Origin of the sequence: Pandoraea commovens (genome assembly GCF_902459615.1) — a bacterium.
Taxonomy (GTDB): domain Bacteria; phylum Pseudomonadota; class Gammaproteobacteria; order Burkholderiales; family Burkholderiaceae; genus Pandoraea; species Pandoraea commovens.
This window is the reverse complement of sequence record NZ_CABPSA010000013.1, coordinates 1-57065: the sequence shown is the minus strand read 5'-3', so window position 1 is coordinate 57065 and position 57065 is coordinate 1. Positions and strand designations below refer to the sequence as shown.

Below are 57065 nucleotides of genomic sequence, written 5' to 3'. Positions count from 1 at the left end.
TTCAATTCGCCGCAACGCCAGTGATGACGGTGGATTCGAGCGCACGCAATTAATAAGGACTGCGATTCATATGAGAAATGTATCGTGTAATTACGTGTAAATACGCCGGATTCATGACTAAAAACGTGCTACAGGTTGGCATCGACGCACTATCTGTACTAGAATAAAAAAAGCCAATCGCTGCGGTTGGCCCATAGAAACAAAAGCGTTGCCGGTGTTCCTCGTTGCGCCGGCGTCCGTTACATCACGCAATGAGTCTGTGCAGTAAAACTTTCGCGCGCTTTCAATAAGCGTGTATCGAGAGGCCCAGGCGCCCACGGCGTCGAAAGCTCGTCTCTCATGTCGCATTTCGCGACGCCTCGTTCGTCACCGTTGTCTTTCACAGACCTTCGGATCGAACACACCACAATTCGCAAGGCAGCTAACAGTTGTCATGCTTGATTGACCGCGTTGTCACGTGGGGCGATAGCTATTGCCGCGCGCGCAGCGCTGCCAACCCATTCAAAGGGAGCATGAACGTGGCGAAGCAGTATCGCATTCTCTATCTGGCCGGCTTCGGACTGCTCGGTGTTGCCGCCGCAGTCACCGGTCTGGTGTATTGGCTGGGCGTTGATTCGCTCGTCAAGTACCGGGGCGACCTGGTGTATTACACCCAGCAGCATCTCAAGCTCGTGGCGATTTCGATGACATTGGCCATTCTGGTCGGCGTGCCTGCGGGCGTGCTGATCTCGCGTCCGATGTTCGCGAAACACGCCGAGCGCGCGGTGCAGATCTTCAATATCGGCAATACGCTGCCATCACTCGCCGTGCTGGCGTTGTCGATGGCGGTGCTCGGTATCGGCGACCGCCCGGCCATTCTGGCGTTGTGGCTGGCTTCGTTGCTGCCCATCGTGCGTAACGCGTACGAAGGCCTTCGGCAGGTGCCGCCCGCGTTGCGGGAGTCGGCGCGCGGCATGGGCATGACGCCGGCGCAAGTGCTGTTTCGCGTCGACCTGCCCAACGCCATGCCAGTCATTATCGGCGGCGTTCGCACCGCGCTCGCGATCAACGTCGGCACTGCGCCGCTCGCTTTCCTGATCGGCGCGGACAGTCTGGGACAACTGATCTTCCCCGGCATTTATCTGAACGACCAGACCAAGCTGCTGCTCGGCGCGGCCGGCACTGCGCTGCTTGCGCTGGTGCTCGACGGCATCGTCGCCTTCGCCAGCGGGCTCTGGTTCGCGCGACACGGCACGCCGGCGCGCTGAAACATAGGAGACCCCTACGTATGCAAGTTTCGTTTTCTCGTACGCTCGCAGCGCGCGCGCTTCGTCTTCTGAGCGTCGTTGCCGTCGCGCTGGGTGTGATCGCGACGAGCGCTACCGCGCAGGCCGCCTCGCTCACCATCGGCGGCAAGAACTTTACCGAACAGTTGATTCTCTCGGAGATGACGGCGCAGTACCTGCGCAGCAAAGGGTATGACGTCGAACTGAAGAACGGCCTCGGCAGTGTGGTGATGCGTCAGGGCATGGAGAGCAATCAGCTCGACGTGGTCTGGGAGTACACCGGTACCTCGCTGATCGTCTACAACAAGGTCACGGAGAAGCTCGATCCGCAACAGACTTACGAGCGGGTCAAGGAACTCGACGGCAAGATCGGTCTCGTCTGGCTGAATCCCGCTGCGCTGAACAACACTTATGCGTTCGCCATGCCGGGCAAGATGGCGCGTGACGAAGGCATCGAGACGGTGTCGCAGCTCATCGAAAAATTCCGTACGAATCCGGACATGCAGTTCGCGTTCGACATGGAGTTCGTCGGTCGTTCGGACGGTCTGGAGCCGATGGAGCAACTCTACGATTTCCATCTCGCACGCCGCAACATCAAGCAGATGGACCCGGGCCTCGTCTACACCGCGCTCAGGAACGAGCAGATCGACGCCGGTCTCGTCTACACCAGCGATGGTCGCAACAAGGGCTTCGATCTGAAGGTGTTGGCCGACGACAAGGGCTTCTTCCCGGCTTACGCGGCCACGCCCGTGGTGCGCAAGGAAGTACTCGATGCAAACCCGAAGCTCGCCGACGAACTCAACGCGCTCTCCGCGAAGATCAACGACGAAAACATGCGCGACATGAACGCCAAGGTCGATATCGACCATCGTGCGGTGTCGCGTGTGGCGAGCGACTTCCTCAAGCAGGAAGGGTTGGTGCAGTAAGCGCGCATTGCGCGTTGCTGCTCCCGATAGTTACCGACTGAGGAGTCCCATGATTGAATTTTTGACGCACAACTGGCACCGCATCCTGACCCTCACCGGTCAGCATGCGTGGCTGGTGGCCGCCTCGGTTGGCGCGGCCATTGTGGTCGGCGTGCCGCTGGGCGTGCTGGTCACGCGTTTTCGCTGGCTGTCCGGCGCCGTGCTGGGTCTGGCGACGGTCGTGCTCACAATCCCGTCGATTGCCCTGTTCGGCCTGATGATCCCCGCACTGTCCGTCTACGGCATGGGGATCGGCCCTGCGCCTGCGGTAGCCGCCGTCTTCCTGTATTCGCTGCTGCCGATCATGCGCAACACGAGCCTCGCGCTGCGTCAGATCGATCCGAGCATTCGCGAAGCGGGGATTGGTATTGGCATGACGTTCTGGCAGCGTCTGCGCCTGGTTGAATTGCCGCTGGCCGTGCCGGTGGTGCTGGGTGGCGTGCGTACTGCCGTCGTGATGAATATTGGCGTGATGGCCATTGGTGCCATCGTCGGGGCCGGCGGTCTCGGGGTGTTGATCACCCAGGGGATCAGCCAGAGCGATACCCGACAGCTTGTCGTGGGTGCGGTCATGGTGAGTTTGCTCGCCATCGTCGCCGACACCCTGTTGCACCGCCTGCAGCGCGTGCTGACACCGAAAGGAATCCGAACCGTATGATCAAACTCGATAATCTCACCAAAAGCTTCGTCCAGAAGGACGGTACGCGTGTGACCGCCGTGAATTCGGTCAGCCTCGAAGTGCCGCCGGGCGAAATCTGCGTCTTCCTCGGCCCGTCGGGCTGCGGCAAGACGACCACGCTCAAGATGATCAACCGGTTGATCAAACCGACCTCCGGGCACATCCTGCTCAACGGCGAAGACACTGGCAAGATCAACGAAATCGAATTGCGCCGCCACATCGGCTACGTGATCCAGCAGATCGGTCTGTTCCCGAACATGACCATCGAGGAGAACATTACCGTGGTGCCGCGTCTGCTCGGTTGGGACAAGAAGCGCTGCCGCGAGCGTGCCACCGAACTGATGGCTATGGTCGCACTCGATCCGAAGCGTTACCTGTCGCGCTATCCGCGCGAACTCTCGGGTGGTCAGCAGCAACGTATCGGCGTGATCCGCGCGCTGGCGGCAGATCCGCCCGTGCTGCTGATGGACGAGCCGTTCGGCGCTGTCGATCCGATCAACCGCGAATCGATCCAGAACGAGTTTTTGCAGATGCAGCGTCAGTTGGGTAAGACCGTCATCATGGTCAGTCACGATATCGACGAGGCGATCAAGCTGGCGGACCGCATCGCGATCTTCCGTCAGGGGAGTCTCGTGCAGTACGCGCAACCGGATGCGCTGCTGGCGCGACCGGTCGACGAATTCGTCGCAAGCTTCGTGGGACATGACCGAATTCTCAAGCGCCTGCTGCTTGTGCGCGCCGAAGACGCCGCCACGCCGCAACCGACCGTCAAGCCGCAGACGACGCTGGCCGAGGCCTACGGCATGATGGACGAACTCGATACGCGTTCGCTCGTAGTCGTCGACGAGAGCGCGCGTGCATTGGGTTACATTGCACGTCGGGATACGCGGCACGCACAGGGCACGTGTGGCGAGCGCGTGCGGGACTTCAAGGCGTCGGCGGTGGCGGGCGACAACCTGCGGGTGCTGCTCTCGCGCATGTACGAACACAATCTGGCATCACTGCCGGTGCTGGGCGACGACAATCAGTACCTCGGCGAGGTGACGCAAGACTCCATCGCCGACTATCTGAGTTCGGGCAAGTCGCGCGGCAACGGTGGCGGTTCGATCATTACGCCGTCGCTGCCGGGCGCGCCCAATGTGGTGGCAAGCGTGCCATTCGGCGCTTCGATGTAAGCGCAGCACACGGTGCGATGTCGCTGAATGTCCCTGAATATGGGGAACGGTGCATGAGTTTCAGGGGCGGACGGGAGCGACCGCCTCTTGACGTATTCAAGGATGACGGCCCAGGTGGCCGTCATTTTTGCGTTTGACGGTTGCGCGTTTCGCTCAAGGCGAGGGCGATGCCGACAAATCGACAAACGGCACCATTGGACTGGCAAAGAAAACAGCAAGACAAGGAGTAGCAGGATGACGTGGGAAGCAGTGATGGCGTGGTTCGAAAATGCGCCGTGGGCGCGCATGGCCGGATCGTTGGCGATGCTGATTGCAGCGGCCGCGCTGGTGCAGGCGGTGGCGCAGTTCGTGATCGTGCGGATCGTACGCATCGTGGTGCAGAGAACGGCGAATCGTTGGGACGATGCGTTGCTCGCGCATCGCGTCTTCCACCGGGCGGCGCGCATTCTGCCGTACCTCGTCATTCAGTTCGGCATCGAGTGGGTGCCGGATCTACCGGCGAAGGCGGTGATCGTCATCAGCAATGTGGCCCTCGCCACGACGCTGCTCTACGCAACGCTCGCTATCGTGGGCATTCTCGACGCCGCACAGACCGTCTACGCGATGTCGGAACACGCACGCACGCGCTCGATCAAGGGGTACGTCCAGCTCGGCAAGATCGCGCTTTACGTGGTGGCGTCGATTGGTATCGTCGCAACGATCGTCGACCGTTCGCCGTGGCTACTGCTTTCCGGCCTGGGCGCGATGTCGGCGGTGCTGTTGCTGGTATTCAAGGACACGATCATGTCGTTCGTCGCCAGCGTGCAACTCACGTCGAACGACATGCTGCGCGTGGGCGACTGGATCGAGATGCCGCAGGTCGGGGCCGATGGCGACGTGGTGGATATCGCGTTGCATACGGTGAAGGTGCAGAACTGGGACAAGACGATCACGACGATTCCGACGTGGCGTCTGATTTCGGAGAGCTTCCGCAACTGGCGCGGCATGCAGCAGTCGGGCGGGCGCCGTATCAAGCGCACGCTGTGTATCGACGCTGGCAGCGTCGGATTCCTGAACGCCGACGAGATCGCGCATTTATCCCAGGTGCATCTGCTGGGCGGCTATCTGTCGGAAAAACAGCGTTCGATAGCGGATGCCAATGCGGCGCTCGGTGTCGCGGCGGGCGTGCTGGCGAACACACGGCGTCTGACGAACATCGGCACGTTTCGCGCGTATGCGCTGGCGTATTTGAAGGCGCATCCGAACATCCACCAGGGCATGACATGCATGGTGCGCTCGCTCCAGCCGTCGGCAACGGGCATTCCGATCGAACTGTACTGCTTCACGAACACGATCGTGTGGGCGGAGTACGAGCGTGTGCAGGGCGACGTCTTCGACCATCTGCTGGCCATCCTCCCCGAGTTCGGCCTGCGCATGTACCAGAACCCCGCCGGTGCAGATCTGATGCGCTGGGGGCAGCGCGACGCCTAATCGCATTGCCGTGCGCAGGCTTCAGGAAAATTCCGGAAAGCTTTGGCATCTGTTTACTTCGATGTGTCACGCTGCGACGATATCCACGAATCCACGCAAGAGGGATGACGGGGTAATGATTTGGAGTGAGAGATGAACGACGACTATACGATTGAAGTAGTGTGGTATCCCAATGCTGACGCACGGCCTGAGGACTTTTGTGTCGACGACACGGAGGATGAGCTGATTCAACTGCGGCGCTTCCCCAACGACGCGGATCCCGCAGAGGAGTAAATGTGCTGAAACGAGGTGAGATTTGGATCGCACGTTTCGATCCGGCAATCGGATGTGAAATGGGGAAGACGCGTCCGTGTGTCATTTTGTCGCCTTCGCCGATGAATAAGCACACGCAAACCGTGATCGTGGCACCGCTCACATCGTCGGACGCCTCTCGATTCAGTGTCTCCACGACATATGGCGGACGGCAGGGCGCGATGCAGTTAAGCCATCTTAGATCGATGGATAGGCAGCGATTAGTTCGACATTCGGGGGCACTGGATCGGCACGCGTTGAGACGTGCCATGGCACGCCTGCGGAGCGTTTTCTCTGAGGAGGTTGGCGAAGCTGGCGATTGATCCATCGCCGTGACGCAAGTTGCAACAAAAGAAAAGGGCTCCCGAAGGAGCCCTCATTCTTTAAGCGTTCGCGCAAGGATGTTACGGGTGCCATGAATGCTTCGTGTACCCTAAATCACACCCTAAATTGCGCCTTAAACCGCCGACTCGTCCAACGTCGGATAGTCGACGTAACCTCGTGCGTCGCCACCATAGAGCGTGTCGCGATTCAGGGCGTTGAACGGGCCGCCGCGCTTGAGACGTTCGACCAGATCCGGGTTCGCGATGAACGGCTTGCCGAAGGCGATCAGATCCGCGAGGTTTTCTTTGCGGGCCTTGAGCGCCAGTGCGAGGTCATAGCCGTTGTTCGCCATGAACGTGCCCTTGAAGAGGCGGTGCAGCTTCTGAAGGTCGAAGCCGCCTTCCACTTCACGCGGACCACCCGTTGCGCCTTCGACGACGTGCAGATACACGAGGCCAAAACGGTTGAGTTGCTCGACGGCATACGTGAAGACCGGTTCCGGATTGCTGTCGCCGCAATCGTTCGCCGGGCTGATCGGCGAGAGGCGAATGCCCACGCGATCGGCGCCCCAGACGTCGACAACTGCTTGCGTGACTTCCAGCACGATGCGCACGCGGTTCTCGATGCTGCCGCCGTACTGGTCGGTGCGATGGTTCGTCTTGTCGCGCATGAACTGGTCGAGCAGATAACCGTTCGCCGCGTGAATTTCAACGCCATCGAAACCGGCGCGCTTCGCGCACTCAGCTGCATGACGATACTGTTCGATGATGCCCGGGATCTCGGACGTCTCCAGCGCGCGCGGCACCGGATGCGGCTCGAAGCCATGCTCAGTGAACGCCTGACCGGCCGGTTGAATCGCCGACGGTGCGACCGGCAGTGCGCCCTCAGGTTGCAGCGACGGGTGCGAGATGCGGCCTACGTGCCAGAGTTGGCAGAAGATCTTGCCGCCCTTGGCGTGCAGCGCGTCCGTGACCTGCTTCCAGCCAGCGACTTGTTCATCGGTGTAAATGCCCGGCGTAAAGGCGTAGCCCTTGCCTTGCTGCGAGATGTTGGTGGCTTCGCTGATGATGAGCCCGGCCGATGCGCGCTGCGCGTAGTACTCGGCGACCATCGGGCCCGGCACGTCGCCCTGGCTGGCGCGGCTGCGCGTGAGGGGGGCCATGACGATGCGGTTGCTCAGTTCGAGGGGGCCGAGCTTGTACGACGAAAACAGGTCGGTATCGAGCGCGGCGAGTGGGGTGTGTTGCGAGTCCGTCATTGCTGAAGGTCCTGTGAAAGTGGGGGTTGCTGTGCTGCACAAAACTCGCACAGGTTACGGCAATTTTCTTGGCCTTGCTGACGACGAAATCGTCGCAACGGCCAACGTGCCGCCAATAAGAAACTCGCCGGTCTTCCTGCACCAAAACAGGGAGACGCGGCGAGTTGTCGGGGTATTTCGATGCAGGCGAGTTTTCGACCGATTCGTCGTAAATTTCGCGACTAACGGGCCGAAAACACGCTGGAATCAGCCGATTCAGGCATTCGCGGCCACCGGACGCTTCGGCGCATGCGGGGCGATGCGCAACACCATGAACGCGCCGATGATGCACACGCCGCCCGACAGCATCGAGGCCATCGTGTAATTGCCGAGCGTTGCACGCAGCGAACCGGCGACCAGTGCTGCCGTTGCAGCGCCTAGCTGATGGCCCGCCACGATCCAGCCGAAAACGATCGGAGCCATCGTCTTGCCGAACACGTCGGTCGTCAGACGCACCGTCGGCGGCACCGTCGCGATCCAATCCAGACCGTAGAACAGCGCGAAGAGCGGAATGCCGAAGAAATCGAAGCCGAAAGCGTAAGGCAGATAGATCAGCGACAGACCGCGCAGTCCGTAGTACCAGAACAGCAGCACACGGCTGTTGTAGCGGTCAGAGAGCCAGCCCGACGCCGTGGTGCCGATAAGGTCGAGAATGCCCATCGCGGCCAGAATGCCCGCGCCCTTCACCTCGGAGATGCCATAGTCGCCACACATCGCGATGAAGTGCGTGCCGATGTAACCGTTCGTGCTCGCGCCACAGATGAAGAAGCTGAAGAACAGCAGCCAGAAATCACGCTTGCCAGCCGCCATACGCAGTGCCGAGAGCGCCGCCGTGAGCGGATTGCCTTGCGTAAGTTGCACGTCGGGGGCGTCTTCCGGTGCGCCGACCGGGCGCAGGCCGACCGATCCCGGACGCTCCGGCACAAGGATTGCGACAAGCGGCAGAACGATAGCCGCCACCGCTGCCACGATCAGGACCACCGGCCGCCAGCCGTAGTTTTCCGTGATCGCGGCCATGATCGGCAGAAACACCATCTGTCCGGTCGCCGAGCTGGCTGTAAGAATGCCCATCGCCAGACCGCGATGCGTGTGGAACCAGCGGTTCGAGACCGTGGCCGCGAGCGTCACGGCCGCGACGCCGGTGCCACCGCCCACCATCACGCCCCAAATCAGCACCATCTGCCAGGGTGCAGTCATTAGCGACGAGAGCGCCGTGCCCGATGCGAGCAGCAGCAGGGCAACCATGACCGTGGGACGAATGCCGAAGCGCTGCATGGCGGCCGCCGCGAACGGTCCGGTCAGGCCGTACAAGGCCAGATTGACGGAGATCGCCAGCGAAATCGTGGCGCGGCTCCAGCCGAAGTCGTGTTCGAGCGGCACCATCATGACGCTGGGCGTCGCGCGAATGCCCGCCGAAGCGAGCAGGACCAGGAAAATCACGCCGACGACGATCCACCCGTAGTGGAAGCGCCCGTCGATGCGCCTTGCAAGTGCAGCCTTCATGGCGGAGATCCTTGCTGCGGTTCGGTCTTTGCCGTTTTAAGGGGCTTAAGCGGTTTTAAAAGCCGAACCGGGAACGTTTGCGGGAACCGCACGGTCTACGTTCATCGATAGACTTGTGACTGAGCGGTAACATGAGGTTGCCATGTTATGAACCGATCGGTAACATGTCAAGTATTCCTTTTTGACGGCAGGGCTTTTGCAACGCCCGCGTCAATGGCAAACCACAGTTCAGGGAGCGCCGGATCATGGCCAAATCGTCAACATCTTCCGTGCCCGTCGAGGTTGTCTCGCCGACCGGTGGGGCAGACGCGATGAAAGCGGGCACCGATGTCGTCGCCGAAACCGCGGGCGAAAGCGTAAGCGCGACGTCCAATGCGGCCCCCGCGACGGCCCGCCGCCGCAGTGCTGCGTCTCGTGCGGCCAAGCCGGGGCGGCACGTCACGCCCGCGCCGATTGCGCAGCAGCACCTGCTCGACGCGGCCGTCGAGTTGTTCCATACAGAGGGGGTGCGCGCCGTGGGCGTGGACGCCGTCGTCAAGCGCGCGGGCGTCAACAAGATGAGCCTGTATCGCCAGTTCGCGTCGAAGGACGATCTGATTCTGGCGTATCTCGATCATATGCAGACGGCGAGTCTTGCGCGCATCGACGAGAGCATCGCGAAGCGCCCGGGCGAACCGCGTGCGCAGATGTTGCAGATTTTCGTGGATCTGGCCCAGCGGGCGAGCCGTCCCGGCTATCGCGGGTGCCCGTTCGTCAACGTGGCGGCGGAATTCCCCGATCCGGACCACGCGGCGCGTCATTCGGTCGTGAATTACAAGGCGGAAGTGGTGAAGCGTTTCACCGCGCTGGTGACAGCAGCCGGTCTCGAGGAACCGGCACCGCTGGTCGATGCGCTGTCGCTGATTCTCGAAGGCGCGTATGCCGCGAGCCAGACCTTTGGGCCGGGCTCGGCACCGCTGCGTATCTTGCCGACGGTGGCGCGTCAGATCATCGACGCGGGCATGGCGGGAGAGCTGAGCGCCACGTAACCACGGTGGCTAACGTCGAGGATATGACGGCGGGCGGCGAACGACGGTCGCGGACACGCGCCGACCGTCGTCACAATGCCGAAGACCTCAGGCCGCCAGACGCTGCATCGCGACCGCAGCGGTGCCGCGCGTCATCGGGGCATTCGCCCCATCTGACGTCGCTGCACCGTTCATGCCGCCGTTCATGCGGAAAGCGGCCACCGCCTGATCGAGCGCACGCGCCTGATCTTCCATGGACGCCGCCGCTGCGGCCGCCTGCTCCACGAGCGCAGCGTTCTGCTGCGTGACTTCATCCATCTGCGTCACGGCACGGCCGACTTGCTCGATGCCGTGACTCTGCTCTTCCGACGCCGCCGAGATCTCTCCCATGATGTCGGTGACGCGTCGCACCGCCTGCACGACGTCGTGCATCGTCTGGCCCGCCTGCGCCACGAGCACCGAGCCGTCCTGCACGCGGCCGTTCGACGACTCGATCAGTTCCTTGATTTCCTTCGCGGCGGCAGCGCTGCGCTGGGCCAGCGTGCGCACCTCGCCCGCGACGACGGCGAAGCCGCGTCCCTGCTCACCGGCGCGTGCCGCTTCCACCGCCGCGTTCAGCGCAAGAATGTTCGTCTGGAAGGCAATGCCGTCGATCACGCTGATGATGTCGACCACTTTGCCCGAGCTTTGCGAGATGCCTTCCATCGTGGCCACCACCTGATCCACGACCTGTCCGCCGCGCACCGCGATGGCCGACGCGTTCTCCGCGAGTTGACTCGCCTGACGCGCGTTGTCGGCGTTCTGACGCACGGTCGACGTCAGTTGCTCCATCGACGATGCCGTCTCCTCCAGCGCGGCCGCCTGCTGTTCCGTGCGCGCCGACAGGTCGGTGTTGCCTTCGGCGATCTCGCGCGCGGCAAGCGTGATGGCGCTGGTGCCGCCGCGAATGCGTCCGATCATTTGTTGAAGATTGCCCTGCATGCGCTGCATCGCGTGGAGCAGGCTGGCGCCGTCGCCCTGACGCAGACGGACTTGCGTGAGCAGATCGCCGTCGGCAATGCGCGTGGCGATATCCGTCGCGTACTCCGGCTCGCCGCCAAGACTTTGCTGGACGTTACGGATGATGAGCAGCATGACGCCCGACACCGCCAGACCGATGACGGCGAGCATGGCCCCCCAGCGCAGCAGCGCCCCGACGAAGGCAGCATTGATGTCGTCGACGTAGACGCCGGTCGTCAGATACCAGTCCCAGGGCTGATACACGCCCACGCGGCTGATCTTTTCGACGGGTTTGTCCGAGCCGGGCTTGGGCCAGAGATATGAGACGAACGGGTCGTTGGTGCGTGCGGCAGCGACGATGTCCGAAAACATGAGCTTGCCCGACGGATCGCGGAACTGGCTCATGTCGCGGCCTTCGAGCTTCGGATTGACCGCGTTCAGCACGATCACGCGCTGCGAGTTCAAGATACCGAAATAGTTTTCGCCGTCGTAGCGGATCGCGCCGATTTGCTCGCGGGCGGCCTTTTGTGCGTCCGCGACGCTCATTTCCCCGCGCTCGGCGCGTGCGGCGTAGTGCTTGGCCAGACTCAGTCCGGCATCGACCACGTGGGTCAGGCCCGCCCGGCGCTCGGCGAGCATGGTGTCGCGCTGCGCCCATGCGCCCCAGATCGCCATCGCCAGCAGGCTGACCCACATCAACGCGACGGCAGACCACAACTTCGCTTTCAGACTCAATCGCTGCATTACTTTGTCATCCCCACTGATTCCGCTTTGGTGTTGCACGCGGTGGCCGTACGTGACGGGGGTTCCCATCCGTGCAGTCCGACTATCGACATTTTTGATCGGTTGTCGGCACCCTCGGAAGAAGGTGCGGACCGAACGTGTGCTAACGGCAGTCCTGGCGAGGACTTGAGCTTTGCGAGCGCACGCGAAGGCTTGCGCACCCTTGCAGCGAGTGACGATCGGCTGTGTTAGCCGGGTCAGCCGTGTCAGCCGTGAATTACGACCATCAGGCCACGCGCGACCGACTTGCCGACGTTACGGATCGCGTGGGCGCGGTCGGCGGGGTAGCGGGCCGTCTCGCCCGGTTTGGCGCGGCGCGCGACGTGTTCGACCTCGATGTCGACCTGCCCGTCGAACACGGTGAAGTGCTCGCGCGTGCCCGGATCGTGCGGCTCGGAGACGAGCGCCGCGCCGGGTTGTAGCGTCAGTTCGTACCACTCGAATTTGCCCGCCAGCTCCATCGGCCCGAGGATCTTCAACTGATAGGCCTGTTCGGCACCCGCGAGCGTCGGCGTCTCATGTTTGCCGAAAATGCGCACCGGTTCCGGGTCGCCGGACGGCGCACCCAGCAACTGGTCCAGACGCACGCCCAGTGCGTTGGCGAGCCGCCAGGCCACGGCGATGGTCGGATTGGCCTTGTCGCGCTCGATCTGGGAGAGCATCGACTTGGAGACGCCGGACGCGCGCGAGAGCGTCTCCAGCGTCATGCCACGATCCTTGCGCAGTTGCTGAATCATGTCGCCGACGGGCGGCGGGGCGATCGGAGACGCCGCAGAGGCTGCGGGAGTACTTGCCATATGAATTCCGGGATATTAGAATTTTTCAATATATTGAAACTAGTTCAATATAAAGTATAGTTTCCGATAAGTTGGATGCCGTGATGGCTGCATGGTAGCAGAGCGGGTTCGCCCTGCACCGCTGAAACCGCTGGACGCATAGGAGATGCGCACGATGACCGCACAAACCCAGGAAGCCCGCGAGGGCTTCTACCGTCAACTGACCGAACGACTCGAAGACACGCGCCGTCAGGGCCTTTTCAAGCAGGAACGCGTGCTCATGTCGCGGCAGGGGCCGGAGGTTATGTGCGACGACGGGCAGACGCGTATCAACCTGTGCGCAAACAACTATCTGGGGCTCTCTGGCAGCGAATCGCTCGTCAAGGCGGGGCAGAAGGCACTGGAAGACTTCGGCTTCGGTCTGTCGTCGGTGCGCTTCATCTGTGGCACGCAAGGCCCGCATAAGGAACTCGAAGCCCGCATCGCCGCCTTCCTCGGCACGGAAGACGCGATCCTCTACGCTGCGGCGTTCGACGCCAACGGCGGCGTGTTCGAACCGCTCTTCGACGAGCAGGACGCCATCATCTCCGACGCCCTGAACCACGCCTCGATCATCGACGGCGTGCGGCTTTGCAAGGCGCAGCGTCTGCGCTACGCCCACAACGACATGGACGACCTGGAGCGTCAGTTGCAGGCCGCGGCCGGGGCGCGTCACCGCATCATCGTCACGGACGGTGTGTTTTCGATGGACGGCACGATTGCGCAACTCGACCGCATCGTGGCGCTGGCCGAGCAGTACGGCGCGCTCATCATGATCGACGAGTGTCACGCGTCCGGCTTCATGGGGCCGACGGGACGCGGCACGCACGAGCACCACGGCGTGCTGGGCAAGATCGACATCATCACCGGCACGCTGGGCAAGGCGCTCGGCGGGGCGATGGGGGGCTTCACGGCGGGACGTCGCGAAGTGATCGAGACACTGCGCCAGCGCTCGCGCCCGTATCTCTTCTCCAACAGCCTCGCACCGGCCATTGTCGGGACGTCGCTGGCGGTTTTCGACGAACTCGAACACTCGTCGTCGCGCCGCGAACAACTCCATGCGAACACGGCGTTTTTCCGTCAGGAAGTGGCGGCGCTGGGCTTCACGATCAAGCCGGGCACGCATCCGATCGTCCCCGTCATGCTGTTCGACGCCACGCTCGCCCAGAACTTCGCGCAGCGTCTGTATGAACTGGGTGTGATTGCCACGGGCTTCTTCTACCCGGTGGTGCCGCAAGGTCAGGCGCGTGTGCGCGTGCAGCTTTCGGCGGCGCATACCCGCGAACACCTCACCCGTGCGCTGGCGGCGTTCGCTCAGGCCGGTAACGAACTCGGCATTCTCAAGCAAGGTTGAACATGGAACGAATTCTCATCATTGGCGCCAACGGGCAGATCGGCAGCGAACTCGTCGAAGCGCTGGCCGCGCAGTATGGCAACGAGAATGTCGTTGCCACCGACATCGCCCCGGGGCCGTCGCGTCATCCGGTGCATTACGAAACGCTCGACGTACTCGATGCGGCGCGTCTGAGCGCGTTGGTCGAGCGCTTCGGCATCACACAGATCTTCCATCTGGCGGCGCTGCTCTCGGCTACAGGCGAAACCCGTCCGCTGCAAGCCTGGACGCTCAACATGAATGGCCTGCTCAACGTGCTCGAACTAGCGCGTGAGCATCAGAGCAAGGGGAAGAATCTGCGCGTGTTCTGGCCGTCGTCGATCGCGGCGTTCGGGCCGCACACACCGGCGGTGGAAACCCCGCAGCTCGCCATCATGGATCCGACCACGATGTATGGCATCAGCAAGCAGGCGGGCGAGCGGCTGTGCGAGTACTACTTCACGAAGTTCGGGGTGGACGTGCGCAGCCTGCGCTATCCGGGCGTGATCAGCTTCAAGACGCCGCCCGGCGGCGGCACGACCGATTACGCCATCGACATCTTCCAGGCGGCCCGCCGTGGCGAGACGTACACGTGCTTCCTGAAGGAGGACGCCACGCTGCCGATGATCCATATGCCGGATGCCGTGCGCGCTACGCTGGAACTCATGAATGCCGACGCCTCACGCCTGCGCGTGCGTTCGTCGTACAACGTGGCTGGGGTGAGTTTCGACCCGAAGACGCTCGCGGCTGCGATTGCACGTCGCGTGCCGGGGTTCACGGTGAAGTACGCGCCGGACTTCCGTCAGGCGATTGCCGAGACGTGGCCGCACACGCTCGACGACACGCATGCCCGCTACGACTGGGGCTGGAAGCCTGCCTTCGATCTGGACGCCATGGTGGACGACATGCTCGCCAACGTGCCGCTCGACTGGCACGCGCCTGCGTTGGGAAACGCGGCCTGAACGAGAGCGAGGCCGACGGGGCAGGCGTCTGAGAGATGACGCCGGCCCGACCGCGATGTCGTGACGCCGCGATGCTTACTTCGGGTGATGCACCGCGTAGTAAGCGAGCGCGGCGAGTACTGCACACGTCACGGCGAACACGCGACGGCGCCAGCGGTAGGCGGGGGTGAAGCTGATGGCGCGTGCGCGGCCTTCTTCTTTGGAGTGGTAGTAGCTCATATTGCACCTTCTCGTATCTGGTACACGGTCTTCGCCGCAAAGAGAACCTGCTCCAGCCCTTGTCTATGCGCCCCCCGGCACACGACACGCAGGTTCTGAGTCGATTATGCGACCGCACAAAAACGACCGCTAATCAGTATCTATACCGATAGGTGTGGCCTTTTTGACACGGTCTCCCGTCGGCCGATTCGTTTCGACGAAGACCTCGAAAGCGGCTGAGCGCGCCGGTTTCGTCCCTTTTGCGTCCCTTTCCCCGCCTTGATCGTCAATCGCCACGGCCTGCTGGCCGAGGTTCCCCCCTGCCGGTGCCGGGGCATTGGCTCGACGAACGTATCTCTCGAAAATCGAGGTACGCAAAGAATCCACATTTCCCCGCTTGCGCCCCGCGAGGCGCGCTGAAACAATGCCTGAAAACGGTGGCCACGCCGATGGCCACTTCCAACTCGTCGTTGCGATCACGCCTGGGGAGGGTCGTGCCATGACGTCGAACACGCGCCGCACCATCGTTTGCGGCCCCGGCGGTAGTGTCTTCGGACGCACCGTTTTAGTCGCTGCTGCTAGTGCTGCTGCTGGCCTCGCCAGTCTTTTTGCGGTGAGCGTCCATGCGCAGGAAGCCATGCTGCGCGCCAACAATCAGGTCTGGTTCGGTGTCGGTGCCCAGCGCCTGAACTACTGGGAAACCATCGCCCCCGGCAAAAGCGACTCCGAGAGCGGAACGACCGCAGCCTTTGCGTTGACGGCGTCCACGCAGCGGCAGTTGTTCGGCATCTCGAATCTGTACTTCGGCGCTCAGGTGCGGGTGGCGCACGGCAACGTGAATTACGGTGGCTATTTACAGGACGTCGCCGGTCGCGTGATCCAGTCGAATTACGGGATGACCACGCGCTCGACGGCCACGGATGTCACCCTTAAGGCCGGTAAGGCCATTCCGTTCCATCTCGGGACGTGGAATGCGCAGGTCATTCCGTACGTCAGCTACAGCTATCGCGACTGGATTCGCGACAGCAGCCGCGATCCTTACGGTTTCTATGAGCGCTACCGTCATCACGTGGTCGGGGGCGGCCTCATGGGACAACTGGAGCTGACGTCGAAGCTCGTAGCGACGGCGGACATTCGCGCTGGCGCGATGGTCGGCTCGTCGATGACGCTCGCTGGCTCGCAGAACACCTTCAATCTCGGCAACAAACCGGTCGTGGTGGCGGGCTTAGGACTGGATTACGCAGTGGCGCGCAACTTCCACGTGAATGCGACCTACGAGTGGTCGCGTTTCCAGTACGGACGTTCCAGCGTCACGCAAGTCAGCCCCGGCGTGAATGCCTACGAGCCCGACTCGAAGACGATCAACCAGACATGGATGATCGGCGCAGGCTACGCATTCTGAGCCGAACGGGCGGTCACGAAAGCGACAGCAGAAACAACAACGCCGCGCGGTCGATCGACTCGCGCGGCGTTGTTTTGTCCGCTTCGGATTCAGCAGACGGCGCTCAGGTCGCGCCTTCCACGTCCTCAAGACTGAACGTTTCCGTGTGGTCGTTGTACGAGAAGATCTCGGCGTAACGACCCCAGTTGATCGCGGTGTCGAGCGTTTCCTGTGCGAGATCGTCCGACATCGAATCTTCCAGCTCCTGTTCGAAACGCACGCGCGGTGCGCGCTGTCCGCGACGCTCCTGCAACACAGCACGAATCTTCGCGGCGAGCGGCACGTGGCGCAGCAGGTGCTCGGCGAACAACACCTTGCGCTCCTGCGTGCTGACGTCCACGAATCGCTTGCCTGCCGCCGTGAGCAGAATGTCGCCTTCCTTGAGTTCGGCGAAGCCCAACTGATCGAGAATTTCGGCGACGGGGAAGAGATCGTCGACCTCCAGCAGCAGCGTCTGCGCAATATCGGGCAAGTCGGCACGTCCGTTGTACGGCGGCACCGCCAGCGCTTCGAGCAGACCGGCCATCAGGTTGGTCGATACTTCGTGCAGCGGGCTGGAGAGTTCCAGCGGCATCTTTTGCGTGGTGTGAGCGTTACGACGCGAGGTCATCAGCGCGTAGATGTCGTCCACCATCTTGCGGAAGGCGGGATCGAGACGGTTGCGGCGGTGCGGGAACGGCACCTTGATCTCGGCAACCACGCGGCCCGGATTCGACGACAGCACCAGAATGCGATCGCACATGAACACGGCTTCCTCGATGTTGTGCGTGACGATCAGGATCGACTTGATCGGCAACTGACGCTGGCTCCACAAATCGAGCAGGTCGGTACGCAGCGTTTCGGCCGTCAGCACGTCGAGTGCGGAAAACGGCTCGTCCATGAGCAGCAGCGTGGGGTTGACCACCAGCGCACGGGCGAAGCCCACGCGCTGACGCATACCGCCGGAGAGTTCGCGCGGATAGGCGTTCTCGAAGCCGTCCAGACCGATCAGGTCGATGGCGGCGAGCGCACGCTTACGGCGTTCCTTCGGCTCGACGCCGAGGGCTTCCAGTCCGGCTTCCACGTTTTGCAGCACGGTGAGCCACGGGAACAGCGCGAAGGTCTGGAACACCATCGCCACGCCTTCGGGCGGGCCTTCGAGCGGCTCGCCCATGTAGCGGATGTCACCCGAGCTGGGCTGAATCAGACCGGCGATGATGCGCAGCAGCGTCGATTTGCCCGAGCCGGAGCGGCCCAGCAGGCCGACGATCTCGCCTTCGTGCAGTTGCAGGTTCACGCCGTCGAGGACCTGACGCTCGTCGCTGCCCTTGCGGAAGCCGCGACTGACGTTGGCGAGCGAGAAGATCTCTTTTCCGGTCATCGTTTGAGTATCGTTCGGCATCACGGTCCCTTCAATTCAGACGAAGCTTGTTTTCAGCGATGGCGTACATGGGGCGCCACAGCAAACGGTTGAACAGCACGACGAACAGCGCCATGACCGCGATGCCGAGCAGAATGCGCGGATAGTCGCCGGCGGCCGTCGTTTGTGCGATGTAGGCCCCCAGACCGTGCGCGGCGACCTTGTCGTCGCCCCACTGCACGTATTCCGAGACGATGGACGCGTTCCACGCGCCGCCCGACGCCGTGATCGCCCCCGTTACGTAATAGGGGAAGATGCCCGGCAACATGACCTGACGCCACCACTGCCAGCCGCGAATGCGGAAGTTGGTGGCGGCTTCCTTGAAGTCGTTCGGGAAAGCGGTCGCCCCGGCGATGACGTTGAACAGGATGTACCACTGCGTGCCCAGCACGATCAGCGGCGAGAGCCAGATGTCCGCATTCAGATGGAAGTGGACGATCAGCACCACGAAGATCGGGAACAGCAAGTTGGCCGGGAAGGCTGCGAGGAACTGGGCGAGCGGCTGAATGCGCTCGGCGAGCTTCGGACGCAGCCCGATCAGCACCCCCAGCGGTACCCACACCACCGACGCAATCGCAATGAGCACGATCACCCGCACCAGCGTGATCAGGCCGAGACCGAACACGCGCAGAATCTCAGGTCCGCCGACTTCGCTCAGCACGAACGTGACGATCTTCCACGCGGCGAACACACCGAGCACCACGAGCAGGGCCGCCCACAGCCAGTCGATCACGCGCGAGAGCGGTGACTTCGACTCGGAGTGGATCGCGGCGGGCAGCGAGATCGGCATACGCATGCGGGCGATGGTGCGCAGCAGCTTGCCCAGCGGACGCAGCAGCAACTGAATGGCGCGCGTGCGTTGAATGACGTTCAGCACCCACGATTCGGGCGCGGCCTGCGAGACCGTGTCTTCCAGACGGAATTTGTCCGACCACGCGACCATCGGGCGGAACAGGAACTGGTCGTAAATGACGATGACGACGACCATCGCCAGAATCACCCAGCCCACCGCACCCAGATCGCGCTGAAGGATGGCCGTGGCGAGATACGCGCCGATGCCCGGCAGCGTGACCGTCTTGTCGCCCACGGTGATCGCTTCGGACGCCACTACGAAGAACCATCCGCCCGACATGCTCATCATCATGTTCCAGATGAGGCCCGGCATGGAGTACGGGACGTCGAGCTTCCAGAAGCGCTGCCACGGCGAGAGACGCAGATTGACCGCGACTTCGGACAGATCGCGTGGCTGGGTGCGCATCGACTGGTAGAACGAGAACGTCATGTTCCACGCCTGACTCGTGAAGATCGCGAAGATGGCGGCGCATTCGGCGCCGAGTACGCGTCCCGGGAACAGGGCGAGGAAGAAAGTGACGGTAAATGAGATGTAGCCCAGCACCGGCACCGACTGAAGAATGTCGAGCATCGGTACCAGCAACTTTTCCGCGCGGCGGCTCTTGGCCGCGAGCGTGCCATATACCAGTGTGAAGATCAGTGACGCCACCATTGCCGCGAGCATACGCAAGGTAGTGCGTAACGCGTACTCAGGCAGATTGGCCGGGTCCAGCGAGATGACTTCGGTATGCAGATCGGCCAGCGGGGCCCAGGTTTGTCGAATGCCCGAAGAACTGACCATCAGAAAGCCGATGATGATCGGGAAAGCGATGAAATCCCAGCGGTTGGGCAGCAGGCGTCGCGCGGTGGCGGGGATGAACGGACGGGCTACGCGCGTCATCGGGACCTCGTTTGGATGAGGGTTCGGACGAACAACAGGGCTGAAGCGTCGTAGTGCAGCACGGCAGCGACGTTGCGCGTGTGCAGGGACGGCAGCGGATGCTACCAGATTGCCCCGTAAAAAGATGTTAAAGCGGGTGTCATACGTTGGCAAACCCGTTCGCCGATGGGCGACTGTGGTTTTTATGCTGCACTGCGGGAAGCCTGGGTTTCGTCAGTCGATACCGATTTGAAGCGGCACTGTTGTGCTTTAAAGAAATGCGCTTTCGAAGGCGTTTGGCGCAACGGTGTATGCACTGGCCCGGACCTTGGTCGCATAAGGGAGATCGCGACAATTGGTTACGTTTAAGTTGTGAACTTATGAGAGGTTGCGCAGACCAATCCCCGCGGCTTGCTTCGTGCCGTGCGGTCGTGTAGTGTGCACCGCTTGCTCGGGCCACGGCGCCAGTCGCTGCGGGCGGTTTCCCCGCTTGCGGTGTTCGTATGGCTTGCCGGCCCGTCTCCCTCCCATTCCAAGACAAGCAAGGATGCGCCGCATGACGACGCCATTAGACGCGCGTTGCGAGCGTGCACGACAACTCAGTGCCGCCGGCCGGCTCGACGAGGCGATCGCCGAGTTACGACAAGTTCTGAAACAATCCCCCGAATTTCTTCCCGCGCTCGAAGGGCTCGCGTATGTCTCGTTGCGCACGAGCGCTTTCGAGGGCGCGGCCGATGCCTTCGACCGTCTGCTCACGCTCGTGCCTCGCCCGGGGGCGCAGGCGACGTTCGATGCCGCGATGGCCAGCCTGCAAGCCGGGCGTCCGATGCGCGCCGAAGCACTGTTCGAAGCGACGGTGCAGCAATCGCCCGACGTCATCGGCACGATGCATACGGTCGGTCTGACGTGGGCGCAGGCGGGCGATAACGCGCGTGCACTCGCCTGGTTCGAGCGCACCTCGGCCAAAGCGCCCGCGCTGTGGCAGGCCCATTTCAACCGGGGCCGTGCGCTCGGTGCGCTGGGTCGCTTCGACGAAGAGATCGCCGCGTATCGGCTCGCCAACGCCATCGCGCCGCAGCAGCCCGATCCGCTGGTGAACCTGGGCGTGGCGTTGCGCGAGCAGCATGCCTTCGCCGATGCGCTCCAATGCCTGCGCGATGCGGTCAAGCTGTCGCCGGATCACGCGGGCGCGCGGACCAACCGGGCGCAGACCAATTTGCTGCTGGGCGACTTCGAGCACGGCTGGCACGACTACGAATGGCGCTGGCAGGACGGTGGCCAGAAGCGGCGTTTCAACGATCGTTTGTGGGACGGCAAAGCGCCACTCGCGGGCAAGACGGTGTTCGTCTATAGCGAACCGGGCTTCGGCGACACGTTGCAGTTCGTGCGTTTCGTGCCGCGCCTGGTGGCGATGGGCGCGACGGTGGTGCTCTCGGTGCAGGCGCCGCTGGTCACGCTGCTGGGCGGCTTCGCGCGCGGCGTGACGGTGCTCGGCGAGCACATGCCGGTGCCGTCGTTCGACTGGCAATTGCCGCTGCTCAGCCTGCCGCATCTGCTCAAAGTCGCGGGAGACGTGGCGGTGCACTCGCCGTATCTACGTTCCAGTGCCGGACGCGAAATGGTCTGGCGCTCCGCCCTCGGCGCGAAGCCGGAAGGCACGCTTCGTGTTGGTTTCGTGTGGCGCACGCGTCCGTTCCCGCCGCATCGGGACATCGCGCTTAAGCACTGGGCACCGCTGTTTACCGCGAACGCGCAGTTCTACTCGTTGCAGGTCGACGCCACGGACGAGGAGCATGCCGAACTCGCGAGCTACCGAAGCGCGCACGGCAACGTGCATGACATCGGCGCGAAGCTCAGCGACTTCGCGGAGACGGCGGCCGTCATTGCGCAAATGGATCTGGTGATCGCCGCCGATACGGCGGTGGTGCATCTGGCCGGTGCACTGGGCAAGCCGGTGTGGGTGCTGCTGAACTACACGCCGGACTGGCGCTGGCAACTGACACGACGCGACAGCGACTGGTATCCGTCGGTCTCGTTGTATCGGCAGCCAGCCCGCGGGGACTGGGACAGCCTGATGGCGCAAGTCGCTACGGACGTCGAAGGCATCTTGCAGCAGTAATGCAGTGCTGATCCCTATCAGCCTGCATCGGCCGCCTCATCGTCGTCGCGCAGACGCGTGTAGATATTCCAGCTCGCGATGAACAGCGCAGCGATGAGCGGCCCGATCACAAAGCCCGTCAGGCCGAAGAGCGACATGCCCCCGAGGGTGGAGATCAGCACCACCCAGTCGGGCAGCTTGGTGTCCTTGCCCACGAGGATCGGTCGCAGCACGTTGTCGACCAGACTGACGATGGTGCCGCAGAACGCGAACAGGATCACCGCCTTCCAAACTTGCCCGGCGAGCAGCAGCCAGATGCCCACGGGCACCCACACCACGGCGGCACCCACAGCGGGTAACAGCGACAGAAAGGCCATCACCACGGCCGCCAGCACATAGCCCTGAATCCCGAGCACGGCGAAGATGAAGCCGCCGAGCACGCCCTGCGCCACGGCCACGGCGATGTTGCCCTTGACTGTCGCGCGGACCACGGTGGTGAATTGCCGGATTAGTTGACCCTTGTGACGCTCATCAAGCGGCAGAGCGCGGCGCACCATCGCGCCGAGTGCCGTCCCGTCGCGCAGCAGAAAGAAAAGCAAATAGAGCATCACGCCGAAGCTCACCAGCAACTGCGCGGTGTTCTGCCCGATGCTCACGAGGTACACCGCGACCAGACGGCCGATCTGTGCGGCCCCGTCGCCCAGCTTCTGCTGAATGGCGTTGACGTCCTGCACACCGGCCAGATCCATGATCCGGTGAACGCTGGCGGGCAGGCGGTCTAGCAATTGCTGGAAGGAGACCGTCAGTTGCGGCAGATCGGTGCGAAAGCGCACGAGCGCCGTGCTGATTTCCTGCGTCAGCATGCCCACGACGAGCGTGAGCGGCAGAATCACGATGAGCAGAATCAGCGCGAGCGTGGTGAGGGCGGCGAGATTGGGACGTCCGCGCATACGGACCAGAATGCGGCGCTGCACCGGCTGGAACAGCACGGCGAGAATCGTCCCCCAGAACACCGCGCCGAACAGCGGGAACAGAATCCACCCGAACACGATCGTCACGACGAACAGCATGAGGTGGAAGAACTTGCGCTGGTCGCTACGACTCGACATGAGGTTTCCTCACAGATGACGACGGCTCGAATGGCGCGTCAGCCCTTCTTATATCAGAACCGGACGTTACCCCGGTCGTGGTGTCACGCATGCCTTCGATGATGCGGGTGACGAGCGGGTGGCCTTCGCCGCGTCGCGAGCGAATCGCGTGAATGTCCTCGTGGACGTCGTCCGGACGGCCCAGCCAGCGCAGTCCGCGCAGCAGCGAGACGTCGCCAGCCCCGGCCTTGCTCAGAGGGAAGACACCCATGCCGCGCGTGGCGAACACGGCCATCAACGCACTGTCTTCAAACTCGCCGACAATGTTCGGACGAATGCTCTGCGTCTCGAACCACTGGTCGAGGCGGGCGCGCAGGGCTGAGTGTCCCGTGGGCAATAATACGGGCAGGGTTGCGAGGCATTGCGCGAACGTATCGCGCGAGACGTTGCGCACGAGCGACGCCGGTCCGTACCAGTCGACAGGCGACTCCACCAGCCGCTCGCTCACGAGCCGCAAGGTCGGGTTGTACGGTGCGGGCTGGCTGGCGAGCACCAGATCGAGCTTGTGCAGGGCGAGTTCGGCGAGCAACTGTTCGTGCTCGCCTTCGTGGCATACGAGTCGCAGCGATGGCGTGTCGAGCACCGGTGCGAGAATGGCGTGGGCGGCAAGCTTCGAGATGCCGTCGGCGAGACCGACCGCAAGGCGCGCCACGCGGCCGCTCGCGGCTTCGCGGACTTCGTCGGGAATCGACTGGCCGAGGCGGAAGATTTCCTCGGCACGTCGGAAAGCGGCCTGTCCCGGCTCGGTCATGGCGACGCCGCGCCCGGCCGGTTTGAGTAACTGGTGCCCCAGCGACTTTTCCAGCTCACGGACCTGCGCGCTGATAGTCTGGACGGCCATGTCGAGGCGCTCGGCGGCTCTGGCAAAGCCGCCTTCCTTGACGACCACCCAGAAGTAGTAAAGATGGCGGTAGTTCAACATAGAGATAAGACTTCGGAAAAACCGAACTAAAGTGCAGTATATAGCTGGTTTTTGCGAAGCGTGAGTTCGACGATGATGCTGTCCTGAGCCCGCGCCCTACGTTGTGTGCGGGAGACGAAAGGGGATGATCGGTGCCGGACGGCAGCGGTTGTCCCGATAACCATACGGAAACTCTGGCGCACATATGGACTATCTACTTGCTTTGGCGGCCGACCCGGCGGTATGGGCGGCGCTTGTCACGCTGGTGGTCATGGAGGTCGTGCTCGGCATCGACAACCTGATCTTCATCTCGATCCTGACGAACAAATTGCCTTTGGCGATGCGCGCACGCACGCAGCGCATGGGTATCGCATTGGCGCTGGTCATGCGGCTGGCGTTGCTCGGCACGGTGGCCTGGATTGCCAAACTGACGACACCGCTCTTCGAACTGTTCGACCACGGCTTCTCGTGGCGTGACCTGATCCTGATCGCCGGTGGCCTCTTCCTCGTGTGGAAGGCGACGAAGGAGATGCATCACCACGTGGCGACGGGAACCGAAGACGAAGCGAACGGCGACGCTTCGGGTACGTTGGCGACGATCACCGCACGCGCGGCCGTCATGCAGATTCTGGTGCTGGACCTCGTGTTCTCCATCGACAGCATCGTGACGGCAGTGGGCATGACCGAGCACATCCCGATCATGTTCATCGCTGTGATCGCAGCAGTGACGGCGATGTTGTTCATGGCCGGTCCGCTCTCGCGCTTCATCGCGGCGAATCCGACGGTGGTCATGCTGGCGCTGGGCTTCCTGCTGGTGATCGGCATGACGCTGATCGCCGAGGGCTTCGGGTCGCACATCCCGAAGGGTTATATCTACGCAGCCATGGCGTTCTCGGCCTTCGTCGAAGGGCTGAACATGATGACACGTCGTGCCAAGGCGCGACGTGACGCGCAGAAGGCGCGCGTGCTGCACTAATCAACACGTCACCAAAAGGTGAAAAAGGGCGGTGCCGGTGAAAATCGGCACCGCTTTTTCGTTAGCGAGGACGGTTTGGATGTTCGGCTTTTTCGAACTTGGATGAATGGAAATGCAGGTTTTTTCGTTGCAACGCGCTCGGTACATTGAGGACGTTGTCCTTTAAGTAACGGAGCGAAACGATGAAGTGTCCTGTATGCGGTACCCCGGATCTGCTGATGACGGAGCGTCAGGGGGTGGAGATCGATTACTGCCCGAAGTGTCGCGGCGTGTGGCTCGATCGCGGCGAGCTGGACAAGCTGATCGAGCGCACGGATGAGACCCCTGCAATGCCTGCTCAGGCCGTGCAAGGTGGTCACGGCTGGCAGGGCGGGCAGGGCGGGCAGGGGGGATTCGGGCGCGGCGGGTACGACGCGCGTGAGCATCGGGCGTCGCACGAGTATCGCGACCACGATGACCGACGCGATGACGACGGCAGGCACCCCAACACCCACCACGGCCACGACGACCGTCGTCGTCACTATGACAGTCCGCGCAAGAAGAAGTCGTTGTTCGAGATGTTCGACTTCGATTGATTCGAGGCAAGGGAATCGCGCCCGGCGCGGTCGATTCCGGCCGTGACCGGACCCGCCCGGGATTCCCTCAAATCGGGGCGTTGACTCCGCTATAATGGCGCGATTTGCTTGGGGCGAGGGGTGTCATTTGGACGGGATTATCGCGCAGGAGGCGAGGGGCGTACGTGCGTTTGGGCGCGGTACGTTCTTGAACTGCCTTGCGGCGGCCGTTGCCATCTACTTGCTTGTCGTCGTACTGAGCTTCAGCCGGTACGGCATCGACTTTACGGACGAAAGCTTTTACCTCGCGTCCATCGCGCATCCCGGCGCTTACGCGCTCAATATTCCGGTCACGCTGTTCGGCTTTGTTTACCACCCACTCGCGCGTCTGCTCGGGGGTGACATCGGCGCGCTGCGTCAGGCCAACATTCTGATCACCTTCGGCTTCGGCTGGACCCTGAGCTGGGCCGTCATCCGGCAACTTTCTGCCGGTAATCCCGTCCCGTTTGCGAAATCGGCGGTGCTGGCGTTGTCGCTCGCGCCGCTGTCGTTGATGAGCCTCACCGCGTGGCTCGTGACACCGAACTACAACGCACTGACCTTTCAGGGGCTGATGCTCGCTGTCAGCGGTCTGCTACTGGCCGACGAGCGCGAGAGCCGTCTGGCATCTCTGGGTGTCGTGATGGTGGCGCTGGGCGGGGTGCTGACGTTTGCAGGCAAGCCGACGACCGCCGCAATGCTGGCCGTGCTCTTCGTGGCGTATTCGGCCTGCCGAGGCATCTGGCATCTGCGTCGGATGGCCGTGGCGGCGGCACTTGCCGTGTTGATGCTGGTGGCGATGGTCGTGATGATCGACGGCTCACCGGTGCGTTTCGTCGACCGCCTGCTCAGCAGCGCTCAGGCGTTGAAGGCGCTTGGCAGCGGGCAGGAAGTGGACAAGATCTTCCGTATCGATTTGCTCGGGTACACCGGTCGGGATTACCGGCTGGCGGGATTGGCAGCGCTTGTCGTCACGCTCGGTGCGCTTGCCGTGTCACGGGGCGGACGTCTCGCTTATGTCTGCGCCGCCGCTGTCTGTGCCGTCATCGCAGGCGCGGCCGTCTGGCTGGCCAGCCACGGCGCGGCATCGTTCGAGATCCCGAACGTCGCTGTTTTCGGCATTTCGTGCGCCTGTATTGTGGGGGCATTCATCGCGCGCGGACTCGTGCTGCGCAACGCGCAGGCGTTGTTCTCCGGCATTCCGGGGCGTCTGGCGGGATTGGCCCTCTTACTCTTTCTATTACCGCATGTCGCTGCATTCGGCACCAATGCCAACTACTGGCGTGCCGGCGCGACGGTGGCCTTCTTCTGGGCGCTAGCCGGTGTAGTGGCTTGCGCCGCGCTGGTGCCAGCACCGTCGCGCCCCCTCTGGGTCCTGCCGATGGTGTTCGTCATGCAGTTCGTGGCGGCGGGGGTGATCGACAATGCGATTTCGTTCCCGTATCGTCAACCCCAGTCGTTGCGTCTGAACGCCGCGCCGTTCGATTTCCCTGCGGGCGGTCGATTGGTGCTCTCAGGTGACTACCGCGACTATCTGAACGATGCGCTCACGCAAGCACGTGCGGCCGGGTTGACCCCGGACACGCCGGCAATCGATCTCACCGGCCGTTCGCCGGGCGTACTCTACGCGCTCGGGTCGCGAGGTCTGGGGCAACCGTGGATGGTGGGGGCCTATCCGGGCAGCGATGCATTGGCAATGACCAGTCTGGATACGGAGCGTTGCGCGGACATCGCGCGTGCCTGGCTGCTTGAGGAACCCGGCGGCCCGCGCAGTCTTTCGGTGCGCGCAGTGCTCGCGCATATCGGGGCCGATCCGGACAAGGACTATGTGCGCGTCGGTACATTGACGACGCCACCGGGCGCGGGCGGTCATCCGCAGTCGTATTCCCAGTATCTGCTCAAGCCGACGCGCTCGCCGTCGGTCGCGAGCGCCGCTTGCTTGGCAGCGCGTGAGGGCTTCTCGGCGCGACTTAAGGAAAACAACAAATGAAAGCAGTGATTCTCGCCGGGGGGCTTGGCACACGCATCTCCGAGGAAACGCATCTCCGACCCAAGCCCATGATCGAGATCGGCGGCAAGCCGATTCTCTGGCACATCATGAAGATCTATTCCCACTACGGGATCAACGACTTCATCATCTGCTGCGGCTACAAAGGGTATTTGATCAAGGAATACTTCGCGAACTACTTCCTGCATATGTCGGATGTGACGTTCGACATGGCGTCGAATCGCATGGACGTGCACCAGCGACACGCCGAGCCGTGGCGCGTCACGCTGATCGATACCGGTGAAGACACGATGACCGGTGGTCGCCTGAAGCGCGCTGCACCCTATCTGGCGGGCGAAGACGCGTTCTGCTTCACCTACGGCGACGGCGTGAGCGACGTCGACATCGGTGCACTGATCGAATTTCACAACACGCAAGGCACGCTTGCCACGCTGACTGCGACGTATCCGCCGGGCCGTTTCGGTGCGCTCGACATCCAGCCGGATCACCGCGTGACGACGTTCAAGGAAAAGCCGAAGGGCGACGGCGGCATGATCAATGGTGGCTTCTTCGTGCTCTCGCCGAAGGTGATCGATCTGCTCAGGGACGATTCCACGGTGTGGGAGCGCGAACCGCTGGAAACGTTGGCGTCGCAGGGCCAGCTCTCGGCGTACCAGCACCACGGATTCTGGCAACCCATGGATACGCTGCGCGACAAGACGTTGCTCGAAGAGATGTGGTCGGGCGGTCGCGCACCTTGGAAGGTCTGGGAAAAATGAATCCGGCATTCTGGAAGGGCAAACGCGTTCTGCTGACCGGTCACACCGGTTTCAAGGGCGCCTGGCTGTCGTTGTGGCTGCGTGAGCTCGGGGCCGAGGTCGTTGGCTTCGCGCTGGCACCGGCGACCACGCCCAGTCTGTTCGAGATCGCGAACGTCGCGCAGGACATCCGCTCGATCGAGGGTGATGTGCGCGATGCGGCGCTGGTGTCGCGTGTGGTGAGTGAGTGCGCGCCGGAGATCGTTATTCACATGGCAGCGCAGGCGCTGGTGAGACATTCCTATGTCGATCCGGTGCAGACCTACAACACCAACGTGATGGGCACGGTCCATCTGCTCGAAGCGATTCGCCATACGCCGTCCGTTCGCGCCGTTGTGAATGTGACCAGCGACAAATGCTACGAGAATCGCGAGTGGGTGTGGGGGTATCGCGAACGGGACCCGATGGGCGGGCACGATCCCTATAGCAACAGCAAGGGGTGTGCGGAGCTCGTGACCGGGGCGTTTCGTGATTCGTTCTTCCCGCCGCACGCTTACGACAAGCACGGTGTTGCGCTTGCGTCGGCGCGCGCCGGCAATGTGATCGGCGGTGGCGATTGGGCGCAGGACCGGTTGATTCCGGATATCCTGCGGGCCATCGAGCAGGGGCAACCGGTCCGGATTCGTTCGCCGCACGCGATCCGACCCTGGCAGCACGTGCTCGAACCGCTTTCCGGCTATTTGCGACTCGCCGAGCGCTTGTGGGAAAGCGGGCCGGAATACGTCGGTGGATGGAACTTCGGACCGGCACCGGACGATGCCCGTCAGGTCGACCATATCGTGGGACGTCTGACCGAGCTTTGGGGCGCGGGCGCGCAATGGGTACTCGACGACGCGCCGGTATTGCACGAGGCGCACTATCTGAAGCTGGATTGCTCGAAAGCGCACCAATTGCTGCAATGGCGCGCGCGTTGGCGTCTCGAGACCGCGCTCCAGCGCATCGTCGCCTGGCATCGTGCCTACGTCGACGGACAGGACATGCGAGAGCACACGTTGTCCGATATCCGTGCGTATGCGCAGTCACCGGAGGGCGGTGGCGACTGACGAGATCGATTTTTCCCGGGCCCAGCGCCTAATTCGATGTAAGCACAGCCCGAGCGCAGCGCAAGCGCGGCGTGGCCTGGTTAACAGAAATCAGAAGTAATGCAAATGGAGCTACTGTAATGAGCAATTTCAACCTAGTCATGGTGTCGGCCGGCTTCGAGCACGGCGGTAACGTTACCCACCGTCACCTCGACGGCCATTCCGAACTGCTGGTGTACCCGTTCGAATCGCAACTCGGCAATCGCAACTTCAACGATTTCCTGGCGTCCGTCGAGCGCGTGCAATATCGCTATCCGGAGTTCCCGGAAGGCGCGACGGCCATCGAGCTGTACGAGCAGATGATCGACGAGGAAATGAAGACGTTCCTGCGTAAGAAGAACGGCTCGAAGTTCAAGAACGCCGATCTCGAGCTGAACGAAGCCGATCGCGTCGCCGAATTCCAGAAGCTGCTGGGCGAAGGCCCGCATTCGCGTCGCCAGGTCATCGAAGCCTTCTTCCGCTCGACGTTCACGGCATGGAAGAACTACTACACCACGCCGCAGGAAGGCATGCGCCACGTCGGCTACTCGCCGGCCATCGGCATCGACGCCGACCGTCTGGTTCGCGACTTCCCGAACGTGCGCATCATGCACATCGTGCGTAACCCGTTCTCGGCCTATCGCGACACGAAGCGCCGTCCGTTCCCGCAGCCGCTCAGCAAGTATCTGATCACGTGGAACATCTACCACTCGACGGTGGAAATGTACGCGCGCATGTTCCCGGAAAACGTGCGGATCTTCCGCTACGAAGATCTGGTGGGCGACAAGAAGGCATTCATGACGGATGTGGCCGACTTCATCGGCGTGAAGTTCGAAGAATCGATGCTGTATCCGAGCTGGAACGGCAAGGAAATCAAGGACGACATCGCGCCGTGGGGCACCGTGCTCAAGAGCACGCCGGAATATAACGAAGCGATCATCGACGAACTGAACGACGCAGAGAAGGCGCAGATCGTTCACGGCACGACCGCGCTGGCGCGTCATTTCAAGTACGACGAAGTGCCTTACCTCGCCAAGTACTATCGTGCTAAGTAAGTTGCGGCATTTCTCGGACGGGCCCGATGCCGGGCTCGAGGCAAGCAAGCTGGCGGTCGATGTCGGGCCGCTGCTGTCTTGTCTGGGCGCGCAACCCGACACACTGGTGCGGGTGCAGGCTGGCACGCTCGGGATTTGCTTTACGGTGCGGGCCGGTGCCCGCACCCGCTTTCTGAAGTCGCACGCAACGCCTCAGGGGCGTGATGCGCTGGACAAGGAAATTGCACTGCTCGACGCTGCGTACGCGGGGCGTCTGCACGTCGAGCGGGTAGAGTGCGACGGCCGTTTGTGGCTGGTCACCGATACGCTCACGCGTTCGCCGGTCGCCCCGGGGATTGCAGATGTGCTGAGCGCGATCGCCGGGTATGAGGCGCGTCTGGCGTGCCACGAGTGGGCGCCGCGCATGCGACGGGACGACACGATGTCGAGTCTGGTCGACGCGTCTCACGAGGCGCTGGCACATCTGACGTCCAAAAAGCTGATTGCCCACGAAACGGCGCAGCAGGTGCAACGGTATCTGACGCAGCTTGCGCAGGCGCTGGCGTCGATGCCACCTGTGGTGTGCCACGGCGATCTCGGGCCTGCCAATCTGATGCACGACGCCGAAGGGCTCGTCGCCGTGGATTGGGAAGATGCGTTTCTCGGCGTTGCCGGATACGACTTCCTCTATTGGCTCACGTTCTTCGATAACCGGAAGCATCTGAGCGCGGGCATTTTTGGCCATACGCCCTGGCCCAAAGAGATCGATATTGCGATGCTCGTCATGATCGTACTGCTCAAATGCGACCTGTCCGTGCGTGCCGCACGCGTGGCTGGCAACGCACTGAGCTTCGATCAGCGTCTGGGCGAAATACTGGCGCTTGCCTGACGCGCCTGAAGCGCCATACGTGGCATCGCCCGGGAATACACGGCGTCACCGACAGAACATGAGAGCAGAATCGAATTCGATGCAAGTATTCCAAGAAGACCTGAACGATATTCTGGTGCGTGCCGAGGCCGACTTTCGGACGCTGAAGCATGCCCGTCTGTTCGTGACTGGCGGTACGGGCTATATCGGCCGATGGTTGCTGGCGGCGCTGTGTCAGGCGAATCGCGTGTTTTCGCTCGATTTGCGGATGACCGTGCTCAGCCGCAATCCGCAGAGTTTCAAAGCGTCCGATCCCGAGATCGCCAACGATCCCGCGATCGAATGGTTGCAGGGTGACGTGCTCGATTTCACGCTGCCGTCGGGCACGTTCACGCACGTGCTGCATGCGGCGACCGACGTCATCGCCACGAACACCCCGCTGGACACCTTCGATGTGACGGTTACCGGCACGCGTCGCGTTCTCGACTTTAGTCGGGCGTGCGGCGCTACGCGTTTCCTGCTGCTGAGTTCCGGCGCCGTGTATGGACGGATTCCTCACGACATGGATCTCGTGCCCGAGACGTTCCGGGGTGCACCGGACGTCGGCTCGACGGGCGCTGCCTATGGCATCGGAAAGCTGGCGTCCGAATGGTTGTGCAACACCTACGCGGCGCAGGGCGGCGCGGCCGCGGTGTCGGCACGCATCTTTGCCCAGCTTGGCCCGTTTCTCGCGCTGGACAAGCAATTCGCTGCGGGCAATTTCATTCTCGATGCGCTGGAAGGTCGGCCGTTCGTGATCCGTGGCGACGGCACGCCGCGACGCTCCTATATGTATGCCACGGACCTCGTCGTCTGGCTTCTGGCGATTTTTGTGCGTGGGCATTCGGGGCAGTCATACAATGTCGGCTCCGATCAGGCGATCTCGATTCGGGATCTGGCGGAGCGTGTCGCGCAGGTGGCCGATCTCGCGTCCCCCGAAATTCAGGTGTTCGGCGTCGCCCAGCCCGGCACTCCACCTGAACGCTATGTGCCTGCCATCGACCGGGCGCGCGACGAACTCGGCCTGGAGATCGCCGTGTCGCTGGACCAGGGACTGCGCCGGACCATCGACTGGTATCGTCCTCGTTTCTCTCGAGCAACCTCATGAACGACGTTTCCCAATTTGCAAACTACATTCGGTTGCGCGCGCTGGAGCTTTGCTACAGCAAGCGCACCTCGCATATCGGCGGTGCGTTTTCCATCGCCGACGTGCTGGCCGTTCTCTATTCGAATGTGCTGGATGTGTCGCCGCAACGCTGCGACGATCCCGCCCGCGACCGGCTCTTCTACAGCAAGGGGCATGCCTGTACGGCACTTTATGCGGCGCTGGAGTATCGAGGGTTTTTCAAAGCTGACGATCTGACGGCGGGATTCACGGCAGACGGCGGATACTTCACCTCGCACGTGAACCACCGGGTGCCGGGCGTCGAGCTTTCGACAGGTAGCCTCGGACACGCGCTGGGTGTAGCGTGCGGCAGTGCGCTGGCCGGATTGCGCCGCAAACAGTCCCATTCGGTGTTTGCCATTCTGAGCGACGGCGAGCTGGACGAGGGTTCGAACTGGGAAGCGATCCTGTTTGCCGGACACCACCGCCTCGACAACCTCGTTACGGTGATCGACTACAACAAGATTCAGAGCTTCGGTTCGGTGGCGGAAGTCATGAACCTCGAACCGCTGGCCGATAAATTCCGTGCGTTCAACTGGGCGGTGACCGAGGTCGACGGTCACGATCTCGACGCGCTGGGCAGCGTGCTTGCGCAGGCGAAGGCGGAGCGGGGCGGCAAACCGAAGTGCATCGTTGCACACACGGTCAAGGGCAAGGGCGTGAGCTTCATGGAAGACCGCCTTCTGTGGCATTACCGTTCCCCCGACGAAGACAACTATCGGGCGGCGCGCAAGGAACTGGGAGCGGCATAGTGCGTAATACTTTCATCAAAACGCTGTGCGAGCTGGCGGCAACGCACGAGGACATCTTTCTGCTGTGTGGCGATCTCGGGTATTCGGTACTGGAGCCGTTTGCCGCGCAGTTTCCCGATCGTTTTCTGAACGTCGGCATCGCCGAGCAGAACATGACGCAGGTCGCTGCCGGACTGGCGCGCGAGGGCTACAACGTCTTCACGTATTCGATCGGCAACTTCCCGACGTTGCGTTGCATGGAGCAGCTTCGTTACGACGTCTGCTATCACGATGCCAGCGTGAAAGTGGTGGCCGTCGGTGCGGGCTATGCCTACGGCCCGCAAGGGGTGTCGCATCATGCGACGGAAGACATCGCCATGCTGCGCGCGATTCCGAACATGACGGTGTGTGCACCCGCCGATCCGGTGGAAGCGCGGGCTGCCGCACACTACATGGCGACGCATCGCGGGCCAGGGTATGTGCGTATCAACAAGGCCGGTGAACCGGCGATTCACGACCCGTCGCAGGCGTTGGCGATTGCGCCCGGCCAATTGATCCGGATGCGTGAGGGTCGTGCCGGTAGTGGCAGTGCGGTGCTGACGACGGGGGCGATTCTCGGTCATGTGCTTGCCGAGGTGGACGCCCGCCAACTGGGGTTTGCCGTCTATAGCTGCCCGTTCGTTGGCAACTACGATACGGCGCTCTTCAAGCAACTGGCGACGGAATTCGACACGATCATTACGGTCGAGGAGCACCAGCTCAATGGTGGCTTCGGAAGTTCGGTGATCGAGGTGATGAGCGACCTGTATGCCGGTGGCGGTATCGCCCACATGCCGAAGGTCGAGCGCGTCGGGATTCCCAATCGCTTCATCGGGGAATCGGGCAGCCAGGACCATTTGCGACGCGTCTCCGGATTGTCGCTGGCCCGTTTCGGTCACTGATGAGCATGTTGGCTCGCATGCGATCCACGGCCGGGGCTGCCATTCGCGGCGAGATTCGTCTCGTCAATTATTTTCTGGTGGGTGGCATCAATACGCTGTTCGGTTACGGCGTATTCGCCGTCTGCCTGTGGATCGGGTTGCATTACAGTCTGGCCATCGCCATTTCGACGGTGCTGGGCACGCTGTTTAATTTCAAGAGCACGGGGACGCTGGTGTTCCGGTCCAGCGATAACACGCGGATCGTGCGCTTCGTTCTTGTGTATGGCGTCGTGTATCTCGTCAACGTCGCGGCCGTCGCCGTGCTGGTTCGACTCGGGCTGAACGCTTATATAAGCGGTCTGGTGCTGATCGTGCCGCTCGCATTGCTTGCCTATCATCTGAACAGCCGATTTGTCTTCAATCGCAATGAGCATGAGTAAACGTATCAGTATCGTCACGCCGCTCTACAACGAGCAGGAAAACGTTGCCGAATTGTGCCAACGTGTCGCCGCCGTCATGCGAGAGCTGCCCTACGACTATGAGCATTTGTGCATCGACAACTGCTCGACGGACAATACTGTCCCGATGCTGCGCGAGATCGCTGCGCGCGATCCGCACCTGAAGGTCATCGTCAACGCGCGCAACTTCGGTTACATCCGCTCCTCGTACCATGCGCTGTTGCAGGCGACGGGCGATGCTGCGGTGCTGATCGCTTCGGATCTGCAGGATCCGCCGGAGATGATCAAGGAGTTCGTTGCGAAGTGGGAGGAGGGATTCAAGACGGTCATGGCGGTCAAGCCGGTGAGCGAAGAGTCGTTCCTGATGTTCCGCGTGCGCCGTCTGTACTACCGCATGGTCTCGCGCATTTCGGAAGTGCCGTTGGTGCAGAACGCGACAGGCTCGGGGTTGTTCGATCGCGCGGTGCTCGATGTGCTGCGCTCGCTGAACGATCCGTACCCGTATTTCCGTGGGTTGGTGTGTGAGATCGGCTTCCCGATCGCCACCGTGCCCTTCAAACAGCCGCGACGTCTGCGTGGCGTGACCAGTCAGAGCTTCTATTCGCTGTACGACATGGCGATGCTCGGGATCACGAAGCACTCCAAGGTGCCTCTGCGCTTCATGGCGATGACGGGGTTTGCCGTGGCCATGTTCAGCCTGCTGGTGGCGTTCGGGTATCTCGTCGCCAAGCTACTGTTCTGGGACTCCTTCGTGCTGGGCACAGCACCGATTCTCATTGGCATGTTCTTCTTCGGTGCGATTCAGATGATGTTTCTGGGATTGCTCGGCGAGTACATCGGCTCGATTCATACTCAGGTCCGCAATCTGCCGCTGGTCGTAGAGGCGGAACGCATCAACTTCTGCTCAAACGATCAAGGCATCCCGCCCCCCCCAGCCTCACGCGTATTGTGAGAGGCCGAGCCCCAGCGACCAGTTTTCTTTCTCGACTTCGACGAGATTCACGAACACGTCTTCGGGGCGGATGCCGGGATTCTCGCTGAGCAGCTCGGCAATCCGTCGGAACAGCGCCTTCTTTTGTTCCTTCGAGCGGGTGTTGTTTGCGGTGATCTGAATGAGCACGAGGTCATCGCTTCGCGCAACGTCAAGATAAGTCGCCCCGTAGCGGAAGTTGGCTGCGTCATGCTCGGTCAACGCCATGAACTGGTCGTCTTCGGGCACGGTGAATGTTTCCCGCAGCGCGCGATAAACGCCATCGAATATGGCCTGTCTGTAAGCCTCTGTCTTTCCCGTACGCATTGAAATGTGAGCGAGTGGCATCGTGAGTTTCCTCGGTGGTTGACCCGCTCCATAGTATCTATTCTGATAAGCTATGCGTTCTTATTTCAATGATAACAATTTGAAATGACTGAGCGCTCGCTTGATCTTGAGGCCGTTCGTGCCTTTATCCGTATCGCGGAGCTTGGCAGCTTCACGCGTGCCGCCGAGGCGCTGCGCACGACGCAGGCGGCGGTCAGCCTGAAGCTCAAACGGCTTGAAGACAGGTTGGGTTTCCGACTCGTCGAACGCACCCCCCGCTACGTTGAGCTTTCGGCGCAGGGCACCACCTTTCTCGACCATGCGCGCAGGCTCATCGACGCTCACGACCGGGCGGTCGCTGCGGTAGCGGGTGCGCGCCAGCGTCTCACCATTGGCATCAGCGAGCATGTCGCGGGGCCGGAGCTGCCCGCGTTGATTGCCCGGATGAACGCGCAGGATCCTCAGCTTCTGATCGAGATCAGAATCGCAACGTCGGCGGACCTGCTTCAGCGTTTCGACCGGAGAGAACTCGATACGGTGCTGGTTCGCATGCATGTTGGCCGAAGCGACGGGGAAGTTGTCACCGACGAGCAGTTCGGCTGGTTCGCGGCACCCGGCTGGCAGCATCGTGCGGGGGAACCGGTGCCGCTCGCGACGATGGCGGAGCCTTGCGGCGTGCGCGCAGTCGCTGAGCAACTGCTCGACGAGGCGGGTGTTCCCTGGACGGAGGTATTCGTTGGCGGAGGCGTGATGGCGGTCGCTGCTGCCGTGATGGCCGGGTTGGGTGTGGCGGCACTTTCGCCGCGGATGGTGCCGTTTGGTGCGGTGGACGTCGGACCCAGACTGGCGCTGCCGGCGTTGCCACGTCTGCCCATTGTGCTGCACACCCGCGTGAAGGACAGCCGGGCGCGCGGTGCACTGGCCGCACTTGGGGCGGCCTTTCGGGGTGCGGTACGAAGCTGATCGAGCGCTTTGTGACGCAGCGCGAACAGAAAAAAAAGGCCATGATTTCTCATGGCCTTTTCAAATTTGGTGGCGAATCAGGGACTCGAACCCCGGACCTGCGGATTATGATTCCGTCGCTCTAACCGACTGAGCTAATTCGCCGTAGGAAAAAGAGTATATGGGGAAGGCTATAGCCTGTCAACAGGTATTTTGCGAAAGCTATGAAAATAGTTCGGGCGGCCTTCGTGGGCGGTGCTTCGCCTCCGGCACCCGCCATCCTACAAATGACAACGCCGGGACTCGAAAGCCCCGGCGTTGCTAAGACAGATCTACCTTCTTACCCGTCCGACGGGTTACCCCATCAGTCGTTGGCGTAGATGTCGACGTCCTTCGTCTCCTTGATGAAGAGCATGCCGATCACGAAGGTGATGAGTGCGATCACGATCGGGTACCAGAGGCCGGAGTAGATGTCGCCCTTTGCGGCCACGATGGCGAAGGCCGTGGCCGGGAGGAAGCCCCCGAACCAGCCGTTACCGATGTGATACGGCAGCGACATCGACGTGTAGCGAATGCGCGTCGGGAACATTTCCACCAGCATCGCTGCAATCGGGCCGTACACCATCGTCACGAAGATCACCAGAATCGCCAGCAGGATCACGACCATCGGCTTGTTCATCTGCGCCGGGTCAGCCTTCGGCGGATAACCGTCAGCCTTGAGCGTGGCCGACATATCCGTCTCGAACGCCTTGGTCTTGTCCTTCGCGTCCGCTGCCTTGCCATCGACCGACGAGATCACTTTGTCGCCAATCTTCACCGTCGCCAGCGTGCCTGCCGGAGCCGCTTCGTTCTGATAGTTCAGACCGGCGCGCGACAGGTAGCTCTTCGCGATATCGCACGAGCTGGTGAACTTCGACGTGCCTACCGGGTTGAACTGGAACGAGCACTCGTTCGGATCGGCGATGACCGTGATCGGCGAACGGGCCGTGGCCGCTTCGAGCGCCGGGTTGGCGTAGTGCGTGAGCGCCTTGAAGATAGGGAAGTACAGCAGCGCGGCCAGCAGGCAGCCCGCCATGATGATCGGCTTGCGACCGATCTTGTCCGACAGCGCGCCGAAGAACACGAAGAACGGGCTGCCGATCAACAGACCCAGCGCGACCATGATGTTCGCGGTGTTGCCGTCGACCTTAAGCACCTGTGTCATGAAGAACAGCGAGTAGAACTGGCCCGTGTACCACACGACTGCCTGACCGGCGGTCAAACCGACCAGCGCCAGAATCACGATCTTCAGGTTCTTCCACTGACCGAACGATTCCTTGAGCGGTGCCTTCGATCCCTTACCCTCGGCCTTCATGCGCTGGAATGCCGGCGATTCGCTCAGTTGCATACGAATCCACAGCGACACGAGCAGCAGCACGATCGACAGGATGAACGGAATGCGCCAGCCCCAGTCGCCGAACGCCTCTTCACCCATCACCATGCGGGTGCCGAGAATCACGAGCAGCGAGAGGAAGAGACCCAGCGTTGCGGTCGTCTGAATCCACGACGTGTAGAAGCCGCGACGGCCATGCGGCGCGTGCTCGGCAACGTACGTGGCAGCACCGCCGTATTCGCCGCCGAGGGCCAGACCCTGCAGCAGACGCATGGCGATGAAGATCACCGGCGCGGCGATGCCCCAGGACGCATAGCCCGGCAACAGACCGACGACCAGCGTCGACAGACCCATCAGCGTGATGGTGACGAGGAACGTGTATTTACGACCGACGAGGTCACCGATGCGACCGAACACGATGGCGCCGAACGGACGCACCGCGAAGCCCGCAGCAAACGACAGCAGTGTGAAGATGAAGGCCGCCGTCGGGTTGATCCCGGAGAAGAAGTGCCGGCTGATGAATGCGGCCAGCGAACCGGCCAGATAAAAGTCGTACCACTCGAACACCGTGCCCAGCGATGAAGCGAAGATGACCTTGCGTTCTTCTTTGGTCATCGGCGCATGGGTGGTGGCTGCCGTTGTCGTAGCCATGCGGTTGTCTCCTGTAATGTAAGCACGCCCCTGGGACGCACCCGGGCCGCTGCAAATGATTATTGGAGGACAACCTTACCGCCGTCTGACGCCAAACTGACTCGAACCTTACGTGGCTAGGGACTTACCCTCGACTTTGGTCGAAAATTGGCCGTATTTAGCGGATTTACGTCACGCATGAGGGTTTTCGATAGGCACCTCGGCGAGCGGTAACGTCACCCGAATGAGTGTGCCGGTTGCTTCGGGATGCTGTGCATCGACATGATCGAGCACGCTCACATCGCCACGATGAATCTGCACGATCTCGCGCACGATCGCGAGACCCAGTCCGCTGCCGTCGCTGTCGCTGCCGAGAATGCGATAAAAGCGCTCGAACACGCGCGGACGCTCCGACGCAGGAATGCCCGGCCCGGTATCTTCGACTTCAAGATGCACGAAGCCGTCGGACGCCTCATGACGCAGCCTCACCGTCACCTTGCCGCCGGCCGGCGTGTAGCGGATCGCGTTGTCGATGAGGTTGTTGAGCAACTCGCGCAACATCACCGGCTGTCCGGACAGATGCACCGGAAACGGTGGCTCTTCGAAGCCGAGGTCGATGCGTTTGGCGAAGGCGGCCTGAAACCAGTCCTGCATGGCGCTGCGTGCAAGCAGACTGAGGTTGAGCGGCGTGAAGGCGGCGGCGTCGTTGGCGCTGTTCTCGGCGCGCGCGAGTGCTAACAACTGGTTGACGAGACGCGCGGCCTGTTCGGAGCTCATCGCGATTTGCGAAAGCGAGCGGCGCAGTTCGTCGGGAGACGTCTGACGTAAGGCCAGTTCAGCTTGCATGCGAAGGCCTGCGAGCGGTGTCTTGAGCTGATGTGCAGCGTCTGCAATGAAGCGTTGCTGAAGTTTCATGTTCTGCTCAAGGCGTCCGAGCAGATCGTTCAGCGAATTGACGAGGGGCGCGATTTCCGGCGGTGCTTGTCGCGCTTCAAGTGGCGAGAGATCGTCGGGACGGCGCGCGCGAATGTGCTCCTGCAACGCATGCAGCGGCGCGAGACCGCGCGACAGACCGAACCAGACGAGCACGATGGCCAGCGGCAGAATCACGAACTGCGGCAGGATCACGCCCTTGATGATTTCGTTGGCCAACTGGCTGCGCTTATCGAGCGTCTCCGCGACCTGAACGAGTGCCATGCTGCCCGGCGGCTGCATGCGCGGCAGATCGACATAAGTGAATGCCACGCGAATGTCGTTGCCACCCACGGTTTCGTCGCGAAACTGGACCACCCCGGGTTGCGGACGGTCGTCTTCATGAGGCAGCGGCAGCTCTGCCGTGCCGCCCACGAGTTCGCCCTTCGCGCCGAGCACCTGATAGTAGATGTTGTCGGTCGCGTCGGCGCGCAGCAGATCGCGCGCGGGCATGGGCAGCGTGAGCGTGACCTGGCCGCGATCCGAGTGAACCTGCTGAGCGAGTACGTAAGTATTGGTCTCCAGCGCGCGGTCGAACGGGCCGTTGGCAATCGATTTTGCGACGAGATACGTCACCGCAATGCTCATCGGCCAGAGCAGCAGCAACGGCGCGAGCATCCAGTCGAGGATCTCGCCGAAGAGCGAGCGCGGCGGCGGCTCGGCCTCACGCTCCAGTGGCGCGCCGAAGCCCGGACGTACAAAAGGATCGGCGTAAGGGTCGAAGGGATCGGCGGCGTCCGCAGGTGGGTGGCGCAGGTCGTCCGGATCGGCGTGGGACGCGGTGTCCGACGACGCAGGCGCGGCGCGATGGGGGTGGCGAAAGCTCAGACGCATCGGACGAGCCCGATCATGCCGCGTTGGCGGGGGCCGCTGCCGGCTTCTCCAGACAATATCCCAGCCCGCGGATCGTGGCGATGCGTACACCGCTGGGCTCGATCTTCTTGCGCAGCCGGTGCATGTACACCTCGATGGCGTTGTTGCTGACCTCTTCGCCCCATCCGCAAAGATGGTCGACGAGCTGTTCCTTGGAGACGAGTCGTCCGGTGCGCAGCAGAAGCACTTCGAGCAATTCGAGTTCGCGCGCGGACAGATCGAGCATCTGCTCGTTGATATAAGCGGTGCGACCGACCTGATCGAAGCTCAGCGGCCCGTGGCGGATCACCGTCGAGCCGCCGCCTGCGCCTCGCCGGGTGAGCGCCCGCACGCGCGCTTCGAGTTCGGCGAGGGCGAACGGCTTGGCCATATAGTCGTCGGCGCCGAGATCGAGGCCCTTCACGCGGGCGTCGACGCTGTCGGACGCGGTCAGGATCAGAACGGGCAGGTGGGAATTGCGGGCGCGCAGACGGCGCAAGACTTCGTGACCGGGAAGACGGGGCAGACCAAGGTCGAGAATCAGCAGGTCGAACGTCTGGGCGGACAGCGCGGAATCGGCTTCGAGCCCCGTTTTGACGTGATCGACGGCGTAGCCCCCCTGACGCAGCGAGCGGGTCAGGGCGTCGGCCAGAATGCTGTCATCCTCTGCGATGAGAATTCGCATGGGCGTGATAGGCTTGTGTAGGCACCAATGCCTGACGGCACGGGTGTGTCTCCTGTGATGTTGCGGCGCGTGGTTCGCGGCTTTTTTTGTCGTTTCGGCGCTTTCGGACAACAGGCACTTGCAAAGGGCACTGGTTTTTTATACAGTACCGGCAGTCACGCCTCACTCGAGCCGTCTCGCTCATCATATCAAAGGACGATTCATGGAAGAAAGCAAGAAAGGGTCTGCCAATCTGTCGGCCGAGAAAGGCAAGGCGCTCGCCGCCGCCCTCGCGCAGATCGAGAAGCAATTCGGCAAGGGCTCGATCATGCGTCTTGGCGACGGCGAGGTCGAAGCGGACATCCAGGTCGTCTCCACGGGCTCGCTGGGTCTGGACATCGCACTGGGCGTCGGTGGCCTGCCGCGCGGTCGTGTGATCGAAATCTACGGCCCGGAATCGTCGGGTAAGACCACGCTCACGTTGCAAGTCGTGGCGGAAATGCAGAAGATCGGTGGCACCTGCGCGTTTATCGACGCAGAACACGCCCTCGATGTCGGTTACGCCAACAAGCTGGGCGTCTCGGTGCCGGAACTGCTGATCTCGCAGCCGGACACGGGCGAGCAGGCGCTGGAAATCGCCGATGCGCTGGTGCGCTCGGGCTCGATCGACCTCATCATCATCGACTCGGTTGCGGCACTCGTGCCGAAGGCCGAAATCGAAGGCGAGATGGGCGATTCGCTGCCGGGTCTTCAGGCACGTCTGATGTCGCAGGCGCTGCGTAAGCTGACCGGCACGATCAAGCGCACGAACTGCACGGTGATCTTCATCAACCAGATTCGTATGAAGATCGGCGTCATGTTCGGTAACCCGGAAACGACGACGGGCGGTAACGCACTGAAGTTCTACTCGTCGGTGCGTCTGGACATCCGCCGTATCGGTTCGATCAAGAAGGGCGACGAGGTGGTCGGTAACGAAACCCGCGTCAAGGTCGTCAAGAACAAGGTGTCGCCGCCGTTCCGCGAAGCGATTTTCGACATCCTCTACGGTCAGGGTATCTCGCGCGAAGGCGAAATCATCGATCTGGGCGTCAACGCGAAGATCGTCGAGAAGGCCGGCGCCTGGTACAGCTACAACGGCGAGAAGATCGGTCAGGGCAAGGACAACGCGCGTGAATTCCTGCGCGAAAATCCGGAAATCGCCCACGAGATCGAGAACAAGGTACGTGCATCGCTGGGTGTGACGGCGATCAATGAAACCGGCGAGATCGAAGAAGACGACGAGGCCTGATCGTTTGATTGGCGCCTGAGTTGTTGGAACGGCAGCGCGAAGCCCTACGGCGTCGCGCTGCCGTTTTGCATTCTTGCTGCGCATAGCAGCGCTACGATGAGCTCATGATCAATCGACGTCCTCCCCGTGATCCGAATGCGCCGCCGCCCCCGCCGGGCGACGAGGCCGTCGCGGTCAAGCGATCTCGCAAACCGACGCTGAGTCTGAAAGGGCGCGCGCTGTCCTATCTGGCACGTCGCGAATACAGTCGAGCGGAGTTGCGTCGCAAGCTCACGCCTTACGCGGATGCCGAGGATCCCGAAGCACTCGATCGCGTGCTCGACGCGCTTGAGCAGGAGCGATGGCTGTCGAACGAACGATTCGCGGAAAGCGTGGTGAATCGGCGCGCCTCGCGCATGGGCACGACGCGCATCGTCGGTGAGCTCAAGCAGCATCAGGTCGATGCGGAAACCGTCGCTGCGATCTCCGAGCAGTTGCGGGAGACCGAACTCGCGCGCGCCCGGGCCGTCTGGCAAAAGAAGTTCGGCGAAATCGCTACAACGCCCGAAGCGCGTGCCAAGCAGATGCGCTTTCTGGCGGCGCGCGGTTTTTCGCGTACCGTTATCAGCAAAATCGTGCGGGGCGCGGACGAGTTTCTGGACGACGTCTGACACCGATGCCATCGCTTTCGTTATGGATGCGTGCGCATTCATCGACGAAGCGTTCATCGCGTCCGGCTTCACGCGACCCGCGTGAATGCTCGCGTGACACGTCGATGAATCTCGCGTGACGCGTGGTTCCTCGCTTATCGCGTTATGGCGTCGCACCATGCGCGCCCGTCACTCGGAATTTTGATAACCCGACCGATGGGTCGGGTAATTCAGCCTTATGCGGCGGGCTTCTGCTGCGCTGCGGCAGACGGCGCTGTCGCCTATGCTAGAATCAAGGTCTTTCTGCGTTCATGCATTGCACACTCCCGCATGCCGCTCTCCGCGCCTGCCCCTCGTACCTTGCGTCACCGTCGCACGATCGCTGTTGAAGCGTATTCGCGCGAGGATGGCCTATGGGACATCGAAGCCCGACTCACCGATCACAAGGATCGGGATTTTGCATTGGCGACGGGCCTTCGCAAGGAGGGCACGCCGATCCACGAGCTATGGCTGCGGTTGACGATCGACGAAGATTTCGAAGTGCATGACGCCGAGGCCGTCTCCGACTGGGTGCCTTATCCCGGTATTTGCGATCAGATCGGCCCCGAATATCGTCAATTGATCGGTCTTAACCTGCGGCACGGCTTCCGTCGCGGGGTTCGCGAGCGCCTTGGCGGCGCGGCGGGCTGTACCCATCTCACAGAACTTTGCAGTGTCCTGCCGACGGCAGCGATTCAGGCGTTTGCCGGCGTGGTGATTCATACCCCCGACACGGCGGCGGCCAACGATGCCGAGAATTCGGCACCTCCTTTCCAACTCGGACATTGTCACGCCCTGCGGTTTGATGGCGAGGCGGTGCGCCGGTTTTACCCGCGCTGGTTCAACGGCCGCGCAAACGATCGAGCGAACGAGCCCACGACGCCCGTCACATCAGAAGCGGTGCGCGATGCGGCCTCGACTCGCAAGCTCGAACCCAAACTTCCAACTCAGCAAGAAGGGAATCACGCATGAAGATTCATGAGTATCAAGGCAAGGAAATCCTCCGGAAATTCGGAGTCGCGGTGCCCCGCGGCATTCCGGCGTTTTCCGTGGACGAGGCCGTGAAGGCAGCCGAAGAACTCGGCGGTCCGGTTTGGGTGGTCAAGGCCCAGATTCACGCAGGCGGTCGCGGTAAGGGCGGCGGCGTGAAGGTTGCCAAGACGATCGAGCAAGTGCGTGAATACGCCAGCCAGATCCTCGGCATGCAACTGGTCACGCACCAGACCGGTCCGGAAGGTCAGAAGGTCAATCGCCTGCTGATCGAAGAAGGCGCCGACATCAACAACGAACTGTACGTCAGCCTGGTGGTTGACCGCGTCACGCAGAAGATCGTGATGATGGGTTCGAGCGAAGGCGGCATGGACATCGAAGAAGTCGCCGAAAAGCACCCGGAACTGATCCACCACGTTGTGATCGATCCGTCGGTTGGCCTGACGAACGAACAAGCCGACGACTTCGCCAAGAAGATCAGCGTGCCGGAAGGCTCGGTGCCGCAAGCGCGCACGATCCTGCAAGGTCTGTACAAGGCCTTCTGGGAAACGGACGCTTCGCTGGCCGAAATCAACCCGCTGAACGTGAGCAAGAACGGCACGGTCACGGCACTGGACGCCAAGTTCAACTTCGACTCGAACGCCCTGTATCGTCATCCGGAAATCGTCGCTTACCGCGATCTGGACGAAGAAGATCCGGCTGAAGTCGAAGCCTCGAAGTTCGATCTGGCCTACATTTCGCTCGACGGCAACATCGGCTGCCTGGTGAACGGCGCCGGTCTGGCCATGGCCACGATGGACACCATCAAGCTGTTCGGCGGCGAGCCGGCCAACTTCCTGGACGTGGGCGGTGGCGCCACGGCAGAGAAGGTGACCGAAGCGTTCAAGATCATGCTGAAGAACCCGAACCTGACGGCCATTCTGGTCAACATCTTCGGTGGCATCATGCGTTGCGACGTGATCGCCGAAGGCGTGATCACGGCGTCGAAGGCTGTGTCGCTCAAGGTGCCGCTCGTCGTGCGCATGAAGGGCACGAACGAAGACCTGGGCAAGAAGATGCTCGCCGAATCCGGTCTGCCGATCATCTCCGCGGACAGCATGGAAGAAGCTGCCCAGAAGGTTGTCGCGGCTGCCGCAGGCAAGTAACCAGAACAGTCGAAGCCATTGCGGCGTGCCGCTCCCGAAAGGCTGAGCGCACACCGTCAGGCAACAGGACGAAGGAAATCAAGCAATGTCGATTCTGATCAACAAAGATACCAAGGTCATCACCCAAGGTATTACTGGCAAGACCGGCCAGTTCCACACCCGTATGTGCCGCGAATACGCGAACGGCAAGAACGCGTTCGTCGCTGGCGTGAACCCGAAGAAGGCCGGCGAAGACTTCGAAGGCATTCCGATCTACGGTTCGGTGAAGGACGCCAAGGAACAGACCGGCGCAACCGTGTCGGTGATCTACGTGCCGCCCGCAGGCGCTGCCGCTGCCATCTGGGAAGCCGTCGAAGCCGACCTGGATCTGGCGATCTGCATCACGGAAGGCATTCCGGTCCGTGACATGATCGAAGTGAAGGACCGTATGCGTCGCGAAGGTCGCAAGACCCTGCTGCTCGGACCGAACTGCCCGGGCGTGATCACGCCGGACGAACTGAAGATCGGCATCATGCCAGGTCACATCCACAAGAAGGGTCGCATCGGCGTGGTCTCGCGCTCGGGCACCCTGACGTACGAAGCCGTGGGCCAGCTGACCGCTCTGGGTCTGGGCCAGTCGAGCGCCGTCGGTATCGGTGGCGACCCGATCAACGGTCTGAAGCACATCGACGTCATGCAAATGTTCAACGACGATCCGGAAACGGACGCCGTGATCATGATCGGTGAAATCGGTGGTCCGGACGAAGCCGCTGCCGCCGAGTGGATCAAGGGCAACATGAAGAAGCCGGTCGTCGGCTTCATCGCAGGCGTTACGGCGCCCCCGGGCAAGCGCATGGGCCACGCCGGCGCGCTGATCTCGGGCGGTGCCGATACGGCCGAAGCCAAGCTGGCCATCATGGATGCCTGCGGCATCAAGGTGACCCGCAACCCGTCGGAAATGGGCCGCCTGCTCAAGGCAGCGCTGTAATTCCCGCCGGACGACCCAGTCGTTGCAGCCGCCGGAACCGGTGGCTGCGCGTCGGGTCTTGAAAGAGGGAGCCCGGAACATCGGGCTCCCTCTTTTGTCTTTATGCCGAGATTGGCATCATCCGTCTGACTGGTTTCAAACGTTCCCCGAGGATTTCCGCGCATGCTTGCGTTTTTTGCCGAGCTGAACTGGGCCGCTGTGCTGCAGATCATCATGATCGACATCCTGCTGGGTGGCGACAACGCTGTGGTGATCGCGCTCGCCTGTCGCAATCTGCCGGCCAAGCAACGCCTGCAAGGCATTGTCTGGGGCACGATCGGGGCAATCGTCCTGCGTGTGATTCTGATTGCGTTTGCCGTGACGCTGCTCGCCGTGCCGTATCTGAAGGCCATTGGCGGGTTGTTGCTGCTCTGGATCGGTACCAAGCTGCTGGTGCCCGACCATGATGCGCACGACAGCGTCAAACCTGCCGACAAGCTGTGGACGGCAGTCAAAACCATCATCGTGGCCGATCTGGTGATGAGCATCGATAACGTGATCGCCATTGCCGGGGCCGCAGAAGGTGCGGCCGAGCATCATCAATTGCCGCTGGTGATCTTCGGTCTGCTGGTGAGCATTCCGCTCATCGTCTGGGGCTCGCAACTGGTGCTCAAGGCGCTCGATCGCTTCCCGGTCATCGTAATGGCTGGGGCGGCGTTGCTCGGATGGATCGCTGGCGGTCTGATCGTCTCGGACCCGGGCGTCGGTCATCTTCTGCACCTGCCGGGTGATGCGGCGAAATACACGCATTACGTGGCGGCGGCCATCGGTGCGCTGTTCGTCCTGATCGTAGGGCTGGTCCTCAAGCGACGCAGCGAGGCACGTCAGATGCGTGCAACCTCTTCGAAATAATCGGGTCCATTGCCGGGACTGAGGGTCTCGCCGGATGAATCGTCCGGCTTCGCATCGGACGATTCCGGGGACCCTTAAGGCACGCGCCGATTTTGATCTGCGGCAGGGCATTCGCGTAAGGGGCTATGTCATACTCCGCCCACTTCCCCCCGATGTCCCTTTTGTTTTCATTGCTTTTGCAGGGAGTTACACAATGCGTCGTTTCGGCCACCGGACTACCGGTCTCGCCAAATCCCGGGGTTTCACCCTGATCGAACTGATGATCGTGCTGGCGATCATCGGCGTACTGGTTACGGCAGGGGTTCCGTATCTGCAGAATTATCTCGTGCGCGCACGTGTCGTCGAAGGGTTGGGCGCTGCAGCGTCGGCCAAGGCGCTCGTGAGCGAGAACGCCATGCACGGCGCGCCGTTCAACAGCGGCTGGCAAGCGCCGAGCCCGACGGACAACGTGAGCGGCGTGAGCATCGATTCCGTGAGCGGCAACGTCACGGTGGCTTACACGCAGCGCGCGGGTGACGGTGCGATCGTACTCGTGCCGACGAGCGCTGGCGCATCGGGCTCGCCGGCCGCGCTGTCCGTCGGCAAGGCACCGGAGGGACAGATCGTCTGGACGTGCTACGCACAGGGCCGTGAAGGCGCGCCGGGTGGCGCGACGTTGCCTGGCAAGCTGGCACCGCCCGAGTGCCGTGGCGAAACGGCGGCCAAGTCGAGCTAAGGACCGCGTCATCACGCGCGTCAGGCATGAAATGGCCGCCCTCGGGTGGCCATTTTTTCGTTATGCTTGCGCATCTTCCAACCGGTGCATTGCACGGCGGCGATCTTGTTTCCTCCTCTGCTTCTTTCGATGATCGGGCTTACGCTGGCCCTGATCTGGGCGCTGCCCTACAACCTCGTCAAACACACGTATCCGATCTCGACGTTCTATTCGGAAGCGCTGACCTTTTGTCTTTTCGCACTGCTCGGCGCGTTGTCGATGGTGGCGGTCTGGCAGCGTGACGGACGTGCGCTGCGCATGCCGCGCGTTACGTGGATGCCACTGGCGTTTATCGCCGTCGTCCTGGTGCAGCGCGCCACGATGCCGACCGAGTTGCCGCAGTTGATGATGACGGCATTGCTGTACGGGGTCGCGATGATCGTCGCGGTCAACAGCGGGTACTGGCTGGCACAGTTGGGGTGGCGCGGTGTCCTCATGCGCTGGAGCGCGGTGGCCCTCACGCTGGGTGGGTTGTATGCCGTGGGCGCTCAGGTCGTGCAGGCGTTTCATCTGGAAGCGAATGTGCCGTGGCTCGTAGCGAAGTACACGGTCACCGCGGCACGCCGTCTGTTCGGCAACATGTATCAGCCGAATCATCTGGCGACCTATCTGTCGATGGCGAGCGCCGGGGCGTTCTATCTTTGGTATCAGCGAAAGTTGCCCGCCTGGACGTTGCTGCTCGTCCTGGCGATATTCGACATCGGCATCTGTCTGACGGGCTCGCGTGCGCCCTGGCTGCAACTGGCGTTGTTGTGTGCATTCGGGCTGTGGCTCGTTTGGGTAGAGCGCGTGGAAGAGACGCGCAATATGCGCCGCTCGATGCGCTGGTTTGTGCCCGCTGCCATCCTGCCAGTGCTGGGCCTGATGACGATGGCCGTCGGCTGGGCGAATGTGAACTGGGGGCTGCAACTCGACGGGAGCGCCGTGGCGCGCATGCAGCAGGCGGGGCAGGTGGCCGGTCGATTGAATCTGTGGGAGTACGGACTGGCGATCTTCCGCGAGCACTGGTTCTTCGGTGCGGGCTGGTCGAATTACATCGACGCGCAGTTCGCGCTGGTCGACAAGCTCGGACCGGTCGAAATGGCAGACAACGCGCATAACGTCTTGCTCGATCTGCTGGCGAAGACGGGCATCGTCGGCACGCTGGCGGTGTTGCTGCCGCTCGCGTTCTGGTTTGCGCGTGCGGTGCGCAGCCTGAAGTCGGCCCCGATTGCGTTTGCGTTCATCCTGCTCGGCATGCTCGCAATGCACGCGATGTTGGAGTATCCGCAGCACTATGCATTCTTCCTGCTGCCCGGATTGTTCCTGCTCGGATTCTGCGAGACGAAGCCGATCGATAGCGTGTCGCCGACGGCGACCGGGGCCATCAATGGCGTGATTGTTCTGTTCGCATGCGTGGCGATTCCGTGGCTGTATCACGACTACCAGCGCGTCGAGGTGGCGTATCGCGCAGGCAAGATCGAAACGTATCGCACCGATCCCGCACTGTTCTTCGCGCCCTATGGCGACTACGCCGTGACCGGCGCGTTGTATCTCAGTCGCGATCAGCTCGACGAGAAGCTGGCCGCCCATCGCGAAGCGCTGGCGCTGGGTGCCGGGCCGACGATGGTCAAGCGCTACATCGTGTTGCTGGCGCTGGCCGGGCGCGACGACGAGGCGCTGCAAGACATCCAGCGGCTGAAGAACTACAACATGCTGATCTTCGAGGGACAGTACGCTTCGCTGGTGCGTATGTTGCGCGCGCAGGGCGACGACCTGAAGCCGTTCGTCAAACGTGTCATCGACGCATGGGGGCGTCCGAAGGGCGAGTCCGATCAGGACGCGATGGTGGTGCCGACCGATGGGGCGAGCCGTTCGTCTTAAACCGTCGTCGTCCGTCGCCACGGACTGTGGCGACGCGCCCCGCAACCCCGACACAAACGAAAAAACGCCCGCAGCGATTGCGGGCGTTTTTCATCCGGACACAGGTTCGTCAGGCGAGCCTGACGCGACGTCCGACGTCTGCCGAACTGAGCCTAAGCTGACTTAAGCCTGCGTGCCGCTATCGTCCGGCTCGGTTTCCTCCGTGCGCGCCCAGAAGAAGCGATCGGGGAAGTGACGGCCCATGCCGGGGCGGAAAGCATTCTCGAGCACCTGTTGCAGATACTCCTGCGCTTCGCGCACGGCCTCGGGCACGGCAAGCCCGTTGGCGAGCATGGCGGTGACGGCGGCGGCGAGCGTGTCGATCGCGCCCGCGACGTTGTGGGCCGGACGGTCCCAGGCGTCTTCACGGACGATACCGCCATCGCTGTAGAGCGTATGCGTGAACTGCGGGGCGTTGCCGTCGCTGATCAGCACGAACTCGCACCCGTTTTCCAGCAGGATCGAGACGGCTTCGTCGAGGGCCAGATTTTCGTTCTCGGTGATCGTCTGAGCCAACGCAACAGCGGTCTGTGGACTCACGACCAGCACACTTGCCTGCGGCACGAGCAGGCTGGCGGTGGCTTCTCGCAATTCGTCGGTCGAGAGCAGATGCTCGCCCGCCAGCCCGAAGTCCGGCGCGACGACGAGGGGTGTCTCGTCATAATCGGCCACGATTTCGGCAATGGCGGCGACGTTATCGGCATTCACCGCGCTGCCGACCTTGAAGGCGGCGACCGGCATGTCTTCGAGCAACATGCGGGCCTGATCGCCGATCCAGTCGGGATCGATGGGTTGCACGTCGTCGCACGAACGCGAGTCCTGTGAGGAGTAGCCGGTGAGCACCGACACGCCGTAGCCGCCCATGCTGGCGAAGGTGAGCAGGTCGGCCTGCACGCCGGTGGCCGAAGTGGGGTCGGAAAGCCCGAAGGTCAGGAGAATGGGTGGGGATTCAGTGTGCATGGAGGCAGGATAGACGGCGATCTGGTCAGGCTTTGGGTTCGTTGGTACCATCACGCCTTAAATGCCCGTTTCGGAGCGCTCGAAAGCGCCGTGGGCAGCGCCCGCCGGACATTGCACCGGCAGGGTTCCCACAAGACCGTCCGGCATCTCTGCCGACGGGACCCGAAGCGGTTGACAAGCCATTGTAACGGAACGCTCGTCGCTGAAGAAAGAATGGAATACAAGAGCTGGATGTGCCTCATTTGCGGCTGGATTTACGACGAAGAGGCAGGATTGCCCGACGAGGGCATTGCGCCCGGTACGCGCTGGGAAGACGTGCCGATCAACTGGACCTGCCCGGAGTGCGGCGCTCGTAAGGAAGACTTCGAGATGGTGCAGATCTGAGGCCGCACGGCCAGGAGATGGCCCATGGTGATGTCTGATTCGTCCGGATCGTCAGAATCGTCCGAAGTGCCGCAATCGTCTTCCGATTCCGTCGCCCCTGTTGCAGCGAACGCCGCGCGTGAGACGCGTGACGTTCCGTTGTGGCGTCTGCCTGAAGTCGCGGAAGCGCTGACCGAAGCGTCCGATGCCTGGTCCAACGGCCCGGCAGCGGCGCTCGGCCCGTTAAGACGTGCGAACCGGTTGCTTCAGTCGAGCGGTCACGCCGACTGGGCATTGCATGGCGAGCGTCTCGTGAAGGCGATTGCCGAAGCCGCCTATGGCGAGCCGGGCAGTCAAGACACGCAACGCAATGCGCTGCGACAGTTCGAGCGCGATATCTGGCAGGCGGGGGCTGCGACGCCACCCGCTGCGTCGGCGTCGTCGACATCTTCTGCGTCTTCTGCATCCCCGAGTCCCGACAGTTGGCCTGGCGCACCCACGCCGGGTGAGCTTCGTATGGCGGGATGGGCGATAGCTCAGCCTCGTCTGCATGGATTGCCCGCGGGCACGGCCCCGCTGCGCGCAGACGTCGAGCGTGTGCTCCTGCGTTTGCTGCGCCCGGATGCCGACACCCTCGATACCACGGCGGCGCTTGGGCAACTCGCGGATCTCGCGGCTGATCTGCACCGAGCCGGGGCGACCGCACCGCTCGACTACTGGCGTCTCGCGGCAGCCTGGCTTCGCTTTGCCCGTGCGCCGCTCTCGCTGGCGGACAAGCGGCAGATCGGCCGTATGAACATGGCGCTGCGCAAGCAACTGACGCGTCCGGCCGAACCGGCCGAGGGCGGTATAGCCGACCCTTCGGTGGCACCGACGTCGGTAGCAGGCGCATCCAAAACGACATCGGAATTCGTCCCCGGACACGATCTGCTCGAAGCGCTGGCGACCTGGCATGCCCAGGCGCCGGATAGTTGGCTCGGCACGCTGCTGGCCGATTTCGGCGTATTGCGCCGTCCCGGCCATCTGCCCGAGCCGTTGGCCGACGCGGCGCAGGCTGGCCAGAAGCAGGGGGCGGGCGCGAGTTCGCGTGACTGGCTGCGCATCGGACCGCTCGCGATTCGGCAAGACGTCTGCCAGACGTTCCTGAGTCTGGCGGATGAAGCGCTCCCGAATCTGAACGATCCTGCGGTGGCCGCGCAAGTGGCACAGTATTCTGCGGCCATCGGGCTTGCCCCGGTGGCGCGACTGGCGGCCGCAGTGGCCGCCACGGGCGAACGGCTGGCGGCGTCGCCCCCGGCCGAACCGGGTGGTCCGGCGGCGTTGGCCATGACGGTCAAGGCGCTGCGCGGCATGCTGCATCAGTTCGCGGCGGACACCTATCCCGAGTCGCGTCCCGATCTGATCGCCGAGATGGCCCTGTGGCGCGAGCGTGCGCTTGACGCCAGCGTGTTCGGACAGCGGCTAGTCACCGGGCGTGACGTTCCGTGATACAGTCGGCCCAAAGGCTGCCGTTGGCGGCCGATGGCCGTATCACGATGCGGAAAAAGTTCGTCCGCTGACCGGTCGCGGCGAGTGACGCAGGGTGCCTGAGGGGCGTCGACGTCATCGCCGCGGGGCGCAAAACCGGGCGGCAGTCCGTCAAACAGGTTCCGATAAATTTTGGCCCTATGCCGAACGACCGTATCAACCTTACGAATCAGTTCCTCATCGCCATGCCGGGCATGGCCGATCCTACCTTTTCCGGCACCGTCGTCTATCTGTGCGAGCACAGTGAAAAGGGCGCGATCGGGCTGGTGATCAACCGTCCGACCGACATCGATCTCGCGTCGCTTTTCGAACGGCTCGATCTCAAGCTGGAAATCGATCCCCTTGCGCATCAACCGGTCTTCTTCGGCGGTCCGGTGCAGACCGAGCGCGGCTTTGTGCTGCATGACGCCACAGGTACACCGTACAGCTCGTCGCTGTCGGTGCCGGGCGGTCTCGAGATGACGACCTCCAAGGACGTGCTCGAAGCCGTGGCCAATGGCCAGGGACCGACCCGCTTCCTGCTCACGCTGGGCCATTCGGGCTGGAGTGCAGGACAGTTGGAAGACGAAATCAGCCGTAACGGCTGGCTGACGGTGGCGGCCGATCCGGGCATCGTGTTCGATGTACCGCCAGCCGAGCGTTTCGACGCTGCGCTGGCGCTGCTTGGCGTCACGTCGTCGATGCTGTCCGCCGACGCGGGTCACGCATGACCGCTGGCAAGAAGGCGGGCAGTTCCACGGTGCTGGGTTTCGATTACGGCGAGCGCCGTATCGGGGTTGCGATCGGTAATCTGATGCTGCGCGAGGCGCGCGCCCTCACGGTCGTCGCCAATCTGAATCGCGACGTTCGCTTCGCCGAAATGGGTAAACTCATCGCCGAGTGGCAACCCGAGCTGATCGTCGTAGGCCTGCCGTGCCATCCGGACGGCACGCCGCACGAAATGACCCAGCAGGCCAAGCGCTTCGGCAATCAACTCAACGGGCGGTTCGACGTGCCTGTCGTCTGGGTCGACGAGCGCTACTCGTCGGTGGCCGCTGCGGCGGCGCTGGCCGAAGCGGGCATCAAGGTCTCGCAGAAGACGTCGCTCGACGCCGAAGCCGCTCGCATCATCCTCCAGCAGTACTTCGACGAGCATGTGCCTGCCTGACATCCCCACGCCTCACGCGACGCAGGCCACGGCGCCTGCGCTGGCCATCCGCGGCCCTGCGACGGAGCGCGCCCATGGCTAACGGCATTCTCGGCCGTCGCGGTCATCCCCAACTCACCCGCAATGGCGAGCTGAAGCATTTGCTGACGGTCGAGGGGTTGCCGCGTGCCGTGCTCATGCACATTCTCGACACGGCCACGCAGTTCGTGAGCGTGAACGATGCCGATGTCAAGAAGGTGCCGCTGCTGAGCGGCAAATCCGTTTTCAATCTGTTCTTCGAGAACTCGACGCGTACGCGTACAACGTTTGAAATCGCGGCAGCACGCCTGTCCGCAGATGTGCTGAATCTGAATATCAATGCGTCGTCGACGAGCAAGGGCGAGACGTTGCTCGACACCATCGGCAACCTGTCGGCGATGCATGCGGATCTGTTCGTCGTGCGTCACGCCCAATCGGGGGCGCCGTATCTGATTGCCGAGCATTGCGCACCGCACGTCCACGTGATCAACGCAGGTGACGGACGTCACGCGCACCCGACGCAGGGCTTGCTCGATATGTACACGATTCGCCATCACAAGGGCGAATTCCAGAATCTGACGGTGGCGATCGTGGGCGACATTCTGCACTCGCGCGTCGCCCGCTCCGACATCCACGCACTGACGACGCTCGGCGTGCCCGAAGTGCGTGCCATCGGCCCGCGCACGCTGCTGCCGACGGGCCTTGAGCAACTCGGCGTGCGCGTGTTTCACGACATGGACGAAGGGTTGCGAGACGTCGATGTCGTCATCATGCTGCGATTGCAAAACGAACGCATGAACGGCGCGTTGTTGCCCTCGGCGTCCGAGTACTTCAAGTATTACGGACTGACGCCGGCGCGTCTGGCGCTCGCGAAGCCCGATGCCATCGTGATGCATCCCGGGCCGATGAACCGGGGCGTGGAGATCGACTCGGCGGTGGCGGATGGCCCGCAATCGGTCATCCTCGAACAAGTCTCGTTCGGCATTGCCGTGCGGATGGCGGTGATGAGTATCGTCGCCGCAAATAACGGGTAAGCGCGCCATGAAACTGCATCTGAAGGGTGGCCGCGTGATCGATCCTGCAACGCGTCTCGACCGCGTGCAGGACGTATTTATCGCCGACGGCGAACTGCTGACGCTCGATGCATCGCCCGCCGACTTCACGGCCGAGCGCACCGTCGACGCGAAAGGGCTGATCGTCGTGCCGGGCCTCGTCGATCTGTCCGCGCGGCGAATGACGGCGGCAAGCGAAGCGACGGCGGCGCTCGCCGGTGGCGTGACGCGCGTGGTGTGCCCGCCCGACACCGATCCCGTACTCGACGAACCGGACCTTGTGGAGATGCTGCAACTGCGCGCCCGCGCAACGCATCTCGCACAGGTTCATCCGCTGGGTGCGTTGACGGTCGGTCTCGCAGGCCGCGAACTCACCGAGATGGCGCAACTGACCCAAGCCGGATGCATCGGTCTGTCGCAAGCGAACGCCGCGATGGCTGATAACCGCACGCTGCTGCGCGCGCTGCAATACGCCGGTACGTTCGGGCTGACGGTCTGGCTGCGGCCGCAGGATGCGGCACTCGCGGCGGGCGGCGTGGCTGCGAGCGGTGCGGTGGCGTCGCGTCTCGGGCTGGCGGGCATTCCGGTCGCGGCCGAGACCATTGCGTTGCATACCATTCTCGAACTCGTCCGGGTGACGGGCACGCGCGTGCATCTGTGCCGCTTGTCGTCGGCGGCTGGCCTCGCGCTCGTGCGTGCGGCGAAAGCCGAAGGGTTGCCGGTCACGTGCGACGTCGCCGCGCACCATCTCCATCTCACGGACATGGACATCGGGTACTTTGACGCGCAATACCGGCTCGATCCGCCGCTGCGCTCGCAGCGCGATCGTGAAGCCGTGCGTGATGCCGCGCGGGACGGTACGATTGACGCCGTTTGCTCGGACCATACGCCGCTTGCGCCCGACGCCCGTCTCGTCCCCTTCGCCGAAGCCGAGCCGGGGGCAACGGGCCTCGAACTGCTCCTGTCGCTGGTGTTGAAGTGGGCCGAGGAATCGCGGGTGCCGCTCGTCGATGCGCTCGCCCGGGTGACGCACGGTCCCGGTCAGCGATTGGCGGCAGTGGCCCCGGGGGCAGGCCGTTTGTCGTCGGGCCACGCGGCGGATGTCTGCGTGTTTGCGCCGTCAACGTACTGGACCGTGTCCGCGCCGCAGTTGCGCAGCGCCGGTCATAACACCCCGTTTCTGGGATACGAACTACCGGGCCAGGTACGGCTCACGCTGGTCGGTGGCCGCGTGGCGTACGAAGCCCCTTGCGTCTAGGATGCGACTGCCGTGCTGTTGATCAAAAAACTTCGTCTTGGCCTGCATCTCGCGCGCGGCATGTTGACTGCGGCGACGCTGTTTCCATTTCTGTCGCAGCCGCAGAAAGATCGTCGCATCCGTGCGTGGTCGCAGAAGCTGCTGAAACTTTGCGGCATGCGTCTGGAAGTGGAGCAGCACGCGCCGGTGCCGGAAGGGGGCGTGATGCTGCTGTGCAATCACGTGTCCTGGATCGACATCTTTGCGCTGAATGCGTGGCAACCAGTGCGTTTCGTCGCGAAGGCGGAGATTCGTCATTGGCCGCTCGTCGGCTGGCTGTGCGTGCAGACGCGGACGATCTTCCTGCAACGCGAGCGACGTGCCGATGCGCGCCGCATCATGCATTACCTGGCCGATTGCCTGCGCGACGGCGACATCATCACCGTCTTCCCTGAAGGCACGACGACGGACGGCCGCAGTCTGCTGCCGTTCCATGCGAACTTGTTGCAAGCGCCGGTCACGACGGGCAAGCCGGTCCAGCCACTGTGCCTGTTCTATACGGACGCGGCGAGCGGACGCCACACGATGGCCCCGGCCTACATCGGCGAGACGAGCCTGATCGAATCCATCGACATGATTTTGCGTGCGCCGCCGATGACGGTGCGTCTGTCGATCGGCGCACCGCAATATCCGCAGGACGGCGAGCATCGCCGTGAGTTCACGTTGGGCGCACAGCAGGCCGTTGGCGCTGCATTGCAGGGCTTCCTGCCCGAAGCCGTGCTGCCGGAGAGTGGCTCGGTCGGTTCGCGTGCGTCGGGACTGGGTGACGACGAAAGCGATGCCGTGCAGGCGGTTCAGGTCTGACTCGGCCGAACGAAAAGAAAAACGGCGCCTGCGATGACGTGTCCCCGGAATATCCGAACAGGTCAAAACTAGAGGTAAAGTTGCTTCTCAGCGCCCCGAATGGGGCGAGG

General features: G+C 62.5%; 54 protein-coding genes and 1 tRNA gene. 40 read left to right on the top strand and 15 right to left on the bottom strand.

Features of this window, described 5'->3' with window-relative positions; translation table 11 throughout:
- Window positions 1-512: 512 nt before the first annotated feature.
- The 7 genes from PCO31010_RS25135 to PCO31010_RS27230 all read left to right on the top strand — a co-directional run bounded on the left by PCO31010_RS25135 (window position 513) and on the right by PCO31010_RS27230 (window position 6168).
- On the top strand, window positions 513-1247 hold the full coding sequence (locus PCO31010_RS25135; protein ID WP_046289789.1) for an ABC transporter permease: 735 nt from the start codon (window positions 513-515) through the stop codon (window positions 1245-1247).
- Window positions 1248-1267: 20 nt separating this feature from the next.
- Window positions 1268-2191 carry a glycine betaine ABC transporter substrate-binding protein gene (locus tag PCO31010_RS25130; protein WP_150666656.1) on the top strand — a complete coding sequence of 308 codons (924 nt, stop codon included), beginning with the start codon at window positions 1268-1270 and terminating at the stop codon, window positions 2189-2191.
- 49 nt (window positions 2192-2240) lie between these two features.
- The gene (locus PCO31010_RS25125) at window positions 2241-2888 is read left to right on the top strand and encodes an ABC transporter permease (protein ID WP_039393117.1); all 648 of its coding nucleotides are present in this window, start codon (window positions 2241-2243) and stop codon (window positions 2886-2888) included.
- Window positions 2885-4084 (top strand): osmoprotectant ABC transporter ATP-binding protein OsmV, encoded by a 1200-nt coding sequence (locus PCO31010_RS25120; RefSeq protein WP_150666655.1) that lies wholly within the window; start codon window positions 2885-2887, stop codon window positions 4082-4084. Before PCO31010_RS25125 ends, PCO31010_RS25120 begins: the two co-directional genes overlap by 4 nt.
- Window positions 4085-4318: 234 nt before the next feature.
- On the top strand, window positions 4319-5554 hold the full coding sequence (locus tag PCO31010_RS25115; protein ID WP_150666654.1) for a mechanosensitive ion channel family protein: 1236 nt from the start codon (window positions 4319-4321) through the stop codon (window positions 5552-5554).
- A 132-nt stretch (window positions 5555-5686) separates the two neighbouring features.
- A complete protein-coding gene (locus PCO31010_RS26740; RefSeq protein ID WP_174985165.1) occupies window positions 5687-5827 on the top strand; it encodes a hypothetical protein in 141 nt (46 codons plus the stop codon).
- A 2-nt stretch (window positions 5828-5829) separates the two neighbouring features.
- Window positions 5830-6168: a type II toxin-antitoxin system PemK/MazF family toxin gene (locus PCO31010_RS27230; RefSeq protein WP_150666653.1), complete on the top strand. Its 339-nt coding sequence runs from the start codon at window positions 5830-5832 to the stop codon at window positions 6166-6168.
- Between the two features lie 134 nt (window positions 6169-6302).
- Here the strand turns inward: PCO31010_RS27230 and PCO31010_RS25105 are convergent, their stop codons facing one another.
- Together PCO31010_RS25105 and PCO31010_RS25100 are read right to left on the bottom strand one after the other, a co-directional pair.
- The gene (locus tag PCO31010_RS25105) at window positions 6303-7427 is read right to left on the bottom strand and encodes an alkene reductase (protein ID WP_150666652.1); all 1125 of its coding nucleotides are present in this window, start codon (window positions 7425-7427) and stop codon (window positions 6303-6305) included.
- 255 nt (window positions 7428-7682) lie between these two features.
- On the bottom strand, window positions 7683-8969 hold the full coding sequence (locus PCO31010_RS25100; protein ID WP_150575976.1) for an MFS transporter: 1287 nt from the start codon (window positions 8967-8969) through the stop codon (window positions 7683-7685).
- Between the two features lie 245 nt (window positions 8970-9214).
- On the opposite strand from PCO31010_RS25100, the gene PCO31010_RS25095 reads away from it, so the two are divergent.
- Window positions 9215-9997 (top strand): TetR/AcrR family transcriptional regulator, encoded by a 783-nt coding sequence (locus tag PCO31010_RS25095; RefSeq protein ID WP_246184769.1) that lies wholly within the window; start codon window positions 9215-9217, stop codon window positions 9995-9997.
- 87 nt (window positions 9998-10084) lie between these two features.
- Here PCO31010_RS25095 and PCO31010_RS27110 read toward each other — a convergent pair whose 3' ends face one another.
- The gene (locus PCO31010_RS27110; RefSeq protein ID WP_150666651.1) at window positions 10085-11719 is read right to left on the bottom strand and encodes a methyl-accepting chemotaxis protein; all 1635 of its coding nucleotides are present in this window, start codon (window positions 11717-11719) and stop codon (window positions 10085-10087) included.
- A gap of 245 nt (window positions 11720-11964) precedes the next feature.
- Entirely contained in the window at window positions 11965-12555 is a 591-nt protein-coding gene (locus PCO31010_RS25085) for a helix-turn-helix domain-containing protein (protein WP_150666650.1), read from the bottom strand.
- Between the two features lie 154 nt (window positions 12556-12709).
- Here PCO31010_RS25085 and kbl point away from each other — a divergent pair, with 154 nt between their 5' ends.
- Both kbl and PCO31010_RS25075 read left to right on the top strand, forming a co-directional pair.
- On the top strand, window positions 12710-13927 hold the full coding sequence (gene kbl, locus PCO31010_RS25080) for a glycine C-acetyltransferase (protein WP_150666649.1): 1218 nt from the start codon (window positions 12710-12712) through the stop codon (window positions 13925-13927).
- Window positions 13928-13929: 2 nt separating this feature from the next.
- On the top strand, window positions 13930-14907 hold the full coding sequence (locus PCO31010_RS25075) for an NAD-dependent epimerase/dehydratase family protein (protein ID WP_174985162.1): 978 nt from the start codon (window positions 13930-13932) through the stop codon (window positions 14905-14907).
- Between the two features lie 75 nt (window positions 14908-14982).
- Here PCO31010_RS25075 and PCO31010_RS26735 read toward each other — a convergent pair whose 3' ends face one another.
- Window positions 14983-15126 carry a hypothetical protein gene (locus tag PCO31010_RS26735; protein WP_157127442.1) on the bottom strand — a complete coding sequence of 48 codons (144 nt, stop codon included), beginning with the start codon at window positions 15124-15126 and terminating at the stop codon, window positions 14983-14985.
- Window positions 15127-15529: 403 nt separating this feature from the next.
- Here PCO31010_RS26735 and PCO31010_RS25070 point away from each other — a divergent pair, with 403 nt between their 5' ends.
- Window positions 15530-16507, top strand: a complete 978-nt coding sequence (locus PCO31010_RS25070) for a hypothetical protein (protein WP_150666647.1) — start codon at window positions 15530-15532, stop codon at window positions 16505-16507.
- A 103-nt stretch (window positions 16508-16610) separates the two neighbouring features.
- Here the strand turns inward: PCO31010_RS25070 and PCO31010_RS25065 are convergent, their stop codons facing one another.
- Window positions 16611-17927, bottom strand: coding sequence for an ABC transporter ATP-binding protein (locus PCO31010_RS25065; protein WP_039393092.1), 1317 nt, complete (start codon window positions 17925-17927; stop codon window positions 16611-16613).
- 10 nt (window positions 17928-17937) lie between these two features.
- Window positions 17938-19677 carry an ABC transporter permease gene (locus PCO31010_RS25060; protein WP_150662131.1) on the bottom strand — a complete coding sequence of 580 codons (1740 nt, stop codon included), beginning with the start codon at window positions 19675-19677 and terminating at the stop codon, window positions 17938-17940.
- A gap of 535 nt (window positions 19678-20212) precedes the next feature.
- Here PCO31010_RS25060 and PCO31010_RS25055 point away from each other — a divergent pair.
- Entirely contained in the window at window positions 20213-21775 is a 1563-nt protein-coding gene (locus tag PCO31010_RS25055; protein WP_174985158.1) for a tetratricopeptide repeat protein, read from the top strand.
- A gap of 17 nt (window positions 21776-21792) precedes the next feature.
- On the opposite strand, the gene PCO31010_RS25050 is transcribed toward PCO31010_RS25055, so the two are convergent.
- On the bottom strand, window positions 21793-22863 hold the full coding sequence (locus PCO31010_RS25050) for an AI-2E family transporter (RefSeq protein ID WP_150666645.1): 1071 nt from the start codon (window positions 22861-22863) through the stop codon (window positions 21793-21795).
- Window positions 22850-23824 carry a LysR family transcriptional regulator gene (locus tag PCO31010_RS25045; protein WP_150666644.1) on the bottom strand — a complete coding sequence of 325 codons (975 nt, stop codon included), beginning with the start codon at window positions 23822-23824 and terminating at the stop codon, window positions 22850-22852. The genes PCO31010_RS25050 and PCO31010_RS25045 overlap by 14 nt, the downstream gene beginning before the upstream one ends.
- Window positions 23825-24008: 184 nt before the next feature.
- On the opposite strand from PCO31010_RS25045, the gene PCO31010_RS25040 reads away from it, so the two are divergent.
- From PCO31010_RS25040 to PCO31010_RS24985, 12 genes are all read left to right on the top strand, one after another.
- Window positions 24009-24779, top strand: coding sequence for a TerC family protein (locus PCO31010_RS25040; protein ID WP_039393084.1), 771 nt, complete (start codon window positions 24009-24011; stop codon window positions 24777-24779).
- Window positions 24780-24961: 182 nt separating this feature from the next.
- On the top strand, window positions 24962-25354 hold the full coding sequence (locus PCO31010_RS25035; RefSeq protein WP_150666643.1) for a TFIIB-type zinc ribbon-containing protein: 393 nt from the start codon (window positions 24962-24964) through the stop codon (window positions 25352-25354).
- Window positions 25355-25481: 127 nt separating this feature from the next.
- A complete protein-coding gene (locus PCO31010_RS25030) occupies window positions 25482-27362 on the top strand; it encodes a hypothetical protein (RefSeq protein WP_150666642.1) in 1881 nt (626 codons plus the stop codon).
- Window positions 27359-28138: a glucose-1-phosphate cytidylyltransferase gene (gene rfbF, locus PCO31010_RS25025; protein ID WP_150666641.1), complete on the top strand. Its 780-nt coding sequence runs from the start codon at window positions 27359-27361 to the stop codon at window positions 28136-28138. Before PCO31010_RS25030 ends, rfbF begins: the two co-directional genes overlap by 4 nt.
- A complete protein-coding gene (gene rfbG, locus PCO31010_RS25020; RefSeq protein ID WP_150666640.1) occupies window positions 28135-29220 on the top strand; it encodes a CDP-glucose 4,6-dehydratase in 1086 nt (361 codons plus the stop codon). Before rfbF ends, rfbG begins: the two co-directional genes overlap by 4 nt.
- 119 nt (window positions 29221-29339) lie before the next feature.
- On the top strand, window positions 29340-30293 hold the full coding sequence (locus PCO31010_RS25015) for a sulfotransferase family protein (RefSeq protein ID WP_150666639.1): 954 nt from the start codon (window positions 29340-29342) through the stop codon (window positions 30291-30293).
- Window positions 30283-31161: a phosphotransferase gene (locus tag PCO31010_RS25010; RefSeq protein WP_174985155.1), complete on the top strand. Its 879-nt coding sequence runs from the start codon at window positions 30283-30285 to the stop codon at window positions 31159-31161. The genes PCO31010_RS25015 and PCO31010_RS25010 overlap by 11 nt, the downstream gene beginning before the upstream one ends.
- A 79-nt stretch (window positions 31162-31240) precedes the next feature.
- The gene (locus PCO31010_RS25005) at window positions 31241-32287 is read left to right on the top strand and encodes an NAD-dependent epimerase/dehydratase family protein (protein ID WP_174985152.1); all 1047 of its coding nucleotides are present in this window, start codon (window positions 31241-31243) and stop codon (window positions 32285-32287) included.
- Window positions 32284-33096, top strand: coding sequence for a transketolase (locus PCO31010_RS25000; RefSeq protein WP_150666636.1), 813 nt, complete (start codon window positions 32284-32286; stop codon window positions 33094-33096). The genes PCO31010_RS25005 and PCO31010_RS25000 overlap by 4 nt, the downstream gene beginning before the upstream one ends.
- Window positions 33096-34016: a transketolase family protein gene (locus tag PCO31010_RS24995; RefSeq protein WP_150666635.1), complete on the top strand. Its 921-nt coding sequence runs from the start codon at window positions 33096-33098 to the stop codon at window positions 34014-34016. Before PCO31010_RS25000 ends, PCO31010_RS24995 begins: the two co-directional genes overlap by 1 nt.
- Before the next feature lie 17 nt (window positions 34017-34033).
- Window positions 34034-34435 carry a GtrA family protein gene (locus PCO31010_RS24990; protein ID WP_246184768.1) on the top strand — a complete coding sequence of 134 codons (402 nt, stop codon included), beginning with the start codon at window positions 34034-34036 and terminating at the stop codon, window positions 34433-34435.
- Window positions 34428-35405, top strand: coding sequence for a glycosyltransferase (locus PCO31010_RS24985; RefSeq protein WP_150666633.1), 978 nt, complete (start codon window positions 34428-34430; stop codon window positions 35403-35405). The genes PCO31010_RS24990 and PCO31010_RS24985 overlap by 8 nt, the downstream gene beginning before the upstream one ends.
- Here PCO31010_RS24985 and PCO31010_RS24980 read toward each other — a convergent pair.
- On the bottom strand, window positions 35391-35771 hold the full coding sequence (locus tag PCO31010_RS24980; protein ID WP_150666632.1) for a tautomerase family protein: 381 nt from the start codon (window positions 35769-35771) through the stop codon (window positions 35391-35393). The genes PCO31010_RS24985 and PCO31010_RS24980 overlap by 15 nt on opposite strands.
- Before the next feature lie 84 nt (window positions 35772-35855).
- Here PCO31010_RS24980 and PCO31010_RS24975 point away from each other — a divergent pair, with 84 nt between their 5' ends.
- Entirely contained in the window at window positions 35856-36713 is an 858-nt protein-coding gene (locus PCO31010_RS24975) for a LysR family transcriptional regulator (RefSeq protein WP_150666631.1), read from the top strand.
- A 67-nt stretch (window positions 36714-36780) separates the two neighbouring features.
- Here the strand turns inward: PCO31010_RS24975 and PCO31010_RS24970 are convergent.
- From PCO31010_RS24970 to PCO31010_RS24955, 4 genes are all read right to left on the bottom strand, one after another.
- A tRNA-Met gene (locus tag PCO31010_RS24970) sits at window positions 36781-36857 on the bottom strand.
- 199 nt (window positions 36858-37056) lie between these two features.
- Window positions 37057-38715, bottom strand: coding sequence for an MFS transporter (locus PCO31010_RS24965; RefSeq protein ID WP_150666630.1), 1659 nt, complete (start codon window positions 38713-38715; stop codon window positions 37057-37059).
- A gap of 171 nt (window positions 38716-38886) precedes the next feature.
- A complete protein-coding gene (locus PCO31010_RS24960; protein WP_150666629.1) occupies window positions 38887-40500 on the bottom strand; it encodes a sensor histidine kinase in 1614 nt (537 codons plus the stop codon).
- A gap of 13 nt (window positions 40501-40513) precedes the next feature.
- Window positions 40514-41203, bottom strand: a complete 690-nt coding sequence (locus PCO31010_RS24955; RefSeq protein ID WP_039393077.1) for a response regulator transcription factor — start codon at window positions 41201-41203, stop codon at window positions 40514-40516.
- Between the two features lie 202 nt (window positions 41204-41405).
- Here PCO31010_RS24955 and recA point away from each other — a divergent pair, with 202 nt between their 5' ends.
- The 8 genes from recA (at window position 41406) to PCO31010_RS24915 (ending at window position 49748) form a co-directional block, all read left to right on the top strand.
- The gene (gene recA, locus PCO31010_RS24950; RefSeq protein WP_039393076.1) at window positions 41406-42470 is read left to right on the top strand and encodes a recombinase RecA; all 1065 of its coding nucleotides are present in this window, start codon (window positions 41406-41408) and stop codon (window positions 42468-42470) included.
- Window positions 42471-42574: 104 nt separating this feature from the next.
- Window positions 42575-43120, top strand: coding sequence for a recombination regulator RecX (gene recX / locus PCO31010_RS24945; RefSeq protein WP_150666628.1), 546 nt, complete (start codon window positions 42575-42577; stop codon window positions 43118-43120).
- Window positions 43121-43429: 309 nt separating this feature from the next.
- Window positions 43430-44110 (top strand): DUF2889 domain-containing protein, encoded by a 681-nt coding sequence (locus PCO31010_RS24940; RefSeq protein WP_150666627.1) that lies wholly within the window; start codon window positions 43430-43432, stop codon window positions 44108-44110.
- Entirely contained in the window at window positions 44107-45273 is a 1167-nt protein-coding gene (gene sucC / locus PCO31010_RS24935; RefSeq protein ID WP_150666626.1) for an ADP-forming succinate--CoA ligase subunit beta, read from the top strand. Before PCO31010_RS24940 ends, sucC begins: the two co-directional genes overlap by 4 nt.
- An 85-nt stretch (window positions 45274-45358) precedes the next feature.
- Window positions 45359-46240, top strand: a complete 882-nt coding sequence (gene sucD / locus PCO31010_RS24930; protein WP_039393073.1) for a succinate--CoA ligase subunit alpha — start codon at window positions 45359-45361, stop codon at window positions 46238-46240.
- A gap of 162 nt (window positions 46241-46402) precedes the next feature.
- The gene (locus PCO31010_RS24925) at window positions 46403-47131 is read left to right on the top strand and encodes a TerC family protein (protein ID WP_150666625.1); all 729 of its coding nucleotides are present in this window, start codon (window positions 46403-46405) and stop codon (window positions 47129-47131) included.
- 193 nt (window positions 47132-47324) lie between these two features.
- Window positions 47325-47846, top strand: a complete 522-nt coding sequence (locus PCO31010_RS24920) for a pilin (protein ID WP_174985174.1) — start codon at window positions 47325-47327, stop codon at window positions 47844-47846.
- Between the two features lie 105 nt (window positions 47847-47951).
- Window positions 47952-49748 carry an O-antigen ligase family protein gene (locus PCO31010_RS24915; protein ID WP_150666623.1) on the top strand — a complete coding sequence of 599 codons (1797 nt, stop codon included), beginning with the start codon at window positions 47952-47954 and terminating at the stop codon, window positions 49746-49748.
- A 162-nt stretch (window positions 49749-49910) separates the two neighbouring features.
- Here the strand turns inward: PCO31010_RS24915 and thiD are convergent, their stop codons facing one another.
- Entirely contained in the window at window positions 49911-50747 is an 837-nt protein-coding gene (gene thiD, locus PCO31010_RS24910; protein WP_150666622.1) for a bifunctional hydroxymethylpyrimidine kinase/phosphomethylpyrimidine kinase, read from the bottom strand.
- A gap of 213 nt (window positions 50748-50960) precedes the next feature.
- Between thiD and PCO31010_RS24905 the strand changes: the two genes are divergently transcribed.
- The 7 genes from PCO31010_RS24905 to PCO31010_RS24875 all read left to right on the top strand — a co-directional run bounded on the left by PCO31010_RS24905 (window position 50961) and on the right by PCO31010_RS24875 (window position 56955).
- Window positions 50961-51131: a rubredoxin gene (locus tag PCO31010_RS24905; RefSeq protein WP_006400971.1), complete on the top strand. Its 171-nt coding sequence runs from the start codon at window positions 50961-50963 to the stop codon at window positions 51129-51131.
- A 24-nt stretch (window positions 51132-51155) separates the two neighbouring features.
- Window positions 51156-52598 (top strand): hypothetical protein, encoded by a 1443-nt coding sequence (locus PCO31010_RS24900; RefSeq protein ID WP_150666621.1) that lies wholly within the window; start codon window positions 51156-51158, stop codon window positions 52596-52598.
- 179 nt (window positions 52599-52777) lie between these two features.
- Complete coding sequence (locus tag PCO31010_RS24895) at window positions 52778-53347, top strand: YqgE/AlgH family protein (RefSeq protein WP_150666620.1); 570 nt, start codon at window positions 52778-52780, stop codon at window positions 53345-53347.
- Window positions 53344-53784: a Holliday junction resolvase RuvX gene (gene ruvX / locus PCO31010_RS24890; protein WP_150666619.1), complete on the top strand. Its 441-nt coding sequence runs from the start codon at window positions 53344-53346 to the stop codon at window positions 53782-53784. Before PCO31010_RS24895 ends, ruvX begins: the two co-directional genes overlap by 4 nt.
- A gap of 74 nt (window positions 53785-53858) precedes the next feature.
- Entirely contained in the window at window positions 53859-54836 is a 978-nt protein-coding gene (locus tag PCO31010_RS24885) for an aspartate carbamoyltransferase catalytic subunit (RefSeq protein WP_150666618.1), read from the top strand.
- Between the two features lie 7 nt (window positions 54837-54843).
- Complete coding sequence (locus PCO31010_RS24880) at window positions 54844-56112, top strand: dihydroorotase (RefSeq protein WP_150666617.1); 1269 nt, start codon at window positions 54844-54846, stop codon at window positions 56110-56112.
- Between the two features lie 12 nt (window positions 56113-56124).
- Window positions 56125-56955 (top strand): lysophospholipid acyltransferase family protein, encoded by an 831-nt coding sequence (locus PCO31010_RS24875; protein WP_150666616.1) that lies wholly within the window; start codon window positions 56125-56127, stop codon window positions 56953-56955.
- The last annotated feature ends 110 nt before the right edge of the window (window positions 56956-57065 follow it).

Excerpts from the sequence above, each read along its gene's own strand:
- PCO31010_RS25135 (WP_046289789.1), top strand. The coding sequence starts at position 513 with ATGAACGTGGCGAAGCAGTATCGCATTCTCTATCTGGCCGGCTTCGGA.
- PCO31010_RS25045 (WP_150666644.1), bottom strand. The coding sequence starts at position 23,824 with ATGTTGAACTACCGCCATCTTTACTACTTCTGGGTGGTCGTCAAGGAA.
- sucC (WP_150666626.1), top strand. The coding sequence starts at position 44,107 with ATGAAGATTCATGAGTATCAAGGCAAGGAAATCCTCCGGAAATTCGGA.
- PCO31010_RS27110 (WP_150666651.1), bottom strand. The coding sequence starts at position 11,719 with ATGCAGCGATTGAGTCTGAAAGCGAAGTTGTGGTCTGCCGTCGCGTTG.
- sucD (WP_039393073.1), top strand. The coding sequence starts at position 45,359 with ATGTCGATTCTGATCAACAAAGATACCAAGGTCATCACCCAAGGTATT.
- PCO31010_RS25040 (WP_039393084.1), top strand. The coding sequence starts at position 24,009 with ATGGACTATCTACTTGCTTTGGCGGCCGACCCGGCGGTATGGGCGGCG.
- PCO31010_RS25050 (WP_150666645.1), bottom strand. The coding sequence starts at position 22,863 with ATGTCGAGTCGTAGCGACCAGCGCAAGTTCTTCCACCTCATGCTGTTC.
- PCO31010_RS24885 (WP_150666618.1), top strand. The coding sequence starts at position 53,859 with ATGGCTAACGGCATTCTCGGCCGTCGCGGTCATCCCCAACTCACCCGC.
- thiD (WP_150666622.1), bottom strand. The coding sequence starts at position 50,747 with ATGCACACTGAATCCCCACCCATTCTCCTGACCTTCGGGCTTTCCGAC.
- PCO31010_RS25085 (WP_150666650.1), bottom strand. The coding sequence starts at position 12,555 with ATGGCAAGTACTCCCGCAGCCTCTGCGGCGTCTCCGATCGCCCCGCCG.
- PCO31010_RS24895 (WP_150666620.1), top strand. The coding sequence starts at position 52,778 with ATGCCGAACGACCGTATCAACCTTACGAATCAGTTCCTCATCGCCATG.
- PCO31010_RS24965 (WP_150666630.1), bottom strand. The coding sequence starts at position 38,715 with ATGGCTACGACAACGGCAGCCACCACCCATGCGCCGATGACCAAAGAA.
- PCO31010_RS25065 (WP_039393092.1), bottom strand. The coding sequence starts at position 17,927 with ATGCCGAACGATACTCAAACGATGACCGGAAAAGAGATCTTCTCGCTC.
- PCO31010_RS25015 (WP_150666639.1), top strand. The coding sequence starts at position 29,340 with ATGAGCAATTTCAACCTAGTCATGGTGTCGGCCGGCTTCGAGCACGGC.
- PCO31010_RS25075 (WP_174985162.1), top strand. The coding sequence starts at position 13,930 with ATGGAACGAATTCTCATCATTGGCGCCAACGGGCAGATCGGCAGCGAA.
- recA (WP_039393076.1), top strand. The coding sequence starts at position 41,406 with ATGGAAGAAAGCAAGAAAGGGTCTGCCAATCTGTCGGCCGAGAAAGGC.
- PCO31010_RS24925 (WP_150666625.1), top strand. The coding sequence starts at position 46,403 with ATGCTTGCGTTTTTTGCCGAGCTGAACTGGGCCGCTGTGCTGCAGATC.
- PCO31010_RS26735 (WP_157127442.1), bottom strand. The coding sequence starts at position 15,126 with ATGAGCTACTACCACTCCAAAGAAGAAGGCCGCGCACGCGCCATCAGC.
- PCO31010_RS26740 (WP_174985165.1), top strand. The coding sequence starts at position 5,687 with ATGAACGACGACTATACGATTGAAGTAGTGTGGTATCCCAATGCTGAC.
- PCO31010_RS25095 (WP_246184769.1), top strand. The coding sequence starts at position 9,215 with ATGGCCAAATCGTCAACATCTTCCGTGCCCGTCGAGGTTGTCTCGCCG.
- PCO31010_RS24900 (WP_150666621.1), top strand. The coding sequence starts at position 51,156 with ATGGTGATGTCTGATTCGTCCGGATCGTCAGAATCGTCCGAAGTGCCG.
- PCO31010_RS25060 (WP_150662131.1), bottom strand. The coding sequence starts at position 19,677 with ATGACGCGCGTAGCCCGTCCGTTCATCCCCGCCACCGCGCGACGCCTG.
- PCO31010_RS25055 (WP_174985158.1), top strand. The coding sequence starts at position 20,213 with ATGACGACGCCATTAGACGCGCGTTGCGAGCGTGCACGACAACTCAGT.
- PCO31010_RS24880 (WP_150666617.1), top strand. The coding sequence starts at position 54,844 with ATGAAACTGCATCTGAAGGGTGGCCGCGTGATCGATCCTGCAACGCGT.
- PCO31010_RS25035 (WP_150666643.1), top strand. The coding sequence starts at position 24,962 with ATGAAGTGTCCTGTATGCGGTACCCCGGATCTGCTGATGACGGAGCGT.
- PCO31010_RS24985 (WP_150666633.1), top strand. The coding sequence starts at position 34,428 with ATGAGTAAACGTATCAGTATCGTCACGCCGCTCTACAACGAGCAGGAA.
- PCO31010_RS25005 (WP_174985152.1), top strand. The coding sequence starts at position 31,241 with ATGCAAGTATTCCAAGAAGACCTGAACGATATTCTGGTGCGTGCCGAG.
- PCO31010_RS24940 (WP_150666627.1), top strand. The coding sequence starts at position 43,430 with ATGCCGCTCTCCGCGCCTGCCCCTCGTACCTTGCGTCACCGTCGCACG.
- PCO31010_RS24920 (WP_174985174.1), top strand. The coding sequence starts at position 47,325 with ATGCGTCGTTTCGGCCACCGGACTACCGGTCTCGCCAAATCCCGGGGT.
- PCO31010_RS24975 (WP_150666631.1), top strand. The coding sequence starts at position 35,856 with ATGACTGAGCGCTCGCTTGATCTTGAGGCCGTTCGTGCCTTTATCCGT.
- PCO31010_RS24990 (WP_246184768.1), top strand. The coding sequence starts at position 34,034 with ATGCGATCCACGGCCGGGGCTGCCATTCGCGGCGAGATTCGTCTCGTC.
- kbl (WP_150666649.1), top strand. The coding sequence starts at position 12,710 with ATGACCGCACAAACCCAGGAAGCCCGCGAGGGCTTCTACCGTCAACTG.
- rfbG (WP_150666640.1), top strand. The coding sequence starts at position 28,135 with ATGAATCCGGCATTCTGGAAGGGCAAACGCGTTCTGCTGACCGGTCAC.
- PCO31010_RS25105 (WP_150666652.1), bottom strand. The coding sequence starts at position 7,427 with ATGACGGACTCGCAACACACCCCACTCGCCGCGCTCGATACCGACCTG.
- rfbF (WP_150666641.1), top strand. The coding sequence starts at position 27,359 with ATGAAAGCAGTGATTCTCGCCGGGGGGCTTGGCACACGCATCTCCGAG.
- recX (WP_150666628.1), top strand. The coding sequence starts at position 42,575 with ATGATCAATCGACGTCCTCCCCGTGATCCGAATGCGCCGCCGCCCCCG.
- PCO31010_RS25120 (WP_150666655.1), top strand. The coding sequence starts at position 2,885 with ATGATCAAACTCGATAATCTCACCAAAAGCTTCGTCCAGAAGGACGGT.
- PCO31010_RS24980 (WP_150666632.1), bottom strand. The coding sequence starts at position 35,771 with ATGCCACTCGCTCACATTTCAATGCGTACGGGAAAGACAGAGGCTTAC.
- PCO31010_RS24955 (WP_039393077.1), bottom strand. The coding sequence starts at position 41,203 with ATGCGAATTCTCATCGCAGAGGATGACAGCATTCTGGCCGACGCCCTG.
- PCO31010_RS25125 (WP_039393117.1), top strand. The coding sequence starts at position 2,241 with ATGATTGAATTTTTGACGCACAACTGGCACCGCATCCTGACCCTCACC.
- ruvX (WP_150666619.1), top strand. The coding sequence starts at position 53,344 with ATGACCGCTGGCAAGAAGGCGGGCAGTTCCACGGTGCTGGGTTTCGAT.
- PCO31010_RS25070 (WP_150666647.1), top strand. The coding sequence starts at position 15,530 with ATGCCTGAAAACGGTGGCCACGCCGATGGCCACTTCCAACTCGTCGTT.
- PCO31010_RS25100 (WP_150575976.1), bottom strand. The coding sequence starts at position 8,969 with ATGAAGGCTGCACTTGCAAGGCGCATCGACGGGCGCTTCCACTACGGG.
- PCO31010_RS24960 (WP_150666629.1), bottom strand. The coding sequence starts at position 40,500 with ATGCGTCTGAGCTTTCGCCACCCCCATCGCGCCGCGCCTGCGTCGTCG.
- PCO31010_RS24905 (WP_006400971.1), top strand. The coding sequence starts at position 50,961 with ATGGAATACAAGAGCTGGATGTGCCTCATTTGCGGCTGGATTTACGAC.
- PCO31010_RS25000 (WP_150666636.1), top strand. The coding sequence starts at position 32,284 with ATGAACGACGTTTCCCAATTTGCAAACTACATTCGGTTGCGCGCGCTG.
- PCO31010_RS25115 (WP_150666654.1), top strand. The coding sequence starts at position 4,319 with ATGACGTGGGAAGCAGTGATGGCGTGGTTCGAAAATGCGCCGTGGGCG.
- PCO31010_RS25130 (WP_150666656.1), top strand. The coding sequence starts at position 1,268 with ATGCAAGTTTCGTTTTCTCGTACGCTCGCAGCGCGCGCGCTTCGTCTT.